This is a genomic window from Marinobacterium sedimentorum (assembly GCF_024267675.1).
GTDB lineage: Bacteria > Pseudomonadota > Gammaproteobacteria > Pseudomonadales > Balneatricaceae > Marinobacterium_A > Marinobacterium_A sedimentorum.
This window is the reverse complement of sequence record NZ_JALDYX010000003.1, coordinates 1-57,671: the sequence shown is the minus strand read 5'-3', so window position 1 is coordinate 57,671 and position 57,671 is coordinate 1. Positions and strand designations below refer to the sequence as shown.

At 54.7% G+C, this 57,671-nt stretch carries 43 protein-coding genes and 1 tRNA gene (1 of these 44 running past the window's edge); 28 read left to right on the top strand and 16 right to left on the bottom strand.

Annotation, left to right across the window (positions count from 1 at the left end; genetic code table 11):
* The 3 genes from wecC to MRS74_RS04515 all read left to right on the top strand — a co-directional run.
* Positions 1–787 carry the 3' portion of a UDP-N-acetyl-D-mannosamine dehydrogenase gene (gene wecC, locus MRS74_RS04525; protein ID WP_254579094.1) on the top strand. The gene continues 476 nt to the left of window position 1, outside the view, so the window shows 787 of its 1,263 coding nt (coding positions 477–1,263); the start codon falls outside the window, past its left edge; it ends in the stop codon at positions 785–787.
* A 41-nt stretch (positions 788–828) separates the two neighbouring features.
* Positions 829–2,106: a Vi polysaccharide biosynthesis UDP-N-acetylglucosamine C-6 dehydrogenase TviB gene (gene tviB, locus MRS74_RS04520; RefSeq protein ID WP_254579093.1), complete on the top strand. Its 1,278-nt coding sequence runs from the start codon at positions 829–831 to the stop codon at positions 2,104–2,106.
* 905 nt (positions 2,107–3,011) lie between these two features.
* Positions 3,012–3,749 (top strand): PEP-CTERM/exosortase system-associated acyltransferase, encoded by a 738-nt coding sequence (locus MRS74_RS04515; protein ID WP_254579092.1) that lies wholly within the window; start codon positions 3,012–3,014, stop codon positions 3,747–3,749.
* 159 nt (positions 3,750–3,908) lie between these two features.
* On the opposite strand, the gene MRS74_RS04510 is transcribed toward MRS74_RS04515, so the two are convergent.
* The gene (locus MRS74_RS04510; RefSeq protein ID WP_254579091.1) at positions 3,909–4,544 is read right to left on the bottom strand and encodes a hypothetical protein; all 636 of its coding nucleotides are present in this window, start codon (positions 4,542–4,544) and stop codon (positions 3,909–3,911) included.
* Positions 4,545–5,039: 495 nt separating this feature from the next.
* Between MRS74_RS04510 and MRS74_RS04505 the strand changes: the two genes are divergently transcribed.
* From MRS74_RS04505 to MRS74_RS04465, 9 genes are all read left to right on the top strand, one after another.
* Positions 5,040–7,361, top strand: coding sequence for an efflux RND transporter permease subunit (locus tag MRS74_RS04505; RefSeq protein WP_254579090.1), 2,322 nt, complete (start codon positions 5,040–5,042; stop codon positions 7,359–7,361).
* 19 nt (positions 7,362–7,380) lie between these two features.
* Positions 7,381–8,211 carry an outer membrane lipoprotein-sorting protein gene (locus MRS74_RS04500; protein WP_254579089.1) on the top strand — a complete coding sequence of 277 codons (831 nt, stop codon included), beginning with the start codon at positions 7,381–7,383 and terminating at the stop codon, positions 8,209–8,211.
* A gap of 25 nt (positions 8,212–8,236) precedes the next feature.
* Positions 8,237–9,472 carry a hypothetical protein gene (locus MRS74_RS04495; protein ID WP_254579088.1) on the top strand — a complete coding sequence of 412 codons (1,236 nt, stop codon included), beginning with the start codon at positions 8,237–8,239 and terminating at the stop codon, positions 9,470–9,472.
* A 369-nt stretch (positions 9,473–9,841) separates the two neighbouring features.
* The gene (locus tag MRS74_RS04490; RefSeq protein WP_254579087.1) at positions 9,842–11,839 is read left to right on the top strand and encodes a ThiF family adenylyltransferase; all 1,998 of its coding nucleotides are present in this window, start codon (positions 9,842–9,844) and stop codon (positions 11,837–11,839) included.
* 50 nt (positions 11,840–11,889) lie between these two features.
* Entirely contained in the window at positions 11,890–13,098 is a 1,209-nt protein-coding gene (locus MRS74_RS04485; RefSeq protein WP_254579086.1) for a glycosyltransferase, read from the top strand.
* 108 nt (positions 13,099–13,206) lie between these two features.
* On the top strand, positions 13,207–16,017 hold the full coding sequence (gene prsT, locus MRS74_RS04480) for an XrtA/PEP-CTERM system TPR-repeat protein PrsT (protein ID WP_254579085.1): 2,811 nt from the start codon (positions 13,207–13,209) through the stop codon (positions 16,015–16,017).
* A 51-nt stretch (positions 16,018–16,068) separates the two neighbouring features.
* Positions 16,069–16,743: an acyltransferase gene (locus MRS74_RS04475; RefSeq protein WP_254579084.1), complete on the top strand. Its 675-nt coding sequence runs from the start codon at positions 16,069–16,071 to the stop codon at positions 16,741–16,743.
* A gap of 223 nt (positions 16,744–16,966) precedes the next feature.
* The gene (locus MRS74_RS04470) at positions 16,967–18,001 is read left to right on the top strand and encodes a PEP-CTERM sorting domain-containing protein (protein ID WP_254579083.1); all 1,035 of its coding nucleotides are present in this window, start codon (positions 16,967–16,969) and stop codon (positions 17,999–18,001) included.
* A gap of 166 nt (positions 18,002–18,167) precedes the next feature.
* Positions 18,168–19,823, top strand: a complete 1,656-nt coding sequence (locus MRS74_RS04465; RefSeq protein ID WP_254579082.1) for a hypothetical protein — start codon at positions 18,168–18,170, stop codon at positions 19,821–19,823.
* Between the two features lie 236 nt (positions 19,824–20,059).
* Here MRS74_RS04465 and MRS74_RS04460 read toward each other — a convergent pair whose 3' ends face one another.
* Complete coding sequence (locus MRS74_RS04460; protein ID WP_254579081.1) at positions 20,060–20,935, bottom strand: XrtA system polysaccharide deacetylase; 876 nt, start codon at positions 20,933–20,935, stop codon at positions 20,060–20,062.
* Between the two features lie 313 nt (positions 20,936–21,248).
* Here MRS74_RS04460 and MRS74_RS04455 point away from each other — a divergent pair, with 313 nt between their 5' ends.
* From MRS74_RS04455 to MRS74_RS04425, 7 genes are all read left to right on the top strand, one after another.
* Positions 21,249–22,019 (top strand): S1 family peptidase, encoded by a 771-nt coding sequence (locus MRS74_RS04455; RefSeq protein ID WP_254579080.1) that lies wholly within the window; start codon positions 21,249–21,251, stop codon positions 22,017–22,019.
* A gap of 54 nt (positions 22,020–22,073) precedes the next feature.
* A complete protein-coding gene (gene prsK, locus MRS74_RS04450) occupies positions 22,074–24,194 on the top strand; it encodes an XrtA/PEP-CTERM system histidine kinase PrsK (RefSeq protein WP_306421958.1) in 2,121 nt (706 codons plus the stop codon).
* Positions 24,191–25,570 carry a PEP-CTERM-box response regulator transcription factor gene (prsR, locus tag MRS74_RS04445; RefSeq protein ID WP_254579078.1) on the top strand — a complete coding sequence of 460 codons (1,380 nt, stop codon included), beginning with the start codon at positions 24,191–24,193 and terminating at the stop codon, positions 25,568–25,570. Before prsK ends, prsR begins: the two co-directional genes overlap by 4 nt.
* Before the next feature lie 214 nt (positions 25,571–25,784).
* Positions 25,785–26,474, top strand: a complete 690-nt coding sequence (locus MRS74_RS04440) for a hypothetical protein (RefSeq protein WP_254579077.1) — start codon at positions 25,785–25,787, stop codon at positions 26,472–26,474.
* Positions 26,475–26,485: 11 nt separating this feature from the next.
* Positions 26,486–26,764 carry an HPr-rel-A system PqqD family peptide chaperone gene (locus MRS74_RS04435; protein ID WP_254579076.1) on the top strand — a complete coding sequence of 93 codons (279 nt, stop codon included), beginning with the start codon at positions 26,486–26,488 and terminating at the stop codon, positions 26,762–26,764.
* A 26-nt stretch (positions 26,765–26,790) separates the two neighbouring features.
* The gene (locus MRS74_RS04430; RefSeq protein ID WP_254579075.1) at positions 26,791–27,669 is read left to right on the top strand and encodes an HprK-related kinase A; all 879 of its coding nucleotides are present in this window, start codon (positions 26,791–26,793) and stop codon (positions 27,667–27,669) included.
* On the top strand, positions 27,662–28,714 hold the full coding sequence (locus MRS74_RS04425) for a nucleotidyltransferase domain-containing protein (protein WP_254579074.1): 1,053 nt from the start codon (positions 27,662–27,664) through the stop codon (positions 28,712–28,714). The genes MRS74_RS04430 and MRS74_RS04425 overlap by 8 nt, the downstream gene beginning before the upstream one ends.
* A gap of 39 nt (positions 28,715–28,753) precedes the next feature.
* Here MRS74_RS04425 and MRS74_RS04420 read toward each other — a convergent pair whose 3' ends face one another.
* The 12 genes from MRS74_RS04420 to MRS74_RS04365 all read right to left on the bottom strand — a co-directional run bounded on the left by MRS74_RS04420 (position 28,754) and on the right by MRS74_RS04365 (position 44,655).
* The gene (locus MRS74_RS04420; RefSeq protein WP_254579073.1) at positions 28,754–29,782 is read right to left on the bottom strand and encodes an XrtA/PEP-CTERM system-associated ATPase; all 1,029 of its coding nucleotides are present in this window, start codon (positions 29,780–29,782) and stop codon (positions 28,754–28,756) included.
* Positions 29,783–29,795: 13 nt separating this feature from the next.
* Positions 29,796–31,304 (bottom strand): TIGR03016 family PEP-CTERM system-associated outer membrane protein, encoded by a 1,509-nt coding sequence (locus MRS74_RS04415; protein WP_254579072.1) that lies wholly within the window; start codon positions 31,302–31,304, stop codon positions 29,796–29,798.
* Entirely contained in the window at positions 31,276–32,232 is a 957-nt protein-coding gene (locus MRS74_RS04410) for an XrtA-associated tyrosine autokinase (RefSeq protein WP_254579071.1), read from the bottom strand. Before MRS74_RS04410 ends, MRS74_RS04415 begins: the two co-directional genes overlap by 29 nt.
* 8 nt (positions 32,233–32,240) lie before the next feature.
* Entirely contained in the window at positions 32,241–33,896 is a 1,656-nt protein-coding gene (locus MRS74_RS04405) for an XrtA system polysaccharide chain length determinant (protein WP_254579070.1), read from the bottom strand.
* Between the two features lie 19 nt (positions 33,897–33,915).
* The gene (locus tag MRS74_RS04400; protein ID WP_254579069.1) at positions 33,916–34,560 is read right to left on the bottom strand and encodes an XrtA/PEP-CTERM system exopolysaccharide export protein; all 645 of its coding nucleotides are present in this window, start codon (positions 34,558–34,560) and stop codon (positions 33,916–33,918) included.
* A 494-nt stretch (positions 34,561–35,054) separates the two neighbouring features.
* Positions 35,055–36,086, bottom strand: coding sequence for a UDP-glucose 4-epimerase GalE (gene galE / locus MRS74_RS04395; protein ID WP_254579068.1), 1,032 nt, complete (start codon positions 36,084–36,086; stop codon positions 35,055–35,057).
* A 79-nt stretch (positions 36,087–36,165) separates the two neighbouring features.
* Complete coding sequence (locus MRS74_RS04390; RefSeq protein WP_254579067.1) at positions 36,166–37,209, bottom strand: SDR family NAD(P)-dependent oxidoreductase; 1,044 nt, start codon at positions 37,207–37,209, stop codon at positions 36,166–36,168.
* Between the two features lie 269 nt (positions 37,210–37,478).
* Complete coding sequence (locus MRS74_RS04385) at positions 37,479–38,870, bottom strand: TIGR03013 family XrtA/PEP-CTERM system glycosyltransferase (protein WP_254579066.1); 1,392 nt, start codon at positions 38,868–38,870, stop codon at positions 37,479–37,481.
* A gap of 352 nt (positions 38,871–39,222) precedes the next feature.
* Complete coding sequence (locus MRS74_RS04380; protein WP_254579065.1) at positions 39,223–40,464, bottom strand: pyridoxal-dependent decarboxylase, exosortase A system-associated; 1,242 nt, start codon at positions 40,462–40,464, stop codon at positions 39,223–39,225.
* A complete protein-coding gene (locus tag MRS74_RS04375; protein WP_254579064.1) occupies positions 40,451–42,079 on the bottom strand; it encodes an acyl-CoA ligase (AMP-forming), exosortase A system-associated in 1,629 nt (542 codons plus the stop codon). The genes MRS74_RS04380 and MRS74_RS04375 overlap by 14 nt, the downstream gene beginning before the upstream one ends.
* A gap of 15 nt (positions 42,080–42,094) precedes the next feature.
* Positions 42,095–43,636, bottom strand: coding sequence for an exosortase A (xrtA, locus tag MRS74_RS04370; RefSeq protein WP_254579063.1), 1,542 nt, complete (start codon positions 43,634–43,636; stop codon positions 42,095–42,097).
* Positions 43,633–44,655, bottom strand: a complete 1,023-nt coding sequence (locus tag MRS74_RS04365) for a FemAB family XrtA/PEP-CTERM system-associated protein (protein WP_254579062.1) — start codon at positions 44,653–44,655, stop codon at positions 43,633–43,635. Before MRS74_RS04365 ends, xrtA begins: the two co-directional genes overlap by 4 nt.
* A 198-nt stretch (positions 44,656–44,853) precedes the next feature.
* On the opposite strand from MRS74_RS04365, the gene MRS74_RS04360 reads away from it, so the two are divergent.
* The 9 genes from MRS74_RS04360 to MRS74_RS24075 all read left to right on the top strand — a co-directional run bounded on the left by MRS74_RS04360 (position 44,854) and on the right by MRS74_RS24075 (position 55,669).
* Positions 44,854–46,602: an asparagine synthase gene (locus MRS74_RS04360; RefSeq protein ID WP_254579061.1), complete on the top strand. Its 1,749-nt coding sequence runs from the start codon at positions 44,854–44,856 to the stop codon at positions 46,600–46,602.
* Between the two features lie 18 nt (positions 46,603–46,620).
* Complete coding sequence (locus MRS74_RS04355) at positions 46,621–46,869, top strand: acyl carrier protein (RefSeq protein WP_254579060.1); 249 nt, start codon at positions 46,621–46,623, stop codon at positions 46,867–46,869.
* A complete protein-coding gene (locus MRS74_RS04350; RefSeq protein ID WP_254579059.1) occupies positions 46,866–47,681 on the top strand; it encodes a serine aminopeptidase domain-containing protein in 816 nt (271 codons plus the stop codon). The genes MRS74_RS04355 and MRS74_RS04350 overlap by 4 nt, the downstream gene beginning before the upstream one ends.
* Positions 47,674–48,525 carry a hydrolase 1, exosortase A system-associated gene (locus tag MRS74_RS04345; protein WP_254579058.1) on the top strand — a complete coding sequence of 284 codons (852 nt, stop codon included), beginning with the start codon at positions 47,674–47,676 and terminating at the stop codon, positions 48,523–48,525. The genes MRS74_RS04350 and MRS74_RS04345 overlap by 8 nt, the downstream gene beginning before the upstream one ends.
* Positions 48,526–48,614: 89 nt before the next feature.
* Positions 48,615–50,897: a GNAT family N-acetyltransferase gene (locus MRS74_RS04340; RefSeq protein WP_254579057.1), complete on the top strand. Its 2,283-nt coding sequence runs from the start codon at positions 48,615–48,617 to the stop codon at positions 50,895–50,897.
* Positions 50,898–50,910: 13 nt separating this feature from the next.
* Complete coding sequence (locus MRS74_RS04335) at positions 50,911–52,233, top strand: putative O-glycosylation ligase, exosortase A system-associated (RefSeq protein ID WP_254579056.1); 1,323 nt, start codon at positions 50,911–50,913, stop codon at positions 52,231–52,233.
* Positions 52,234–52,249: 16 nt separating this feature from the next.
* The gene (locus MRS74_RS04330; protein ID WP_254579055.1) at positions 52,250–53,254 is read left to right on the top strand and encodes a glycosyltransferase family 2 protein; all 1,005 of its coding nucleotides are present in this window, start codon (positions 52,250–52,252) and stop codon (positions 53,252–53,254) included.
* Between the two features lie 51 nt (positions 53,255–53,305).
* Complete coding sequence (locus tag MRS74_RS04325; protein WP_254579054.1) at positions 53,306–54,778, top strand: oligosaccharide flippase family protein; 1,473 nt, start codon at positions 53,306–53,308, stop codon at positions 54,776–54,778.
* Between the two features lie 258 nt (positions 54,779–55,036).
* On the top strand, positions 55,037–55,669 hold the full coding sequence (locus tag MRS74_RS24075) for a tetratricopeptide repeat protein (RefSeq protein WP_254579053.1): 633 nt from the start codon (positions 55,037–55,039) through the stop codon (positions 55,667–55,669).
* Between the two features lie 235 nt (positions 55,670–55,904).
* Here the strand turns inward: MRS74_RS24075 and MRS74_RS04315 are convergent, their stop codons facing one another.
* Positions 55,905–56,882, bottom strand: coding sequence for a polysaccharide deacetylase family protein (locus MRS74_RS04315; protein ID WP_254579052.1), 978 nt, complete (start codon positions 56,880–56,882; stop codon positions 55,905–55,907).
* 511 nt (positions 56,883–57,393) lie between these two features.
* Positions 57,394–57,470: transfer RNA gene (locus tag MRS74_RS04310), tRNA-Pro, on the bottom strand.
* Positions 57,471–57,671: the final 201 nt, after the last annotated feature.

The window sequence follows — 57,671 nt, the reverse complement described above, 5'->3', positions numbered from 1 at the left end:
TATTGCCCATTGTCCGGAGCGGGTTTTGCCCGGGAGGGTGCTGCAGGAGCTGGTCGCGAACGATCGTATTATTGGCGGCATGACTCCCCGCTGCGCAGCACGTGCGGCGGCGCTCTATAAAATTTTCGTGCGGGGGGAGTGTCTGCTCACCCATGCCCGTACCGCCGAAATGGCCAAGCTGACGGAAAATGCCTACCGGGATGTGAATATCGGTTTTGCTAACGAACTGTCTATTATTTGCGACAGGCTCAAGATCAATGTCTGGGAGCTGATCAGGCTCTCGAACCGCCACCCTCGGGTCAACATACTCAATCCCGGTCCCGGGGTGGGGGGACACTGCATTGCGGTGGATCCCTGGTTTATCGTCAGTGCGGCACCGGAGGAAGCGCGCCTGATTCGCACGGCCAGAGAGGTCAATGATGGCAAACCGAATTATGTGATCAACAAGGCACTCAAGGCCGCCAGCCAGTTCAAGCAGCCAGTGATCGGCTGTTTCGGCCTTTCTTTCAAGCCCGATATCGATGATCTTCGGGAAAGCCCTGCACTCTCGATTACTCTGGCGCTGGTCAATGCAAAGGTGGCAGAAATTCTGGTCGTGGAGCCCAATGTTGATCAGCTGCCGGACGCCTTGAGCAGGCGGGAAGTTGCAAAGGTCCACCATAATGAAGCGCTGGAGCGCGCCAATATTATCCTGCTGCTGGTGGCGCACAAGGAGTTTAATGGAATGTCCCGTGACTTTCTGAACGAGAAGGTGGTGATCGATGTTGCCGGGGTACTCAGTCATTGAGTAATGCGGTCGAGTGATTTTGACGAGCGAGGGTATGGGCCGTGAACAGGATTGAAGACGTGAAGGTGGCGGTAATAGGACTGGGTTATGTAGGGTTGCCCCTGGCGGCAGCGTTTGCCAAAAAGTTCGACGTGGTGGGGTTCGATATTGATGCCGAGCGTATCAATGCGTTGAAGGATCAGATCGACAGCACGCTTGAAATGAGCGTCGAGGAACTGGGTGCCTTGCCGGCTCTGAGTTTTAGTTCGGATCCTGAGGATATCAGGAGCTGCCAGGTCTATATCGTCACTGTACCGACGCCGATAGACCGTCACAAAAGGCCCGATCTCGGGCCGCTGCAGCGCGCCAGCGAGTTGTTAAGTGGGCTGATCAAGCAGGGGGATGTGGTGATCTATGAGTCCACGGTTTACCCGGGGGCCACCGAAGAGGTCTGCGTTCCCCTGCTTGAGGAGGGCTCAGGGTTCAAGCTGAACGAGGGCTTTTTTGTTGGCTACAGCCCCGAGCGCATCAACCCCGGGGACAAGGACCACAGGGTCGCGGATATTCTAAAGGTGACTTCCGGGTCTACCGACGAAATCGCCGAGTTTATCGATAGCCTCTATAAAAATGTCATTGCGGCGGGGACCTATAAAGCGAGCAGTATCCGCGTCGCCGAGGCTGCCAAGGCGATCGAGAATACCCAGCGCGATATCAATATAGCGCTGATCAATGAGCTCGCGATGATTTTCAAACGCCTGGATATCGACACCGAAGAGGTGCTGCGGGCGGCGGGTACCAAATGGAATTTCCTGCCCTTCAGGCCCGGGCTGGTCGGTGGTCACTGCATCGGGGTGGATCCCTACTATTTGACCCACAAGGCTCAGGAGGTGGGGTACCACCCTGAGATGATCCTGGCCGGCCGTCGCATCAACGATGCCATGGGCCGCTATGTGGCCGGCGAACTGGTGAAGGGAATGCTGAAACGGGGCATTAAGGTGACCGGTGGCCGGGTGCTGGTGATGGGGCTGACGTTCAAGGAAAATTGCCCGGATATCCGGAACACCAAAGTGGTTGATATCCTCGCCGAGCTTGAGACCTACGGCGTCCGTGCGGACGTCTACGATCCCTGGGTGGATGCCCAGGAGACGCAACGCGCCTACGGTATCAGTCCGTTGCAGGAACTCGAGACGGGCGTTTACGACGGCATCATCCTGGCCGTGGCCCATGAGCAGTTCGTCGAAATGGGGGCCGCACGGATACGCGCGCTGGGGAAATCCGCACATATGCTATACGATCTCAAGTATGTGTTGTCGTCGGCCGACTCTGACCTGCGATTGTGAGGCGCGGATGCAAGCGGTGAATTGCAGCCCTGGCGCTCGAAGCCCCGTTGCTTCTGTGACTGCGATCCTGCCTAGTGTACTGCTTCGCTCTTAGAGGCGCTTTTAGCGAGTCGCCAGGAGGTTGGCCGCACGGCGCATTTTCGAAGCCATAGTGGGCCTATTTCGAGGAAATGCAACACAGTGGACGGCCTCCTGGCGGCTCGCCCGCAGGGAGCACGCCAATTCGCGCCCTGCTGCGTTGCCGCTCTTGGCAAGAGCCCCACTATTACCTGCGAACGGCGCCTTGCCGGACACGAATTGGCGGGCTCTATAAGCACCCATTAGGGCGAAGCAGTACACTAGCACCAGGCAAAAAACAGTATCCCGCGACCGCGACGCGGTGCCGCTGCTATAGCCATGTGGTCGGTTATGGAATTAAATTGAATAGCCGGCTCCCTCGTCTCCAGTAGCATCGAATGGGTCTTCCGGGTTCCAGGTCGTCTTTGGCGACCTTGCAAGCGCACTGCGCCGGGAATCGAATCGGGAGAGCAAGGCCTGTGTGCGCTGCGCGCCTTGAGGAGACAGCCGTGGTTTCGAGGCGATATGTGTCAGGAATCTTTACGACTGCACTTATGCCGGTCTCATGCATGCTTTGTAACCATTTGAAATTTTTGTGGAAGTCAAAAAGACGCACATTTTTTGCCTGAGTAAGTAATGGTTGTGTCTCTTGATCCCGCTGGGGAATACTTAGAAGAATTATCGTGCAAGGTGCCGTGGCTACACCTCCGGACGCCGGCCTGGCTTGAAGCGTGCTGCAATTGAGTTAACGGTCGTTTTCTCAGATCGCTTCATTGTCGGGCTTGGGGTCGCTAAACGGCGGCGGATCCAGCTGATCATGATGGGTTATGCACAACAGCGGAGGGTCGATGCAAGAAATCGTGAGTAACTTCAAAAAGTATTTCAGCGTTCGGCTGGCAGATACCCAAGCGTTGCGTCGAGAAGCGTTCAGAATTCGCTATGAAGTCTATTGTGACGAGCTGGGGTTCGAGGACAAGAACGCGTTTCCAGACGGCCTGGAGCAGGATGCGTTCGATGCCAGCTCTGACCACCTGCTGTTGGTGCACAACAGTACCCAGGCTTTTGCCGGTACAGTGCGTTTCGCGCATACCTCTGTATCGGACCCTACGCAGCTACTACCGTTGGAAAAGTACTGTAGCCACGCCTTTGATCCTGCTCTGTTCGATCTGAAGGCTCAGGCGCGTGGCTCCATTGCCGAAGCTTCACGGTTGGCGGTTCCCGCCCGCTACCGGCGCCGTAGCGGGGAATTGGGCAGGCCCTTTATCTTTGACGGGGTGAGGACGGACATATCTGATCAGGCACGGAATTTCCCCTATATTGCCGTCGGGCTCTACCTGGCGGCTGCGGCGCTCTTCGTGCAGCAGAACTACCGCTATGTACTGGTGATGATGGAGCCCAAACTCGCCAGGGCACTGACCCGGATTGGCATTCAATTTCAGCAGGCAGGAGAACCGATTGATTACCACGGTCAGAGGGCCCCTTTCTATATATCCCCTGAAATACTGCTGTCGAACATGATTGCCCCTATTCGGGAAATGTTCGATGCAATATACCTCCAGCTGGAGGAGCAGCAGTCCAGCCCATGAGTGAGGATGGAGCGTCGAACACTAATGCTTTTTCGCCTGGATGATCCTTGCAGCAGGAGCCCGGAGCGAGAAAAGTAAGCCCAGGAGCCAATGCGAAGGATCGAGTTAGGCTTCGGGGGCTTTCATCATGCCACCTGCACTGTGCAGGGAGATTGTTGATCAGGCCGCACGTTGTGTCAGTTTTGGGTTGTCGAAGCACAGGCTGTTGGTCTCAGGCTTGAAGCACGCCAGGCCATTGGTCTCGGGCTTGATGGCGGCAACGGAAAGCAGGTGCTCCAGATTGGTAAACCCGTCCTCGGCGGGAATGCTGATATGGTTACAGATCTCGTAGCCATAACCGAGGGTGGTATGCAGACGACGGTACAGACGTGCGCGGATAGTACCCGCCACATTAAAGGCGTAGCTGTAATTCAATTCGGCACTTCCCTTGATCAGCGCCAGGCATTGTGCACGCAACACCTCGGTTGTTCTGTGCTCGGGCAATAGCGCCAGGCGTGTCCACTGGCAATAGGATATGCCCTGTTGTGTCAGCTCGGGAAAGTGCTCTTCGAGAATAAATTCATCGCACTCCATCGGTAACCGAGCCGGGTTAATGGGGGCAGTACCGGATATCCTCGCCCCGCCTATGCAGCGATCCCCGTCCCGCGCGATAAGAATATGTCCCGCTCGATCGTGTACATCTTCAGAGCCATCGAAAGAGTCTATTCCCAGTTGTTGGCGAAAGCAGGCCTCACGGATCTGATAGTACTGGGCAAGCAAGTTCGGGTCTTTGCTGAACTCAAAGCGAATCGACATTTAATAGTCCCTTTAACAATCGTTAATAATCTACTCACAGATGCGCACTGGTATGATCAAGGGGTAACTAATAGTTGAATTCTTAAATTTTAAGCAAAATATGAGCCATTTTATATTTATCTCTAATAATCAATGATTTATATTGTGGCGAGTGGGTCGTGACGGCAAGTCAACTGCCGGAGGCTGTGCACGAAGCGTCATCAAAAAGCGACGCCAGCTTTGATTATTTGGTAAAGCTAAATAATATCAACAAGTTATAGTGTCACTATCTGGAGACGGTTGGTTGTGTCAGAGTTCGGCAATCTGAGAACAATAGGTTCAGTCACCTCTGTCGTGAGTACTTGCCTTTGCACTGCACCGGGCCATGCGTATGAAACATCGATTTGGCGGTATCTGCCATCAAAATCGGTGTCCGCGTTCATTGAGCCACTACACTAAGTTTCAGGTCGGACTCAGTCCTCCGATTTGTATCGAATCTGTCCTAAGAGGCTCGCGATGGTGTTCAAGGATCGCTTGATCACAATGCTCGTTCATTATCCCTATCGGATAATGCTGGTTAGCCTCGTGTTGATCCTGGGCGTTGGCTTTGGTGGCAGTCGATTGACTGTCGAGTCGGGCATCGATGTCTTTTTCAGTGAGGACGACCCGAACCTTCTTGCAGACCGCGAGCTAAAGCGAGTCTACGGCCGTGAGGACAACGTGCTGTTCGTCATAGACACTCGCGGCGGTGACATATTTGAAGCCACCAATCTGTCGTCTGTTCAGACAATTACCGAAAAGTCATGGCTGATGCCTCACTCGAGGCGTGTCGACTCCGTCACCAACTTCCTTTATCCCGAGGTGGACGGCGACGACATCGTTATCGACAAGCTGGTTGAAAATGCGGACTCCCTGACCAGCGAAGACCGCCGACGCATCAAGGATACCGCCTTGTCACAACAGGCCCTGATAGGGCGCCTGCTGGCCGATGACGGTCAGATTGCTGCGGTCAATGTCACCCTGAATTTACCTGAAGATGAGCAAGCGGCCGCCATTGACCAGGCCGTGAGATATGCAAGAGAGTTGGCGACTGACGTCGAAAGTGCAAATCCCGGCATTGAAATTCACCTGGCCGGCTGGGCCCTGACCGAGCAGACCCTGGCTGAAGTCACTGCCCGCGACTCGGTCACCCTCATACCGGCACTTTTTATCCTGGTACTGGTCATTATTGCCCTGCTACTGCGATCCGTGATGGCTTCAATCTGCACGGTGGTAACGATTCTCCTCAGTATCCTTTGCGGCATGGGCTTCGCTGGCTGGGCCGGAATAAGCCTTAACAGTGTCAACGTCTCTGCGCCGACGATCATCATGACGCTGGCCGTCGCGGACTGCATCCACCTGCTGAGCGTGTTCCTGACGCGCCAGAGGCAAGGCCAGGACAAAACGGATGCGCTATGGGGCGCGCTGGATCATACGCTTTATCCAATTGTGCTCACCAGTATCACCACGGCGCTGGGCTTTCTGAGCATGAATTTCAGCGAATCGCCGCCCTTTCGTGAACTGGGCACCATATCCGCCGTGGGTGTCCTGGGCGCGCTCTGGGTGACGGTAACCATTCTTCCCGGTCTGGTGCTGATACTACCTTTCAGAAAATCGGGGGGAGTAACAACCGGAATACCACTGGGCGGTCTCGCCAACTGGGTGATTCGCCATAACAACCGCATTTTCTGGACATCTTTGTTACTCATTGCTCTGACCGTGAGTTTTATTCCGCGAATCGAGCTCAATGACGACCCCACGGGCTATTTCTCTGACTCCATTCCTCTAACGCAAGCCATTGACGTCATCGAGAGCAAGCTCTCGGGTACCCAGTCCCTGTACTACTCGTTTGATAGCGGGCAGGAGCAGGGTATCGTCGATCCGGGCTTTCTTGCCGATATCGATGCGTTTGTCTCCTGGCTCAGGGCGCAGCCTGAAGTGGTCAATGTGGAATCATTTACCGACACGCTGAAGCGGCTGAACCAGGTGATGCATGACGAGGCCCAGGAGTGGCACATTCTTCCGGACAGCAGGGAATTGGCGGCGCAGTATGTCCTGCTATATGAGATATCCATTCCTTATGGGCAGGATGCCACTCATCAGATGAGCGCGGACAAATCCTCCCTCAAGGTGACGGCAACGCTGAAAAACCAGCAATCACAAGGTCTCATTGCATTCGAGGCTCGGGGCAGGCAATGGCTGCAGGATAATTTGCCGGGCATAGCTGTCCCTGGGGCGGGTCAATCCATCAGTTTTGCGAATGTCGGCATGCGCAATATCAACAGCATGCTACTCGGATCCCTGGCGGCGATAGTGCTTGTCTCGGTCTGCCTGATCGTTGCCTTCCGCTCAATCAGATGCGGGCTGGTCAGTTGCATACCTAACCTCTTTCCCGCCTTCATTACCCTCGGGATATGGGGGGCTGTGGTCGGTGAGGTGAACATCGCCGCCTCAGTGGTATTCAGCCTGACCCTGGGCATCATTGTGGATGACACAACCCACTTCCTCGTGAAATACCTGGAGGCCAGGCAGAAACGGAAGCTGGATGCGGAGCAGGCGATCAGGTACGCCTTTACTGCCGTGGGCAGTGCCCTGCTGTCCACCTCGATTGTCCTGGCTATCGGGTTCCTGGCGCTAGTACAGTCTGACTTTTCGGTAAATTCCACATCGGGCCTGCTGGTTGCCATGACTATCGCTATTGCCATCATCCTGGATCTGTTGTTTCTACCCACCGTCTTGATCAAGGCTGATCGCTGGCTGCTGCCCAAAGCCGCGAAAACGACTATCATCGGTGGCTAGCCCCGATTGGGAGATGTATATGAGAGTAAAACGGATCAGTCGAACAGGCTTCTTCCGAGCACTATTCGCCTTTATCGGCGTGGCTATTCTGTGTGGCCCGGCCTTTTCGGAGGAGCCCGTTTCGAAAGCGTCTGCGCCTGAGCGAGGGTTGGCCATCGCACTGGAAGCAGACCAGCGCGACAGTGGTTTCGCGGACACGACGGTCAACCTCGCCATGCTGCTGAACCTTTCCGGAACCGAGGAGGTCCGCCGGGAAATGCGTCAGTTGACGCTGGAAGTCGAGGGCGACGGTGACAAGAGTATCATGGTGTTTGACAGGCCACGGGATCTCAATGGAACGGCCATACTGACCTTTACCCACAAGGTCGGCAACGATGACCAGTGGCTCTATCTGCCGGCGCTCAAGCGTGTAAAGCGCATATCTTCTGCCGACAAGTCGGGGCCATTCATGGGTAGCGAGTTTGCTTATGAGGATTTGTCCTCGCAGGAAGTCGAGAAATATACCTACACTTACCTGCGGGATGAGCCTGTGGAGGACGAACCCTGTTTTGTGGTCGAACGCGTTCCCGTCGATCCAAAATCGGGCTACACCCGCCAGGTCACCTGGGTGGACCAGAGCGAATACCGGCTCAGGCGCGTGGATTATTATGATCGCAAGGGCGAACTTCTCAAGACCATGACGCTGGCAGGTTACACGCAGTACCTGGATCAGTACTGGCGCCCGGCAAAAATGATCATGAAAAATCACCAGAACGGGAAGGGTACTACCCTGATATTCGAGGATTACCGGTTCCGCACCGGCCTGACGGACAGTGATTTCAACCGCAGTGCACTGTCGCGCATTCGATAATAGGAATACTATTTTGAGGCATCAAGTGCGCAGCATCTACTTGTCATCCCTGATCCTGGTTCCGTTGCTTGCCGTTGGGCAATTTGCCGACGCAGCGGCAGACGATGCAGCCAATTCAATCGCAGACATCGCTTCGAGTGAGTGGACAGGCTACGTAAGTCTGGATAGCCGACTGTTTTTCCACAGTCCCGCCCATCCGGCCCAGGATGACCGGAGCCTGTCCGCAGCATTCCAGCCTGAATACTATCGGAACTGGGACGACGGAACCCAGACCTTGGCGTTTACCCCTTTTTTGCGCCTTGACGCCAATGACGACGAGCGCACGCATGCCGATATACGCGAACTGTTCTGGCGCATCGAAGCCGAGCAATTCGTCTTCAAAGCAGGGGTCGACACTGTCTTCTGGGGGGTGGCGGAGTCGCAACATCTGGTCGATATCATCAATCAGACTGATCTGGTGGAAAATATCGATCGGGAGGACAAACTGGGGCAACCCATGCTCAACCTCGACTACCTGAACGACTGGGGCACCTGGCAGGCTTACCTGTTGCCCTACTTCAGGGAACGTACATTCCCGGGACAAGATGGCCGCTTGCGCACTGAGCCATTGATCGATACCGATGATGCCATTTACGAATCCGGCGCTGAAGAACATCATGTCGATTTCGCCTTGCGCTGGTCGCACTATTTCGGTGACTGGGATATCGGTATCGCGCATTTCAGCGGAACCAGCCGCGAACCGCTGCTGGTACTCGACAACTCAGGTTCCAGCCCCAGCCTTCGTCCGCTCTACCTGCAGATCGACCAGACTAGCCTCGACGTTCAGGTTACCAAGGGGGCATGGCTATGGAAGCTTGAGGCGATCTACAACCAGAACAATATCGACGACTATTACGCCTATGTCGGCGGTTTTGAGTTCACACAATTCGGTATAGCGGGAAGCACGGTAGATCTGGGCTGGTTGCTGGAGTACAACTACGACGAACGGGGTGATAGTGCTGCCACGGTACTGCAGGACGATATCTTTTTCGGGGTGAGATTCACCGATAACGATATCCATAATACCCGCATTCTGGCGGGGGGCACCGTCGATATGGACTCCAGTTCCACCTTCGCCAATGTGGAAGCCTCACGGCGCTTGAATGAGCATTGGGTTATTGGCCTGGAAATGCGACTTTTTACCAATGTGGACAAGCAGGACCCGCTGCATCAGCTCAGGGATGATGATTACGTTGAAATCCAGCTGACGCGGTATTTCTGATTGTCTGCCCGCTGCAATGTCTGGCCTCCGATTGGGCTTCAGACAAGCGGATTTCGTACCGAATCTACCCATACGTCACCCATTCCCCAGCGAGAGTCGGCGCAGCCAAGTAACACCGTCGAAGTGCTCGTTTTTCGTTCAGTATTCCGAGCCTGCACGGGGATGCGTAACAGGCAGGCGCATCTATCCTGCGCTTTGATAATCTGATCAATATCGCAAGGTGTTTGCCGGTGCAAATAGCATGGCCAATGCGCCCGGCCGTATCCTCTTGCTGGGTGGGCTGACGTATTTCAGGGCCGCGAAGTCGGGTGACAACGAGCCCTTGGTATTTGGCTTTACAGGAATCAGGTTGGAGTCTCTCACACTATTATGAATACCGATTTTGATTACGATCTTGCATTTTCACGCAATATCGGCTGGGTAACCGAAGCGGAGCAGCGGTTGCTGAAAACCAGACGCGTGGCGATCGCAGGCCTCGGCGGTGTGGGGGGCAGTCACCTGTTAACCCTCGTTCGCCTGGGTATAGGTGCCTTCAACCTCTCGGACTTCGACGAATTTGGCATCGAAAACTTTAATCGTCAGGCGGGTGCAAGCCTGTCTTCGGTCGGTCAATCCAAGCTCGAAACCCTGGTCAACAAGGCCCTGGATATCAATCCGGAGCTGGATATCCGCACTTTTCCCGATGGCGTTTCCACCGAGAACCTGGAAGCGTTTCTGCAGGACGTCGATGTGTACGTGGACGGCCTGGATTTCTTTGCATTAGCAATGCGCAAGGCCGTATTTTCCGCCTGCGACCGCCTGGGGATTCCAGTCACAACGGCCGCGCCCCTGGGTATGGGCACTGCCGTGCTGAATTTCGTGCCGGGGAAAATGACCTTTGAGGAATATTTTCGCCTGGAAGGGGTTTCGGAAGAGGAGCAGTATTTGCGCTTTTTTGTCGGGCTGGCGCCTGCCCGACTCCAAAGTGGTTACCTGGTGGATCCGGGGGCTATCGATGTCTTCGCCAGAAAGGGTCCGTCCACTGCGATGGGGTGCGAGCTCTGCGCCGGCGCCGCGGCTACCCAGGTATTAAAAATGTTGTTAAAACGGGGCAAGGTAGTGGCCGCCCCCTGGGGATTGCAGTTTGACGCCTATGCCAACCGGCTGGCCAAGACCTGGCGGCCCGGCGGCAACAACAACCCCCTGCAGAAGCTGGCTATCAGTATCGGCAAAAAACAGTTGCTGCAAAAGTCAAAATCGAAGAAGAAGGCCACCTATAGGCCCGTCACGGCTGCCGAGAAAGTGCTGGATCTGGCTCGCTGGGCGCCAAGCGGCGACAACACCCAGCCGTGGCGGTTCGAGCTGGTGGATGAAAACGCGCTGGTGGTACACGGCTCTGATACCCGGGATACTGTGGTTTACGACCTCGATGGTCGAGCCAGTCAGATGGCGATCGGTGCTCTTCTGGAATCGATCGAGATAGCCGCTTCAACCCTTGGCCTGAGGGCCAGGATCCTGCAACGTCCTGATCTGCCGGAGCAGACTCCCACCTTTGATGTCACCTTGTGCATGGATGAAAGTCTGGAACCCGATCCCCTGGCCCCCTATTTAAGGGTGCGTTCGGTGCAGCGCCGGCCGATGAGTACCCGACCTTTGACCGCTACCGAGCGGGCTCGGCTTGAGCAGAGCCTGCCTGAGGGATATCGGGTGCGCTGGTTCGAACGTCCGATGAAGCGCTGGCAGGTGGCTCGGCTGATGTTCGCCAACGCCAAGGTGCGGCTTACCATGCCGGAGGCTTATCTGGTGCATAGCAAGATTATCGATTGGGGGCAGCAATTCAGCCAAGACAGAATCCCCGAGCAGGCGGTAGGAATCGATCCCCTGACCGGAAAGTTGATGCGCTGGGTGATGCAGCGCTGGGAGCGGGTCGCCATGATGAACCGTTACCTGGCGGGTACTTTGGCGCCACGACTGCAGCTGGATCTGGTTCCCGGGTTGCGCTGTGCGGCCCACTTTGCCATCGTCGCACCCAAGGCTCCTGAAACCCAGGAAGACTATCTGCAGGCGGGCCGCGCGATGCAGCGGCTGTGGCTGACCTCCACCTGGCTGGGGCTGGGGCTGCAACCGGAGATGACGCCGCTGATTTTCGCTCGCTATATTCGTGCCGGGATTTCCTTTACCCAAACGCCGTCGGTGCAACGTCTGGCCGGCGCCTGCGCCGCAAAATTCAAGCTATTGATGGCAGCACAGACGGACCAGGCCGTGTTTATCGGGCGCATAGGTGAAAGTTCGCTGCCGGCCTCCCGTTCCTTGAGGCTGGATCTGAATGAACTGATTATTTCCAAAACGTCAGCCGGAGAGCAATCAGCAGGCAGGCCGGCAGAATGAATGAGCGTCAGTCGGATTCGTCTGAAAATAAACACAAAAAGCCTGACGAAATGCACAAAAGGCGTGTGCTGTTTTTCGCCGAAGCGGTCACTTTGGCACATGTTGCAAGACCGATGGTCCTGGCCCGTGTGCTGGAAGACGCAGGTTATGACGTTCACTTTGCCTGCCATCCCCGATACCGGGAGCTGTTCCAGGCGCTGCAAAGACCCTGGCGGCCCGTCCAGTCCATCTCCAGTCGGGCATTTCTGGAGGCATTGGCCCAGGGGCGGCCGCTCTATAGCAGTGAAAGGCTCCAGCAATACGTCACCGAAGACCTTGAGGTGATCAAAGAGATCTCCCCGGACCTTATCATCGGGGACTTCCGCCTGTCCCTGTCGGTGAGCGCGCGCCTTGCGGCTATCCCCTATATGACCATCACCAATGCCTACTGGAGCCCGTACGCCCGGCCACATTATCGGGTGCCAGAGTTGCCGATTACTCGATTGTTTGGTGCCGGGGTGGCAGGTGCGCTATTCAAGCTGGCGCGCCCCCTGGCGTTTGCACTGCATACCCTGCCGCTGAACCGGGTCAGAAAGCACCACGGACTGCCGTCGCTGGGGCTGGATCTCAGGCGTATCTATACTGATGCAGACCAGACGCTTTATGCCGATCTTCCTGAACTCATACCCACGTTTGAGCGTCCTGCGACACACCGGTATATAGGCCCCATCAATTGGTCGCCCAGTGTTGCGCTACCGCCATGGTGGGAGGAACTGCCTACCGACAAGCCGATTATCTATCTCACCCTGGGCAGTTCCGGACAGAGCGAGCTGTTGCCCAGAGTTCTGCAAGCGTTAGCGCCATTGCCTGTGACCGTTATTGTTGCGACTGCAGGTATGATCCAGTTAGAGCGAAAACTGCAGAATGTCTGGGTTGCCGACTATCTGCCCGGTGAACAGGCGGCATCGCGTGCCAGCCTGGTGATCTGTAATGGCGGCAGCCCCACCACCATGCAGGCGCTGGCCGTTGGCGTACCTGTTGTCGGCATCGCCAGTAATCTGGATCAATACCTGAATATGTCCTACCTGGAACAGGCAGGGGTTGGCACCCTGATACGCGCAGGTCAAACCACCGTTCCCCGGCTACGACAGCTGGTCGAGGCGATGATGGGAAATGACAGTTATCGGGACTGTGCCATGGCGGTCATGGCACAGGTTGCGGCCCATGGGGGAGAAAGAAACTTTGCCAGCCTGGTTGCACGGGAGCTCTCCACAGCCTGAGAAATGAAGACTGTATTGAACTACAGTTATCAAAGCTCTAATGGCCCGGCCGCTGTTGCAGGCCAAGTTGGTCTCAGGGAATCAATCATAAGGTGGAGAACAATAACCATGCGTCGTTCGGAATTGGTGAATCCTTCAGCCATGCTTCCCCTGCATAAAAAGACCTGGCAGCTTCTGCTGTGCGGGCTCCTGTTACTTATTCTGCACGGCTGCGACCAAAGCCTGACGGATGACGAATACCTCCAGCAGGCACGGGAGGCCGCGGCCCAGAGCAAATTTCAAACCGCTGTTGTTGAGTTGAAAAACGCCCTCAAGACCAACCCGGACAATGCCCAGGCCCGCCTGTTACTGGGTCAGGTCTATATAAAACTGGGAGACGGGGTCTCCGCGGAAAAGGAGTTGCACCAGGCGCAGAGCAGGGGAATAGCCCAGCAGACGGTTCGGGTTCCGCTGGCCAATGCTTTGTTTCTTCAGCAGAAATATGCAGAAGTTCTAGAAAACAACAGTCCCCTGGATTCACTTTCACCGGAACAGCAGGCCGAACTGCTGGCCCTGCGTGGCAAGAGCCTGTTACAAACCGGCAGAATTGGCGAGGCCCGGTCGGAGCTGGATAAAGCGCTGGAACTGGACGCTCGCTCCGTTGTGGTGTTACTGGGCCAGGCCCAGGTCAGCCAGGCCAAAGGTGACCTGAATGGTGCGCGGGAGTGGGTCGACAAGGCGCTGAAACTTCAGCCCGACAATCCGGATGCGCTGAACCAGCTGGGCAGGGTCGAAGAAGCCGGCGGCAACCTCGAGGCGGCAGAGGAGGCCTACACAAGGGCCATTGATGTCGCGGCCAATAAATCGATATACATCGCCCAGCGAGTATTTCTGCGCATCCAGCGCAAGGACATCGCAGGCGCTGAAAAGGATATCGAACAGCTTTCGGATAATTACCCGGGCAAACATTTCGCCCGGGGCCTGATCCTGTTCCAGCAACAGCAGTACCGGGACGCGCAGACTGCCTTTGAACAGGCTCTGAGCCGTTACGGCGACTATGCCCCGGCACAGTATTACCTGGGCCTGGTCCATCTGGTCCAGGGCAATGAGCTCCAGGCGGACACCTACCTTAAAAACGTCCTCAACCTGGTACCGGAATCCGGCCAGGCGGCGAGCGTGCTGGCCGGCATGCAGCTGCGCAAGGGGGATCTGGAGAATGCGTATCCGCTGCTCGAATCGGTGCTGCAGCGTGACCCGGACAACCGCCATGCGCTTGAACTGATGGCCGGCCTGGAACTGATGCAGGGCAAGTCGGCCCAGGCAATTGAAAAGCTGGAGCGACTGGTAGCGCTGGAGCCGGACTCGGCCGACCTGCGCTCCAAACTTGGACTTGCCCTGATGGCGCAGGGGGAGGTCGATCAGGCTACGGCCGAGCTGGAAAAGGCAATCGCACTGGAACCGGGCGCGGAAGATCTCGAATTGCGCCTGGTTCTGGGCCAATTGCAGGCCGGCGAAAATGCCAAGGCACTGGAATCCGCCGAGCGCTGGGTGGCCAAGAAGCCCCGAAGCGTCCCGGCCCATCTCGGCCTGGCGTGGGCTTTCCTCGCCAACCGGCAGGGAGATCAGGCCCTGTGGACCTTTGAAAAAGTACTGGAGCTGTCACCGGGCAACCCCAGCGCCTCCCACAACCTGGCGGTTTTTGCCCTGCAGCGGGGTGATATAAATCAGGCCCTGGGCTTTTACGAAGAGAGCCTGAAGCAGCACCCGGATCATGCGCGCATCAGCCTATCACTGGCCAAGCTCTACCTGCTGATCGGCCAGGACGGAAAAGCCATGCCGCTGCTGGAAAAGGTGTGGCAGCAGAACCCTGAGGAAGCCGAGCCCGCCGCCTTGCTCGGCAAGACATTGCTTCTTCGCGGGAATGCCGTGCGGGCGCTGCAGGTGATCCGGGAAGCGGCCGTTGCGTCCCCGCAGGATACGGCGGTGCTCCGTGTTCTGGGCACAGCCCAGGCTGAAACCGGGGACTACCGTAGCGCCATTAATAGCTACCAGCGCCTGATTGCCCAGCAGCCGGCGTCGGCCCCTAATCACTACCTGCTGGCCCAGGCCTACTACAAGAACGGGGACGGGAAGAATTTCGCCGTAGCTTTGGAAAAAGCCTATCAACTGGACCCGACGAACCTTGATACCCGGATTGCCATGCTTGGTCTGATGATGCAGCGCCAGCAGTGGGACCAGGCTCGGGAATTGGTCGACAAACTGAAGCAGGATCACCCGCGCAACCCGGAGGTTTATATCCAGTACGCTCAGGTGTCAACCGCGCTTAACGACCCCAAACAGGCGGTTGAGGCTTACCAGCAGGCCCTGGCGCTGGCTCCTGAGCGCAATGACCTGGTGGTGAAATACGGCCTCGCCCTGTGGCAGGCGGGGCAGCGGGAACAGGCCTTCAAACCCATGGAGGACTGGCTCGACAAACACCCGAATGACGGCGTGGTCCGGTACAATCTGGCCAATCTCTATCTGCTGGCGGATCGCAAACCCGAAGCCCAGAAGGCCTTTATCGACATCCTCGACAGCAACCCTGACCATATCATTGCCCTCAACAACCTCGCCTGGCTGCTCAGGGATACCGAGCCCAAAAAGGCGGTTGCCTATGCGGAACAGGCCTATAGCTTATCCCCGACGGCGCCGGTACAGGATACTCTGGCGATGATTCTGCTGGCCCAGCCGGGGCAGGAGGCACGTGCCGTGCGGCTGCTGGAGAATGCCGTGCAGCAGGCCCCGGGAAATGCCGAGATCCATTTCCACCTGGCCCAGGCCCTGGTGCAAAGCGGGGACAAGCAGCGGGCCACCCAGGTGCTGACCGAGTTGCTGAACAGCAAGGCGGCCTTCCCCGGCAAGCAGCAGGCGCAGAAATTACTGGATGAATTGAGTGGTTGATCGCGAGTACCGGGCAAAAGTCCCGGCAAGCCACTCTTCTAGGGAATAGTCATGCGCAAGATTACCGCCGCTCCGGTCCTGACTTTTGTCCTGTTGCTGTCGCTAGTCCTGGCCCTGGCCAGCGTCATCAACTATCTCCTGTTGGGCAGGCTTCCCCTGGGGGACTTTCGCGGTGTGCTCATGACCCTTGGCTGGGTTCTCCTGGTGTATCTCTGCGGTATCGCCGTCTATCGGGTTTTCCTGCACTACTATCCCATCCGTGAAGGTGAAATCGCCGAGCATTCCCGGGAGGAGTTCGGCTATCAGGTGTACCTGCTGTTTTACCTGCTCCTGTTCTACCCCCTGACCCGCAATCACCTGCTGCCCACACCCCTGATGCGTCTGCTCTACCAGGCCCTGGGTGCCCGCCTGGGGGACAACAGCTACAGCGCCGGGGTCATTATGGACCCACCGCTTACTGAACTCGGGGCCAATACGCTCATCGGGCACGATGCCGTGCTGTTCAGCCATGCGCTGGAAGGACATCATCTGTCACACGCCAGGATTCGCATCGGCGACAATGTCACCGTGGGCGCCAAGGCCATTGTGATGAGTGGTGTCACCATCGGCGATGGGGCCATGGTGGCGGCGGGCGCCGTGGTGGGCAAGGGCACCCAGATCGCCCCCGGGGAAATTTGGGGTGGCAATCCTGCCCGCCTGCTCAAGGCCCCGACCACGGCGGCTTAAAAATCTTCAGATGTCTGTTCGTATCGCGTCAGTTTTTTTTACACCCTCCCCCCAAGGCCCATCTGTGAGCCTGTCAAAAAAAATACATGCCCTTGTTTTTAAAGGAAATAATTAAAAGGGCATGGGTTGTGCTTTGTATTGAGTGTTCAGTTGACTCTTCGAGTCGAGTTCAAATATCCACGCAGGCTGGCAACCTGACGGGCAACCTAAGTAGGTGACGCACATGAACAAGAAAACACTCTTGGCCGCGGGTTTCGCCCTGGCCTGCACCCTGTCGGCGCCGGTGTTCGCCACCGACACAGTCATGTTTGACCCCGATGGCACGGGTGAAGCCGCCAACGGTACCATTAATGTAGGTTCCTTCGATTGGGCGCCGGGCAGCACCCTGTCCGTCAACACCATTCCCACTGCAGAGGGAGACGACGTCGTATCCTACTCCCACGCATCCCTGGGTATCTTGGTAAATGATATGGGCATCGGCATTGGGCCAAGCGGGCTTAATACCAATTTTGAAATCACCTTTGTCGCGGGCTTTACGGAAACAATCGAAAGCGTAGACACCTCGGCCACTACATTGGTGAGCGATGGCGGCGACGGTATTGGCGGTGGCAACGATATTTACACCTTCTCCCAGACCATCACCCTGGTGGAGGCCGGCACCCAAACTGTCAATTTCTTCGAAATCTATTACGACGATTTTTCTGCCGGCACACAAAACAACCCGCTGGCGGGTACTGGTTATCGTGACGGGCAGTTGATCCTGAGCGCCGAGTTGGTCAGCCTCAGCGGCAACTTCACCGCCGACTTCACATTCGTGGATGTTGATAACAGTGGAGACTTCAATGCCGGCGACACCCTGCAAACCACCCTCCTGGACCAATTTGGCGCAGACCAATGGGGTGGACAGCAAACCATCAGCGGCGAAGGTTCCACCCAACTGGTGGCTGACGTGACTTTCCAGGACTATGATTTCTTTATATCCAATGTCTCGGCCCTGGTGCAGGACCTGTTCTTCAATACCTCCAATATCCTGCCGTTCGAGCAGACCAATCCGTCCATGCAATTTGACGGTTCAGTCATCATCCCTGACATTGGCGCTGTCAACGGCTTCAGCGGGCCCGATATCCTGTTCCAGACGGACGCCAACTCTGGCTTTGTAACCACGGAAGTTCCTGAGCCCAGTACAGTACTGCTCTTTGCTCTGGGGCTGCTGTTCCTGGGGTTTGGAAGCCGGAACCAGTTCGCCAGAAAGAGCTAATCTAGCGGGCAAGTAACAAGCAAGTATCGACAAGGATTGTGCCAGTGATGTCACAGTCCTTTTTTCACCAGGCTATCGGATGGCTCTTAAAAACTTGGTTATTACAGAATCGGTTACAAGGAGCTCCAATATGAATATTAGACGTTTTACTAACAGGTTTTTCCCAATGGCATTGGCCATCGGTTTGTGCCTGCCTTTGGCGTACGCTCAGGCATCCACGCCGGTTGAGTTCGATCCGGACGGCCAGGGTGGCGGCGGCGCCTTTACCATCGGTTCCCTGGACTGGTTACCGGGCAGCACCGTGATCAAGGACGAAATCCCGGTTGCAGTAAGTTCAATGGTGAGTGCCCAGGCGTACTCCCACTCGGCGCTGGCCGCCGCGGTAAATCCTGACGGGATCGTTATAAATCCGCCTGGGCTTAACGTCAGTTACGAAATCACCGTGTTCCTGGCCAACGGCGTCGAGGTTACCTCCAACTCAGACGGCACCATAGTGCTGCTCGCGCTGGACCCCGCCACCGGGGACAATTACTTCGAAATGTACTATGACGATAACCCCAATGCGAATCCCCTGGCGGGCACCGGGTTCAGTGACGGCCTGCCGATACTCCGCGGGCAACTGACGGCTTTGTCGGGTAACTTTACACAGAATACCGATCTGAATGGTATTCCCTTACAGGCGGACCTGGATGAGTTTGGTACCAACAACTGGCCCGGGACAAAGACTGTATTGGGGCAAGGCTCCCAGCAACTCGCAGTGCTGGTGCAGTATGTGAACAAGGACTTCTTCCCTAGTGGGGTCGATCTGGGCACCATACTCCCCTTTAATAACAGCCAGGTCGTCAGCTTCAAGCAAACCAACCCGTCCATGAACTTCGACCTAAGCCCCATAGCAGGGGCACTCGACCCCGTCGACCCCGGCGCCGTCAACGGCCTATCGGGACCCGACATTCTCCTGCAGATTGACCCTAATAACGCCTTCGAGTTTATCCCTCCGGAAATGGCCTGCCGGGTGACAGGCGGCGGCAATGACACTGCGGGGATTTTCGAGAACGGCGCGGCAGGTTGGGACGGCACAGTCGCAGAGGGGCTGATGACCCCCACAGTCACCAAAGGCAAAGGTAAGAAGTCCAGTATTGTTGCGCTGGAGCCCTACCGCTACACCATGGGCGGCCAGGCCGGCGCCAATACGGCGCTGCAGCCCCAGCCCAAGGGCGAATGGACCCACTCCAACCATGACAGCGCCAATAACCTGAAATTCACCTTCCATGCCGGTACCGCCAGCGCGCCGGACGGCACCGAGATCGACGAGATCATCTGTACGGATAATGGCTGGTGCAAGCAGGCCAGGCCTGCGCCCAACAAGCAGATCGACTTCGTTGGTATTGGTACCTTCAAGAATCTCAGCTGGAAAAACCCAGAGCTGGTACACAGTGTGGGTGTGGTGGATGCGGCGTTCTACGATATCCAGCCTGAGCCCGTGGGTAACAAGCCCGGCCAGGATCCGGCGACCGTTCACTGGTTCCAGGTTCATATCGAGGATCTGGGCGAGCCCGGCAATAAGGTGGAAGAAGGCGCCGTCTGCCCGCCCATGGGGTCCGGCAACGACCCGTTCGCCAATCCTCCGGTCACCGACAATATTGCTGACTGCGGCTGCGCGGACTTCTACCATATCAGGATCTACGAGGGTGTCGTGCCCACGCTCAATGAGGACGGCGAGGTCACCAATATCAATAAGGACAACCTGATCTACGAGGTATACGGCTATCTCAACGGCGGTAACTTCCAGATCCATCCTTTGACCGGCTTTGATCTGAGGTAAGCGGGTTCATTGTCAGGTTAAAAAGTCAGGTCGAAATAAGCCTCCTCGAGTCTAGTTCGAGGAGGCTTTCGTTTTTCCACTTCACTATCACTCCGATTCCCATATGACGTGCATATGCGTTGATCTCGGGTTCAGGTCGCGGTTACAAAAAGGTCCGCTTTTCGGAGGTGCCTGGTTTCGGGGGAGCTATTTATCGGCCGAGACATTGAAGGCCAAGCGGCATCATACTCTTGCGTTTACTTTGAGTGATGGATGACGACCGGCAGATCAGACATTTTTCCCCAATGGAAGTCGCTTAGCAGACGCTCCAGCCTCGGCAGAGTCCGGTGCAGGTTCACATAGTGCCGAAACCTGGATTTAACCGAAGCCGATTGAATCCTCGGTTGGTCGGGCGCGATTTCCCAGGGGTGAACATAAAAAACGATGGGCCCGGCGAGCTGCCGGGCGGCCTGTTGCAGTAGCTGTTTCGACAAGGCATAGGGGTAGAGTCTGAAGTAGCCGCCTCCGGCGCAGGGTATACGTCGGTTGAGCACCTCAGCCGTGGCCACCGGGATTTCAAGTAGGCCGTTCTCCCACAGGAACGGTGTGCGTGGCGCGTGCCGGTAGCCATACAGATCATGGGGTACGGGGTTGATGCTTGAACTGTACCGGTATCCTGCCTCCCGAAGCTCATCCTGAATCCAGGGCCTGTTTTCATCGATCGAAAAGCTGGGGGCCCGATAGCCGGCCACAGGCGCACCGATTAGATCTTCCAGCAGCGCTTTGGACGCTGAGACATCCTGCCGGAATTCGTCTTGAGAAAGATGATTCAGGCGCTGGTGATGGTAGCCGTGACTGGCGATTTCATGGCCAAGCGCTGCGATTTCCCGAATCAGGGCGGGGTAACGCTCGGCGACCCAGCCGAGGACAAAAAAAGTGGCTTTGGTCGACTTTCCCGGCGTTGCATCCAATGACGCCATAATGCGCTGGACATTGGTTTCAATGTGACAGGGATACTGGTCCCAGCGATCGGGGGAGATAACAGATTCGAACGCCGCCACGTGGAAGTAATCCTCGACATCGATAGTGATCGCATAGTCCGTCGATTTCACGGGGAAGGGGTCAGGGAGCATAGCTCTGAATTCCTTGGCACTCTGATGAGAGGATGATCACGCAAGCAAAAACTATTGTCAGCCGTCCTGTTCGGTAGCGGTGTTGGATAAGTGTAGTTGAAGGCGGAGCAGAGCCGGCCTGTAACCGGTGAGGCCGCGTGATGGAACGCCCTACCTTGAAAACGGGTTATCACTCCAAGACCTTGCCGGATGCTGCAGAACCTGAGTTGTGTGAGCCACATAGATCTCGCTTCGAGACTATACTTCTCTTCGATTGCTGCTTGCTTGGCGGTATTGATCGGGATTGGGGAGTGGCATGATGGACGGGCCTGTAATGCATAGGTATTCATGGGTCTGGCTCAGTCTGATCCTGACGATGGGCCTTGGCAGCGGTTACGGTCAGGCGGCCGAACTGGCGGATACTGTCTCGGCTGTCAAACCGTCAATCGTCGGCATCGGTACTTACTCGCCAGGCCGACGTCCTCCCTCACGCCTGTTGGGCACGGGCTTTGTCGTGGGCGATGGACGCCATATAGCGACCAACGCCCATGTCGTTAATATGCAGCTAGACGACCTCAAGAAGGAGCAGTTGGTGGTTTTTGTCGGTACCGGGAATAATCCTCGGGTGATGCCGGCTAAGGTCGTCGCCTCTGAACCGCACCATGACCTGGCACTGCTGAATATCTCCGACAGGCTGCCTGTAATGAAACTCTCAAACAGGACAACTGTTCGCGAGGGAGAGAACTACGCCTTTACCGGGTTTCCACTGGGGGCCATTCTGGGTCTTTACCCCGTGACGCACCGTGGCATGATCTCCAGCATCACGCCAATGGGGATACCGGCACAATCATCCGGACAGTTATCCGCACATAAAATCCGGCAGTTGCGACAGCCCTTGATGGTGTACCAGCTGGATGCCACCGCGTACCCCGGCAACAGCGGCAGTCCGCTCTATGACCCGGACGATGGAGCCGTGGTTGGAATTATCAACGGGGTCTATGTCAAATCGACCAAAGAGGATGTCCTGAGTGACCCCAGCGGCATCAGCTATGCGATTCCGGTGCGCTATCTGCGTGAGTTACTGTCCAGTCAGACAGATAACTGAGGTCTGGCTGCGGATTATCCGGGGGAGGGGCGGGTGACGGGAGTTGAGCTTTCAATGATGGTTGCCGGGTTCAGTTATCTGGCCGCGGCCCTGGCGTATGCTACCGTGCTGGTGCTGACCTTGTTGCTCTGGCGGGGGCGGTTGCAGGGGATCTGGTTGCTGCTAGCCCTGGGGGGGATGGTTGCCTGGTCCGGCTATCTGGGTCTGAACAGCGGCGGGGAGCCTCTTGGCATTCCTGGGTCCGAGGTACCAGACCCGAATCAATTTTTTCTGGAGATCATGCGGGATGCTGCTTGGGTCATGCTGTTATGGCGGCTGCATGCGAGCAACCAGGAAGTCGGCACACGAAATTTTTGGTCCAGTCGGTGGCTGTGGGGATTTTTCCCGCTGCTGAGCGTCCTGCTGCTGGGGAGTTTGCTGCAATTCTCGTTGGGGGAGAGTGGCAAGGTTCTGCCGGCCTCCCTCACCCTTATGAGCCCCTTTATGCTGGTGATCCTGGCGCTTATTCTGCTGGAGCAGTGGTACCGCAATATACCCCGGGAGCAGCGCTGGTCGGTCAAGTTCTTCTGTGTTGGGACAGCCGTGGTGTTCGGTTACGATTTCCTGCTCTATTCAGAGGCACTGCTGTTTAACCGGGTGGACGCGACCTTGTGGCAGGTGCGGGGTTTTGTATGCGCCGTAATGGCGCCGCTACTGGCGGTTTCCATTGCCCGCAGCAAAGGGGGGGATCGCCAGTTACACCTGTCTCATCGGGCGGTGTTTTTCTCCACCGGTCTGTTTTTGGCGGGCATCTACCTGCTTGTCATGTCGATGGTCGGCTATTACCTGCGCTGGTTCGATTCCAACCAGGGCAGCGCGGTGCGGGTGGTGTTTGTTGTCGTGGCGCTTTCGCTCCTGTGCCTGCTGGTTGGCTCGGGGCGTTTCCGTTCGATCGTCGCTGTCTGGGTCAGCAAGCACTTCTTGTCCTACAAATACGATTACCGTGCGGAATGGATGAAGGCCAACGAACGCTTTTCCGCGCTGCCGCTGGATAACTTCTATTACGAGCAATTGATTCAGGGGATGGCTGATCCCCTGGATAGCCTGGGAGGGATTCTCTGGGTGCGCGAAGGCGGGGAGTTTGTCGTCAAAGGCTGGAGCAGTGTCAAGCCACTGTCCAACCTGTCGAGCCGTGAAGATGGGGCCTTGCTCGACTTCTGTCAGGAGAGTGGCTGGGTCATCGAGGTGCCCGAGTACCTGGTTGCGCCGGCGCACTACGGTGACCTTCAAATTGCCGATCGACTGTTGGAGGGGCAGCAGCTTTGGCTATTGGTGCCGTTACTGCATCAGGGCGTGCTTAACGGGCTGGTTGGTTTGGCCCACCCGCGGGCAGAACGCACCCTCAACTGGGAGGATCACGATCTGTTGAAGGCGCTCGGCTCCCAACTGGCTGCCCTGATCACCCTTAGAGACACGACGGACCAGCTAGCGGCCACGCATCAGTTCGAGGCCTATTATCGTTTCTCGGCGTTTGTGGTTCACGATATCAAGAACGTGGTGGCTCAACTCTCGATGGTTGTAAAGAACGCCGAACGGCACAAGCGCAATCCCGAATTCGTGGACGATGCCCTGGAGACCCTGGCCAATGCAGTGCAACGAATGAACAGGATGTTGAGCCAGCTCAAGCAGCAGGGCGCGCTCGCGGCGCGCGCAGAGGTCGTTAATGCGCTCGATATAGCAAGGGCCGTCGTGCAGAACCAGAAGGACCGGTTGCCCAAGGTGGAGTTGGTGATTCCCGAGGGTCCGGCTGCGGCGTTAAAGCTCAAGACTGAGCGCGACAAGCTCGTCTCGGTGCTTGGTCATCTGGTCCAGAATGCCCAGGAGGCGACCCCGGCCGAGGGTTTTGTCCGTTTGCTGGTAGACAATCGGGAGGGGATGGCTATCTTTAGTGTGATGGACAATGGTTGCGGCATGAGCGAACAGTTCCAGCGTGAGCGGCTTTTCAAACCCTTTGATACCACCAAGGGGCGTGCGGGTATGGGGATCGGTGTTTACGAAACCCGTCAATTCGTTGTTCAGAACCAGGGATCCCTCGAGGTCAGTAGTGCGCCGGGGCAGGGCAGCGAATTTCGTGTGGCACTGCCGGCGTATGAGGTACATGGGGGGCTGGAAGCAGAGACAGGTAAAGCGGTATGAGTAATGGCCGGGACAGGGACAAGAAGCTCCTTTTGGTTGTCGAGGATGACATGGGGCTTCAGAAGCAGCTCAAGTGGGGCTTGGAGCAGTACGAGCTGGTGTTCGCGACCGACCGGGAAACCGCCATTGCGCAACTAAGGCGATATGAACCGGATGTGATTACCCTGGACCTGGGGTTGCCGCCCGATCCTGCCAATGCCTCGGTGGGGATGCAGGTGCTGCAGGAAATTTTGCAGCTGCAACCCGAGTCTAAGGTCATCGTTCTCACCGGTAATGACGACAAGGTTAATGCGGTTAATTCGATCGGCCTGGGGGCTTATGATTACTGCCAAAAGCCCATGGATCTGGATACGCTGGGCTTGATACTGGAGCGGGCTTTCCTGCTCCGCGAGCTGGAAAAGGAAAATCGCAGGCTGGCGGCCATTAGAGTGCAGAATTCGCCGCTGCAGGGTGTTATCGCGGCCTCGGAGGAGATGCTTGAGGTCTGCAAGCTTGTCGAACGCATTGCGCCCGCCAATATAAGTGCTCTATTGCTGGGAGAAAGCGGTACTGGCAAGGAGGTTCTGGCCGTAGCGATCCACGCCCTGAGTGATAGGGCCAGTCAGCGCTTTGTTGCGATCAACTGCGCCTCGATTCCGGAAAATTTGTTGGAAAGCGAACTTTTTGGCTATGAGAAAGGGGCCTTTACGGGGGCAGTCAAACAAACTCCGGGGAAGGTCGAAACCGCTCACCGTGGCACCTTATTCCTGGACGAGATCGGTGATATGCCGATGCCGCTTCAGTCCAAGCTGTTGCGTTTTCTGCAGGAAAGGCGCTTCGAGCGACTTGGTGGACGCCAGGAAATTGAGGTGGACGTGCGGATTATCAGCGCGACGCATCAGAATCTGGAAGAGATGACCCGCGACGGTCGTTTTCGGGAGGATCTTTACTACCGACTCAGTGAGTTCGTGATCACCATTCCGCCACTTCGGGCACGTCCAGGCGATGCTATACTGATAGCCCGCGCCTTCTTTAATCGATACTGCGACGAACTGGGGCGGCCGTTGAAGGGCTTTAGCGAAGAGGCTTGTCAGGCGGTGGAGGAATATTCCTGGCCGGGGAACGTACGCCAACTGGAAAACAGGGTCAAACGCGCGGTGATCATGGCGGATGGCAGTCAGGTGACTGCCAGCGATCTGGGATTGTCATTGGGGAAGGCGCAGGATATCTGGCCTCTGAACCTCAAGCAGGTTCGCGATATCGAAGAGAAGCGTGCGATTGTGAGAGCGCTGGGGTTTACTGACAATAATATTTCCCGGGCCTCCGAGCTGCTCGGCATTACCCGGCCAACGTTATACGCGTTGCTGGAAAAGCACGCAATACAGTGTGCCCGGTGACGTTGGCCAGCGTTATGGGCTAAGCGTCATGGACTCGCCGGTGTGTCAGTTTTTATTACAGTGGTCGAATGCTATTTTTTCAAGCTATTGTTTCTAAAGTAAATATTCCTATGGCTTGAATATTGCTGACTTTTTAGTAAAGGCCTGATACTTGAGGTTTAGCGTCAGGAGGGTCCCCCCAGACGATGTGGATTTTCTATAATGGATACCGATGATGGATACCGATGAGAAAAACCCCAAGAAGTCAGACCCAATCCGGCGTCGACTGCTGATCGGACTTGCCGGTACGCCCATCATGGCATCCTTGCCAAGTCGATCGGCGTGGGGGGCGGAGTGCTCCATATCCGGCATGCTTAGCGGCAACCTTTCCAACCACCTGCATGAATGTCGCACGCTTGGAGATGGCAAGACGCCGGAGTATTGGAAGACCCATCCGGCCTGCTGGCCTGCGGACGCCGCCATGACAATCGAGTTTGGGGTCATGTATAAAGCCAGGATTAACGCGCCCCCAAAGAAGGTCAACAAGCCCTGCGATGAATGTGATGATCAGGGCCGTGTACTATCGGATAACACTTATACCTATGCTAACGGCACCACTCTTGATAGCTTGATCACACAGGTACTGAGCATGTCCGGCTCATCTCTTATCTGGACGGGAGGTTTTACGCTCCCGATAATGGCGTACCTGTTTGGCAGTGACGCTTACGCCCAGCAGGTTTGTGCCGCCTTACTGAATGCCCTGCACTCAGGCGTTACTTATCCGTATTTACCGCGGGAGATTGCCGAGACGGTGGTAACTGTCAATGGAGATGTGACGAAGGAAATCCAGTTGGAGGGAATTCTGGCCCACTTCAGCGCAAATTATGCTGAAAATGCTGCGTTGATGCAGCGGTGTACGATATAGGTCAATACTACATGGATGAGGTGAAGTGGTGTCTGGATTTTAGCTACGCGGAGACTTCCAGGCGCTGGCAGGATGGTGCGGTGGTGTTTCATCCTTTGTCCGGTGATACTTTCGAGCTTAACGGACTCGCTGACCATCTATTGTGTTGCCTGGATGGGCAGCATCCGCAGACCACCGAATCGCTGATCGGGCAAGCCGCAGCCTTGTATGTTGAGGTTGAGGAGCTACCGCGATTAGTCGGCGACACCCTGCACTCCCTGCAGGAGTGCCAACTGGTGCGTGCGCTTTGAGCCACCTGCATCGCTCAGATGCAGACGTGAACAACACTTGGTATTTTGAATTTGGTACCTTCACAGTCGCACTGACCTCTAGCGTCGACACCGTCAAAAAGTGGATTCCCTTTCTTTATCAGCCGTTTCGAGAAACAGTGACCCGGCCGGCATTCATTGACTTCCGTATCCGGGTGGAGCGTCCGGCTTCATTGCGACGCTGGGTTCGTCCACAGGTGAATTTTTATCTTGATGGCTTCGCCCCTTTCAAACCCCTGCCGGCTCAGCAGGCGGTTCCACTGTTTGAATGGGGCTTGAACTGGTGTATCGCCAATCAGTATCATCGCTACCTGCATTTCCATGCGGCCGGCGTCGAAAAAAACGGGGTCATGGTGATTCTCCCGGCCCCGCCGGGGTCTGGCAAAAGTACGCTGGCAGCAGCATTGATGCAGCACGGTTGGCGTTTGTTCTCGGACGAGATCCTGATGGTGGAGCCCTCAACGGGCCTTGCGATACCTATCGGGCGACCGGTCAATCTAAAAAATGAATCGATCGACCTGCTGCATCAGCTTTTTCCCCAGGCGGAGCTGACGGAAAAATTTTACGATACGGCTAAAGGGGTGGTAGCGCTGATGAAGCCAACGGCCGAAACCGCTTCCCAGGCATCGGTGGGAGCGAAGCCGACCCATATTATTACTCCCCGTTACGTGCCTGGTAGCACTTTAAATGTTAGCGCATGCCGAAAACCCGCTGCATTTATGGAGTTAATCGGCAACAGCTTCAATTATCATATTCTTGGCAAGGCGGGTTTCGATACGGCCTGCAGCTTGGTAGATCGATGTGACTGTTTCACGCTGGAGTACAGTCGGTTTGAAGAGGTTTTTGAGTTTTTTGATGGCTTGTGCGAAGGATCACGGGGTGGTTGAGGCGCTGTTGGGTAATCCCTTGTTGGCGATGGAGTACTCGGATGAGCAGTGGGACCGGACGATCCGGTTGGGACGGTCTGCCAACCTGTTGGCACGGTTGTACCAGCTGCTCGCCGACAAGGATCTACTGAAAGTGGTTCCGCATAAGGCGTATCATCACCTGGTTTCGGCCTCACTGCAGGCGCAGAAGCAGCGCTCGCAGGTGCACTGGGAAATCAAACTGCTGGCGAAGGAACTGCAAAGTATCGGGGTGCGGCCCATTTTGTTGAAGGGTGGCGCTTACATCTATGCGAACAAGGCAGCCGGGCAAGGCCGTACCCTTAATGATATTGATGTGCTGGTGCGAAAAGAGGAACTGTCCAAAGTTGAGCGGCAACTGAAAACTGTCGGTTGGTATTCCGATAAAATCGATGATTACGATCAGCATTATTATCGAGAATGGACCCATGAAATCCCGCCATTGATCCACTATAAGAGACAGACAGTACTGGATATTCATCACAACATCTTCCCTGTTCTTCGCTTTCGGATTGATATTGAAAGGTTAATAGATCAGGTTTGCTTTGATGCTGATGGAGTGGGGACCTTGCAGCGGTACGATATGATTATTCATAGTGCCACGCATCTATTCTTTGAAGGAGAGTTCGAGAACGGCCTGAGAGATCTTTCAGATATGGATCTTCTCTTTCGAGAGTTGAAGTCGGATGACTGGCTGAAACTCAAGCACCGCGCACTGGAATTGCAGTTGGCCAGACCTCTTTTCTACGCTTTAAGGTATTGCCGATACTGCTTGTCCAGCCCGATACCGGATGATATCTGGACGGCGAGTGATGCTGGAACTCCGAACGCTTTTCAGCTGCGAGTGGCAGACATACTGTTCACCCGCGTGCTTATACCCCATCATTCTCTGGCTAAAAAGCCTGGGCACAGACTGGCAAAGTATCTGCTTTACTGGCGTGGTCACCTGCTGAAAATGCCCCTTTCGGTATTGGTACCGCATTTACTTAGAAAGTTAATGCGCTCAATATCTGTCGGCAGGGATTAAGGCTCTTAACAGGCTGTTTTGTGCGTTTTCGCCGTACCGTCACCTTTCGTAATCTTCCAGCGACTTATCGATCTCCTGCTTGAATTTTTTGTCCAGGACTTTTAATAGTTCAATCTTCTCATTAACCATGATGCTTAGATATTTGTTGATGAGTATAATTTTTCTCTGCAGTTCAGATACATCACTTGTAATAGATGCCAGGGGGTGATTTGTATTGCCTACGGTGGGGGGCGGCTGAAGATGGCTCAACAGAGGGGAGAACTCTTCTGCGAGTTCTTCTGCCACGGTAGTGACGGTGTTTTCATCCACCATCGTAAACTCTTCGAGAAAGCAAAGCAGTAACAGGCGATCGCAGAATACGTTAATTTTTCTTGGTATTCCCTTGGTGTGTCGGTAAATTTCCTTGAATGCAACGTCGCAGAAGCTGGGATTTTCTGCCCAGCCGACTACCCCGAGACGCCAAAGGATGTATGCCTTGACCTCCACTTCGCTCAGGGGTTGCAGGTGGAAAGCCGCGATAACGCGTTGCCGAAACTGCTCCATGTTCGGATCCTGGATAATCGCCCGTAACTCCGGTTGACCCAGCAGGAAGCTCTGCATCAACGACGTATCGTTGACCTGGAAATTGGAAAGCATTCGCAACTCTTCAATTGCGCTGGCCGACAAATTCTGAGCCTCATCTACCAGTAAGAGAACCCGTTTCTTGGCCAGATGAGCCGACAGCAGAAAGTCCTGAAACTGCTGTAGCAACACCGCCTTGGGCTTATTCTCCGCAGGCAGCCCGAAGGCGCTGCAGATCATGCGTAGCAGGTCATCGGCTTCCAGCCTGGTCGTCACCAGTTGGGCGGTGATGAGGTTGTCACGTTCAAGCGTGCTACAGAGCTTGCGCATCAAGGTGGTTTTGCCGGTGCCAATCTCTCCGGTGATGACGATAAACCCTTCGCCCTGGCTTAGTCCGTAGTGCAGATAGGACAGGGCGCGCTTGTGGCTCTTGCTTTTAAAGAAAAACTCCGTCGCAGGACTTAACTGGAAGGGTTTGGCGGTAAAACCGAAAAATGACGAATACATAGGTCAATGCTCGCTAAAAGGTATGGCTGAATCCGAGTGTGATTCGAAACTCCTGAAAAGCACGGTTATCATCCGCAGAGTCCCGCTCGGTACTCTTTAAAGCGAGGTTGAGTGAACTGTCTGCACCTAGCTGCCGAACCATGTTTAGCGAGAGCGCCTTCTGGTAATCCGTGCTCCCTGAGTCCGCTTCCAGGCGAGACCAGGTATAAAGGGTGCTCAGGCTGGTTCGCCCTGATACTTGTATCGTCCAGCCGGCGTTGGCGCCCATATCCTTCTCGGTATTGGCTTGAACCTGAAATTCTCGTTCCGTTCTGAACAGACCCAGAGTCCATAGGCTTTTGCCCTTACTTATGACCAGGTTGGCGTTCAGGCTTTGTTGGATAAACTGCTCTTCGGAAAGCGAGGGCAGTGGAGTGACCAGGGTGATCGCGCGCTCACCGGGGCCTGGTAGCACCGGGCTGCTCCCACCGACCAGTCTGCAGTCGGCAATGGTGAAGGAGGTGGTTGATGGGCAGATCAGGGTGCCGATGGGGGTGAGTTGCAAAAGTTCCTCACGGACACTGCTGATATTCTTGTTGTAGGCCAGCGACCAGTTGGTATGTTTTTGCCGATGATTAAAGGTCAATCCATAACCCTGATTGGCTTGCAGCCGGCTATTGTAGGACGCGCTGAGCGACGTTCTGGGGCTCGGATCCCAGCTAAGGTCCGCACCCCAGAAATTGCCTGCCTCCGCCTCGGACTGGGTTGGATTGTCGAGGTGGTTGTCGACATAACCATAACGAAGCTTGCCGTCCAGCTGGCGGCTTAATCGGTACCCCAGCTCGATATCCATGGTTTCTGATTGGCTCGTTGCGGAGGTATTGGGTGTCGCCTGGTTGGTATCGACATTGAGAGCCCAGTAAATCTTGCTGGGGTTGGACTGATTGTCGAGGAAAAAGTTGGTGCGATAACCGTCGCTGTTATCGTTGACGCCATCATACCGTACCATATTGTAGGAAAGATCCGCCCCGAACGTGGTGTACCGTCCCAGCCGTTGTCTCCAGCGGGGGGTGATCTGGAAGGTAAAGGTGTCGCTAAAGTTATCTGGGGCGTTCAAGGAGTCACCGGCGCTGGCACTGCGATTGTTGACCAGTTGCTGGCTGTAGGTGCTTCTGGCATCCAGAAAAAGCCGGTCGTCGATCAGCTCTGAGTTGGCCGAAAGACCCAGTTGATGATGGTAATCATCGCTGCCTTGGTCAGACGAATAGTCCAGGAATTGGAGTCGGTAATCCAGGTTGGCCTGCAGGTGAGCGCCCTGCTTGGAGAGGGAAAAACCAGGAAGCACCTCGGTAATAAGACTCGCTTCCTCGGCGCTCGAGGTCAGGTTGAGGTTGCTGGTGTAATGCTCTGTGACCTGTATCCCAGGCGTAAATACCCAGTCGCTGGCCTGGGTTGTCGCTATCGGTGTGAGCAGGGCCGTAGTTGTTAACCGGATAGCAAGCCAACGCACCCGGTTATCGCTGAGAAGCGCCGTAATAGCCATAATAATCCTTTTGTCTGGTCGTGGATTTATTCAAGACCAGGCCAATTGCCATATTTGGCTTGAGCAGGCTCAATGCCCGTTCCACCTGGCGTTGCGAGGTACGGGCCTCTTCTATGACAATCAATGCCTGCCCCGTCATCTTTGCCAGCACGCTGGTTTCACTGGCCCCAAGCAGCGGTGAGGTGTCGAATATCACTATTCGGTCGCTGTAACGGCTGGAAAGTTCTTTCATAAATTGTTTCATTCTTTCACTGGCAATCATCTCGGTGGCATGATGGTGACGGGTACCGGCGGACACGACCTTGAAGTTAGGAATACTGGTACTCTGAATGATGTCCCTGACTTCGGCTTTGCCATTCAGATAATCCAATAAACCCAGTGCCTGGTCGGAAATATTCAGCCTGCGACTGAGATTTGGGTTGATCACATCAGCATCCACCAGTAATACGCAGCGGTCATGTTCAGTGACCATGCTAAGTGCCAGGTTCAGCGCAGTAAAAGTTTTTCCCTCTCCGGCATGACAGCTCGAGACCAGAATGAGGTTGGGGTTAGTCAGCTGTTTTGCATTGGCTCCGAAAGCGTTATCGAGCAAGGGGCGCTTGATATAGCGATACTCTTCTTTGATCGGGGTGAAATTTTCGGTGGGGGTGATCAGGCCCATCTGTTCCAGGCGATCTGTGTCGATGTACAGTTCTTCTGGGTCGCAGGCGAGGTCAGGGCTAGTGTCGGTTGCGTCATCCTCTTGCGGCCAGGATTGGGCGGCGGCGTGAAGGGGAGGTTGAGGCGGTCTGTCCGTCTGTTCCGAAGGCGGTACCTGTGTCCCGGGCGGGGTGTCGTCGAAAGTCTGATGGTTATCGACACTGACAGTTTCCCGCTTTTCTGCGCCCATCTGCTGACTTTTTTCAAGTGCGCGCTCGATCGTGCTCATTAGAACCCCTAGAAAAAGTTGAGAATTCTGTAGGCTAACTGCTGGAGCTGACGGAACCAGGTATTCGGGAAATCGGGAACATAGGAAAGCAACTGTTGGTTAGCGTCAGGAAGTAACTGCAAGAACATCAGCATCCCGTAAAATGCCAGCAGTGAGCCTGCCAAGGCTATAAATAGATGGGCTTCGCGGCGTTTCTGGTTCAGCAATTCCGGGTCCCTGATCATGGTGATCACCCCCAGTACGGGATAACCTGTAGCCTGAAAGAGTTGTTTGGGGTCAAAAAAGACCGGCCTGAGCTGGGAGACGAGGAAAGCGGCTGCGATGCCAATGCCCATTGCCCCTGCCAGCACCCCGGACAGGATCAGGGGGCGGTTAGGGCCAGTGGGCGCGGCGGGCAGACGTGGTGGTTCTATGATGCGGAATTTAATACCGTCTGCACTGGCGTCCGCCTGTTCCGACAGGTGCGCCGATTCGCGGCGCGACAGTAGTTCATTATATTGCTGTTGGGTAATAGTATAGCCGCGTTGCAGTGCTTGAAGCTCCGCCTCCAGCTCCGGGATGGTGTTGGCGTTGTTCTGTAACCTGTCCAGCTGCTGTTGATAATCAGCCAGGCGTACTTCCAGGGATCGCACGGTGGTTTCTTCATTGGCGTGCGAGAGCTTGAGCTGTTGAAAAACCGGGTTTTCGTTCAATCCTCCTTCTCGTGCAGCCTGGGTGGCTTGCTGCGTCCGTTGCCGTACACGTCGCTCCTGGGCCCTCTTTCTCTGGAGGTCTTTAAGAATAAGCTCTGTTTCCCGAATGTCCGGATGCTGATCCGTGTATTTCAAACGCAGCTGATCCAATTGGTTTTCCAGGGTGTTAATGCGTCCATCGTAACTGGAGACAATATCGTAGGAGGAACTAGTCAGTTCTTCTTCTTCCATAATGCCAAAGTTTGGTACCTCTCCGGCCAATTGCTGTTCAAGCGAGTCCAAACGGGTTTTGGCTTCCCGTAGCTCCAGCTCTATGGCTCTGGTCTGTCCTTTAAGGCTATTGATGCGACTATAAAACCCACTGTCTGAACTCATCAGTTCATAGTTTCTCTGTTTGAACTCTTTGAGCTGGTTGTCCGCTTCATTCAGGCGTGACTCGTATTCGGCTATCTGCCGATCCAGAAAGTTGGCTGCGGTGGTACTGTCTTCCCGTTTGTTTCCCAGGGTGTTCTCGACCAGCGTAGTCAGGGTCGCTTCAACCACATTTTTGGCTTCTTCTGCTGAGTGGCTTGTATAGGAGATGGCATAGATGTTTTCCCGACCCGCTCGGCTCAGTGTGAGGTTGGCTACCAGTTGAGCAATGATGACCTCATATTCGGCGTCGTTCTCAGCCTGGATATCCAGATCAGCCAACCGGGTTATTTTTTCCAGATTGGGGCGGGTCAGCAAGGTTTTTACAATCAGCTGCACCTGTTGTTCGGGGTTGGTCTGAACGGTCAGGCCCCGCAGTAGCGGCGCCAGCAGAGACTGGGTATCTACGTACACCTTTGCTTCGGATACGTATTGGTCCGGCATTTTCAGGACAAACGGCCAACCAATCAGGCACAGAACCCAAAATAATACCAAAGCGATCCATTTATGAACCCAAATCCCGCGTAGGTAGAAGACTACCTGCTCAATAATATCTTGCATGGATAATACTCCGATGCCCCTAAAACCACGCTTCCGGGATAATGATGATATCGCCGGGCAGGATATGGACGTTGGCGGAGATATCACCATCCTCAACGAGGTCGTCTATACGGAGGCCGTACTGTTGTTGCTTGCCGTCAACGATACGGACCACACTGGCACCGTTGCCGTTGGCAAACTCTGTAAGACCGCCAACCGCAATCATGACATCCAGCAGCGTCATGTCCTCCCGGTAGGACAGGGCCTGGGGTTCATCTGCTTCGCCGATAATGCGTACCTGCTCGGAGTAGGGGCCCACGAAGCCCTGGACGATGACGGTAACGATCGGTTCCTTGATATAGAGGCCAAGGCTTTCCTCAAGTTTTCGCGCGACCTGGGTCGGCGTCAATCCGCTTACGGCGACATCTTCAACCAGGGGGGATGTGACCTTGCCGTCCGGACGAACAGTTACTGTCTGGGATACTTCCGGGCTGCCCCAGACGAAAATATTCAGGCTGTCCCCCGGGCCGATCAGGTAGTTGTACTGGGCGGGGTCGGTAGTACGGGGGTGTTTAGCGACAGCTTTAGATAAAGGTGGGTAAGGGTTGCTCGTGCAGCCGGTCAGGAAGGCGAGCGAAATGATTACCGCAGTACAAGCCAGCCACACGGGCCTCATTCCTTTCATGATTTTCTATTCTCCGTGCTTATTAACAACTGGAGTCTGCTCTTTACAATCACTCATGAAACATAGTCTGCGCTAGTGGTTGCTGCAAGTGTGGTCGCTGCTGCCCGCAAATATGGACTCATCCGGCGTTCTCATTGCAAAGTTCTGCGTTTATGCGCCGGGGCCAGCGCAAAGGGTATATTTCGCATCCAACGCAGGGCCGCCTGGCTACAGGGTTTGGGTCATACAGTCGGGCAACGCTGTCGCGGCGGAACCGGCACGTTTACGGTGGGGTGGATATCGCAGAACCTGAATGGCTGCAGCAATTTTTGCGAGCCGGAGTGACCCGGCGCCAATCTGTTCTACAGGCGAATCCAATCAAGCGGCGTCGTGCAGCCGTAGCCTATGTGCCGGTGCAAGGGCCCGCTGATTTGGGTCGATCTGAGCCCTGTGAGGCTCACACAATTGCCCAGAGTTCGCTTTAGGTCCAATCAGGCCTGCGCGCTTTTACCTTTCTAGCCATACCCCAGCGGGTTCATCGACTGCCAGCGCCAGGTATTGGCCATCATTTCCTCGAGTCCGCGAACCGCCTTCCAGCCCAGCTCCCGTTCGGCGCGGGCGGGGTCGGCCCAGCATTCGGCGATATCGCCGGGGCGTCGCTCGACTATGGTGTAGGGGACTGGTCGGCCACTGGCCTGCTCAAAGGCATGCACGATCTCCAGCACCGAATACCCCCGGCCGGTTCCGAGGTTCCAGATGCCAATGCCCCGGTTATGCTGCATCCAGTTGAGTGCTGCCAGGTGGCCGAGGGCCAGGTCCACGACATGGATGAAGTCACGCACCCCGGTACCGTCGTGTGTCGGATAATCGCCGCCAAACACCGAGAGCTTATCCCGCTGGCCGATCGCGACCTGGCTGACATAGGGTACCAGGTTGTTCGGAATACCCTGCGGATCTTCACCAATCATCCCACTGGCGTGCGCGCCGGCGGGATTGAAATAGCGCAGTAATGCGATGGACCAGCGCGGGTCCGAGCGGACCAGATCTTGCAAAATCTGTTCGACCATCAGTTTGGAACGGCCATAGGGATTGGTCGGCACACCGGTGGGAAAGTCCTCGCGGACCGGTATCGCCGCTGGTTCGCCATACACGGTGGCCGAAGAGCTGAACACCAGGTTCAGCACGCCGGCCGCCTGCATCGCCTGGCACAGTGTTATGGTGCCGGCGACGTTGTTTGCGTAATAATCTAGTGGCTTAGCCGCGCTCTCGCTGACCGCCTTCAGGCCGCAAATATGCACCACGCTGTCAAATTGGTGCTTGGTGAAAAGCTGGTCGAGAAGCGACCTGTTGCGGATGTCACCTTCAATGGCGAGCAGTTGCGGTGCCTGCTTTCTGGCACCTGTTGCTATGCGTGCGACACGCTCCAGTGCGGTATGCGAGCTATTGCAGTGGTTATCCAGCACCACCACTTCATGGTCGGCGCTGAGCAGCTCAACCACGGTATGCGACCCGATATAGCCGGCACCGCCGGTCACAAGAACTTTCATAAATTGCCTCACAGTTGGTTCCTAGAAACTCGCTTCGCGTCATGACAGGCTGCGGGTCGGGATGCTGCATGCACATGCCTTATCTCAGGGATTGCACATACCAGGGCATAGCCTGGTCAATACCGTCGTCAATATGCTGAATGGGGGCGTAGCCCAGTTTGGTTTGTGCTTTGCTGATATCTGCCTGGGAATGGCGTACATCCCCTGTGCGAAAGTCCCTGTAAATCGGGGTCTTGGCGTAAGTCACGCCGCAGTCGATCAGGGCTGCTTTCAGGGCGTCGAACAGGGTATTCAGGCTGGTCCTGTCCCCCAGTGCGACGTTGTAAACTTCGTTTTTTGCTTCATCCGGTGCTGTAGCAGCGAGGAGGTTAATCTGCACGGTGTTGTCGATAAAACAGAAATCCCGGCTGGTCTCGCCATCGCCATAGATAAACACATCCTCGCCATTGATCATTGCCGCCGTCCATTTGGGGATCACAGCGGCATAGGCGCCGTTCGGGTCCTGCCGCTTGCCAAAAACGTTGAAGTAGCGCAGGCCGATGGTTTTGAAGCCGTAGGTCCTGGCAAAGACCTCGGCGTATAGCTCGTTCACATACTTTGTCACCGCGTAAGGCGACAGCGGCTTGCCAATGTTTTCTTCTACTTTTGGCAGGGCCGGGTGATCGCCGTAAGTGGCGCTTGATGCTGCGTAGGTAAAGCTTTTGACCTCGGCATCGCGTGCGGCTACCAGCATGTTCAGGAAGCCGGTGACATTGGTGGCGTTGCTCGTGATCGGGTCGGCAATGGACCGGGGGACTGAGCCCAGGGCGGCCTGGTGGAGGACGTGGTCCACAGGCCCGGTTCGGGCGCTGGGGTGGTGCATGGCGCGGCGGCAGTCTTCGAGGTTGCAGATGTCACCCTGAATGAAGTGGAAGCCGGACCATTGCTCAGTCGACACCAGGGACCTGACTTCGTCGAGATTGTGCTGGTAACCGGTGGCGAAGTTGTCCAGGCCGATGACGTGCTGCCCAAGCTTGAGCAGGGTTTCCAACAGGTTTGAGCCGATGAAGCCGGCGACGCCGGTTATCAGCCAGACTTTTGGGGTGGCTGCGAGTGTATTCTGAATCTGTTCGTAGCGAGTCATAGCGGTCTCATTAAGCGCCGAACGTCAAGTTGAAAAGTATAGATGCAGGATCAATGATCCGGGGGGGACTTATTTTGGCTAGACAGCCGGTAAGCGGAACGGCGCAAGCTGGCCGTGATTAAGGCTGCGCGTGGTCAGCCAGCCCGATACGATGGCGTTGGTGCCCGAGTGGGTGCAGTCTTCAGAGACACTACCTTGGTGCCACAAGCACAGCCATGCCCCGACTAGCAGACCGAGGCGGGAAACGGCTGTGCAAAAAGTGGCGTTAATCAACGGGCGCCCTTGCCGAACAGGATCACCTCAACGGTTTGTATCAGAATCAGGGTGTCCAGCAGGAAACTGAAGTTTTTGATGTAATAGAGGTCGTATTGGAGTTTTTCCAGGGCATCCTCTTCGCTGCTGCCGTAGCTGTAACAGATTTGTGCCCATCCGGTCAGTCCCGGCTTGAGCTGGTGGCGAACATCGTAATACGGCAGGTTGTGGGAGAGTTGCTCAACGAACTCCGGGCGCTCGGGGCGCGGACCTATAAAGCTCATCTCACCCTGAAGAATATTAAAAAGCTGGGGGAGTTCATCGATACGATACTTGCGAATGAACGCACCCACAGCGGTCACCCGCTGATCGCCCTTTTGGGCCCAGATCGCCCCATTAGTTTCGGCACCTATCTTCATACTGCGGAACTTATAGATTTTGAAAGGCTTTCCTCTGAGCCCCACCCGGGTTTGCTGGTAAAGGATGGATGCCCCGGGGCCGCTTTCGAGCCTGATCAGCACTGCAGTCACCAGCATGATCGGCCAGACCATTACCAACAAAAGCAGGCTGATCAGAATATCGAAAAGCCGTTTGCCCATACGCACAAGCTGGCGGCTGATCCGATAGCCATTGCCGCAGGCCATCCAGCTCGGGGGGATCAGTGTCAACGGGATTTTTCCACTCTCACGCTCGATAAAGCTGGCGATATCGATCACGTTGGCTCCAACCAGCCGGCATTCGTGTAGTTCATCCATCGGCAGGTAATTCTGGTGCTGATCGGCGGCCAGGATCACCTCTTCGATCTTGTGGCGTTCCACAAAATCTGCAAGTTGATTGAGATCAACTGTTAACAGGTCCTGTTGCCGGATGCCTGCGGCATCACCTTCGATTCTGACATAGCCCAATAGCTGAAAGCCTTTACGGTCTGAGGTGCGGCGCAATTTGTCCTGGATAATACAGGCCCGCGCGCCCGCGCCCAGCACCAAGACACGGTGCTTGAACAGGCCGGTGGTGTGGAGCTTGTTGAATCCATACCGTAATGCGCAAACCACCAGGAACGACAGGCCCAGCGCCATGAAAACTGTCTTGGGCGCGATACTGGTCATGGGAATGGAATAGACGATGACCCCTTCGGTAACGGAGGCCAGGGCGAAGCTAAGCAGTATTCGTGCTAGCTGTTCGCGGGAGGTGCCTCGTTGCAGCGGGCGATACAGCCCCATGGCCGCCATGCTGAGAAAGCCTATGATCACAAAAACGATACAGCCCAGGCATCTCAGGTGATCGAAAAAACTGTGCTGCGAGTCGTTCATGCTCAGGAACAGGCATGACAACATCGCTAAGGCTTCGCTGATTGCCAGCAGCGCATAGGTGTGCTTAACGGATAAATTACCGGCCAAATTTGAAAACATGCTAGCAGCTTCCTGTCTTAAGTCTGTGCTTAGCTGGAGTGCTGCTGGCTAGTTCCTATCGCTGTCAGCTCGTTCGATCTTGCTGTTTCGAGCACTTAGCGATAAAAGTCGATTGATCGTGAATCACGATATCGCAAATTCTAGAAGTCGAGTACGGACGTTTCAAGCAGCTATTCAGCCCGGTGTATGCAAAGTATCCCGACACGAATAGCGTCGAGATTGCGGGAATTTCGCTGTATCTAGGCATCCTGCCGTAACGTCCGCGCCTGAGCGCCTGCAGTCCCGGCCAATCGACGATTCTCAGACCCATGAGAATCGCTACCATTAGTGTAGACGTCGAAAGCACACCTTATCACCCGATTAGCACTTCTATTGCGGGTGGGTGGCCCAAAAACTGTTGCGGACTTGCGGTCAGGCCATAGGCGCCGGACTGACGAACGACCACCCAATCGCCTGGCTGCGCTTTCGGCAATAGCACTTTTTCGGCAAGGATATCCAGCGGGGTGCACAGTGGTCCGACGATCGTGACCCGTTCTTTTTCCTCGCCTTCAACACGGTTGCCGATCAGTACCGGATAATTTTTGCGCAGCACTTGGCCAAAGTTGCCGGAGTTGGCAAGGTGATGGTGCAAACCGCCATTGGTGATCAGGTAGACCGTGCCTCGGGATGTCTTACGCTCCAGCACCCTGCAGACATAGATGCCTGCTTCTCCCACCAGGTAACGCCCTAGTTCCAGAACCAGCGTGGTCTTGGGGGAGGCCTGTCGGGTTTGCTTCTGTAGCAGGTACAGTTGGTCGGCAACACTCCTAAGGTCCAGGGGCGATTCCCCCGGAAAATATGGGATACCGAATCCCCCTCCGATATTGATAAAACGCAACCTGAGCGCGAACCGCTCAATCAGCTCACAGGCAAGGCTTATCGCTGCCTGCTGTGCTTCGCAAATGGCTGCCGGATTCAAGTTCTGGGAGCCGGTATAGAGATGCAGTCCTTCCGGCTCCAGGTCCAGTCCTCGCATCTTTTCGATCAGTTCGGGGAATTGTTCGGTATCAATCCCGAATGGCTTGGCTCCGCCGGTCATGCGCATGCCCGAGGATTTCAATTCAAATTCCGGATTGAGCCTGACGGCGATTCGGGGTACGACACCCAGTTCGACACCGGCACGTGCCGCCTGATCGATTTGAGCGAAAGACTCGGCATTGATGACAATGCCGGCGGCGACCGCGGCTCTGATTTCGCGCCGGGTCTTGCCGGGTCCGGCAAAGCTGATCTCGCTGGTTGCTTTACCGCCATTGATCGCCACCAGCATCTCCTGATGCGATGCTACGTCGAAACCATCGACCAGGGGGGCGATGAAATTCACTAAGGCCGGCATAGGGTTGGCCTTGAGGGCATAATGTAGCTGGATGCCAGCGGGCAGCAGCCGGCGAAGTTCGGCGATTCGTTGAGCAATCAGCTGGCGATCGTACGCGTAGAATGGGGTTTGGGGCATTTGAGCGGCAAGCCGGGACAAGGGCTGGCCGCCAATATAGAGTTCATTGTGGCGTATATCCGGCCACTGGGTCTTGTGATCTAACGGGGGGTTAACCGTCGGCATGGGTCGGCTCCGAAAGGTCATCGAATAAATCCGCGTACCGCTCTGCGAGCAATCGCCGGTCGATTTTTCCGTTGGGGTTGCGTGGCAGTTCAGTTTCAAGGATGCATTTATGTGGCACCATGAAATTGGGCAGTTGTTCACGGCACCGCTGCAGCAGGGCGTCGAGACATGATTCTGTGGAATCCGTTGTCGCGGGAACTGTTACAATCAGCAGGATTGCCTGGCCCAGAGTTGCATGGGGCAAACCGACAGCTGCGGCTTCTCGGATCAGACCACTCTGGTAGGCCATCTCCTCGATCTCGTCAGGGCTGACCCGGTAGCCGGAGGTCTTGATCATTTGGTCCCTGCGGCCGACAAAATAAAGATACCCCTCTTCATCCCGGGTGACAGTATCGCCCGACCAGACCGCCAGTTCCTTAAACACCAGTCCATCGGCTTGAGCGGGAACGGGCCTGAAACGCTCGCGGGTTTTCTCCGGGTCGTTCCAGTATCCCTGGCTTACCAAAGGGCCGCGGTGAACCAGTTCGCCGGGTTCATGGGGTTGGCAGGGGGCTCCGTCCTCCCGCAGCACCAGCACCTCGGCGTTGGGAATCGCTTTGCCGATGGACCCGGGTTTGAGATCAATCTGGTCCGGTGGCAGATAGGTGGAACGGAAGGCTTCGGTCAGACCGTACATCAGGAAAGGCTGGGCGTTGGGAAAGAGCCTGCGCAGTTTGGTCAGCAGGGGTTGCGGCATATGTCCGCCTGTATTGGCAAAATAGCGTACTGAACTCGCCTCACCTGGGCTCCATTCCAGGGAGGCTATCTGGTTCCACAGCGGAGGTACTGCTGTGATCCCGGTTATCTGGTGCCGGGTGACCTGACGCCGCACATCGTTGGGCAGAAGATAGTCCATCAGATAGCAGCAGGCGCCGGATTCGAATGCAGTCGTGACTTGACTGAGGCCGGCGTCGAAGCTTAAAGGCAGGACCGCCAGGATACGATCTTGCGGTGTGTTGTCGAGATAGCCGGCAACGCTCTGGGCGCCGACCATCAGGTTGCGGTGAGAAAGTACCACTCCCTTGGGCTTTCCCGTGCTGCCGGAGGTATAGAGGATGGCGGCCATATCGGCGTCGGTTCCGGAGCCCGGTGGCGCGGTGCAGGCCGGCGCGCCTTGGAGCTGGTGCCAGGTGGCAAGGGAGTAGGGTGCATGTTCTGAAGGCGGATAGTCGTCAACCAGAATCACCTGCTTCAGATCACGCAAGCACGCGAGGCTCGGGGCCAGTTGCTGCAGCCTTGCATGGCTGGTGATCAGGATGCGGGCAGTGCAGTCGCTGAGTATATGCTGGACCTGCGGCGGTTTCAGGACCGGGTTGATGGGTACGAAGACCCCGCCCGCCAGCGTGGCGGCGAACAGGCTTATTACGGTTTCGTGCTGTTTGGGCAGGTAGATGGCTACCCGTTCATGGCGCTGCAGACCCAGTTCTCTCAGCCCGCCGGCAAGCTGTTGCACCCGGGTAAAGAGTTCCCCGTAACAGATCTGCTCCTGCTTGTGGGACAAGGCAGCCAGTTCGGCGGTGCGCGCGGCCCTGATTTCGATCAGATGGTGCAGGAGATAGTGCATGCGCATATTCATTTTCTGTCCTGAAATTCAGGGGCTGGTTGTCGCCAGTTCGGGCCAGTTGTCCTTGATGAAGCGGGTCAGGGTCGCATCGGCGGTGCGGCTGTCCTCATAATCTAGCGCCAGCGCGTATCCGCTGGCCACTTCGTGCGCCCCGCTAAGTTTGTTCAGGGCTTGCAGCAGCTTGACCTCCATGGGGCTGGTGACCGGCCGCTTGTAGGCGTAAAACCAGTACCAGATGCGTCGCATGCTGCCATCCAGTGTCCTCAGCTCGAGCACATTGACCTTGAGTGCACCAGAGCCGACCGAAATCGTTCGTGTGGCGTGCCCCGCCGGCGTCCAGGCCTTCGCGGTGTACCATCGGTTCAGGGCGCTAATCAGCTCCTTGCCCTGATGTTCGGATTGATAGTCGGCGATATAAAGCCCTACAGCGGCGGCGCGGTCCACGCGATAAGTTGCCTGGAATATACGGTCGGCACCGACAAATTTCGGGCGCCAGTCCAGCGCTTCGGCGGGTTGCTGGATCCATGGGGATAAGGAAAATTGCTGGATGGGCAACGCAGAATACTGTGGTGTGAGCTTCATCAGCTGGCCCCAGGTACAGGTTAGCAGCAAAATCACTAGCGCGGCTGCCGGAGTCGCATAGACCAGGGCGCGCGGCCGGTCCCCCATCAAGCGGCTCACGGCGCTGGCCTTCTGGGCTGGATTGAATGCAGGCTCCGGATCTCGCCACCAGCTGCCGACCCAGAACATCAACATTACCACCAGACCGAAAAACAGCCAGCCGTAGATCAAATGGTCGACCCCGGTGGCATATTTCATATCGGACAGGTGAGCGATCAGTACGATCAGATAGGCGCGTATGCCGTTGGCCAGTACCGGCATCAATGCGGATGCGGCGATAAAAACCAGGCGGCTGCGCAGGCTACGATAGCTGAGGTGGGCGTAAAGGGTCCCGACAGCAACAGAGGCGATCAGGTAGCGCAGACCGCTACAGGCCTCGGCTACCTCGAAGCGACCGGTTGGGATTTCTATAAGGAAGCCGTTGAAATAGACAGGCACACCGCTGAGCTTTAACGCCTGAACCGTGATATCGGCGGTGATCTGCTGCAGGTATGGCGTCAATTGATCCCCAAAGGGGACGGCGAAAATCAGGTAGGCCAAGGGAAATGTCAGCGCCCGGGCGACCGTTCTGCCCAGGGCGACGACCACCAGGGCAATCAGGATCAGGGTGGTGGCCATCTGCTCGACCGCCAGCACATCGGCGGCCCGCCCCAGCAACCAGACAAGACACAGTCCCAGCAATGGAATCAGCGCCGTCCAATCCGGTCCCATCTCGAGCCTGGTCAATTGCGAACGCTTGCGGATAATCAGCCAGAGGCTGATCAGGGGAATCAGCATCCCATGGGCATAGGTTTCCGAGCGCCACCAGATCGCCGCCATGGACATCAGACTGGGCCAGAAGACTGCTGCGTAAACCAGCAGCAGCAGCGTCAGCGACAACAGCGCTTTGCGTTGCTGGATCTGGATACGCGGCGCACCGCGGTTTATGGCGGGCTCGAAAGTGGTCATCCCAGGTTCTTCGACAGGTAGGGGCCTAATTGCTGGGACAATCCCAGTGGCAGGCGCTGCCAGAGCTTAATAAAGTAGCGGTATTTGGGATTATTGGGGCTGTTATCCGGTAGCTTGGTTGATTTGACCAGGTGGTATTCATAACAGAGCGGTTCGGGTTCGAAGCCCCAGTGTCGCTTGTAATGATAGGGGCCGCTGTCAATTTTGCTGCGACCGAAATCGAAGGTCGCAAGCCCCCTGGCCGTGGTTCGCTGCATCAGATTCCAGTACATGAAATCCATGCTTTTCAGGTTGCGCGAATCCGGTAAGCCCCCGCCATAATAGGGCAGCACTTCATCGCGGAAATAAAAGCTCATCAGGCTGCTGACGGGCCTGCCCTGGTGATGGATGGTGAGTATTTCGCAGTCGTGCTTGAAAACCGCCTGCAGGGCCTGGAAAAAACGCCGTGAAAACACCGGTGTTCCGAGGTTTCTGACACTGGTGGAATAAATATGAAAAAACGGGTCAAGGCCAGTATCGATGGTTGCGGTATGTTCATTGCTGATCGCCTGTCGGATAACCGCACGCTGTTTGCGTTTCATGGCCTGCAGGTTGCCTTCATCGTTCGTCAGGGGGAGACGAAAGGTGGCGTGCTTGTGCTTGGCGAGCCAGTCGGGGGTTTTGGCCTGACGGTGTCTGAGTTCCAGATAGTCGACCCCCAGCGTTTCCGCCAATGTCTTGGCGTGATCGAGAAGCTTGGTGGTTGCCGCGTCGCTGGTCGACGCCACGCCACCGTAGACGCAAAATGGCGTGGACACCAAGGCATGGCCAAACAGCAGGCTCTTCACCTCAACCAGCGGCAAAACGCCACAGATCTGGCCGTCCTGCTCGGCATAGAAGTAGTAAGGGGTGTGGCCTGTCGTCGATTCGATCACGGATTTCCAGCCGGCCCGATGGAAAAAGGTGGCTTCTTCACAGGTCTCTACAAACTGGTCCCAGCGGTCTTGTGTCTTCAGGTCCAGTGTCTTGATCAAAACCATGTGTAAAATCCTTTCAAAGTCAGCGAACCTTGGAAACCGATAACGTCAAGACGTAGCCGTGGCATTGATACACAGGTGGGAAAAAGATAGTGCAGGGCTTGGCTGTTCGCGAATTTATTGTTGCTGCAGGTCAGACGCAAAGATGCGTACTACACTGCGCTATGTCCATTGTGCAGCGCAGGAGGAAGGGCACTGCTGATGCCGGATAGCGCAGAATTAGCAACAGAGCCCGCCAAGGCCGCGGTTCAGGTCCTCACCAGTGACTCGAATGACCTCAACGCCAGCAACCAGTGGCAACGGGCGTCGGTGCATGGATGTGAGGTCTACTGTTACGGCGAAGTGCTGCAAAAAGAATGCAGAGGCGAGGCGTCCCCCGGATTGATCGGGCAACTCTATCGCGATCTGGGCGATCAGTTTGTTCACGCCTTGACCGGCCACTACGCCCTGATAATCGACGACCAGCGCTCTGGTAGATGCCATATTTTTGCCGACCGTTTTGCGACCCATCGGCTTTACTACCGTCCAGTATCCTGCGGCCTGATAGTAGCGGACAGCCTTCAGGCGCTCCGCGACGCCGTTACCGAGCCCCTGACCCTCTCCCGGCAGGCGGTGGTCAACTATCTTTATCACCATATGATCCCAAGCCCGAGAACCGTCTATGAAGGCGTTTATTGTCTCGAGCCTGCCCAGCACGTTTCTTGGCGTCAGGGAGCCTTGTCTAGCGAGATCTGGTGGCAGCCTGCGTTTGATCAGCAGGGGTCGCCGAGTGAACAGGAGTTGGCCGACGAGCTGTTTGTACTGATGCAGGACGTTGTGGCCGATTATTGCACCAAGGATAGAACAGGCTGTTTTCTCAGCGGCGGTCTGGACAGTTCCAGTCTTGCAGGGCTGGTGGCTCAATCGAAGCCAAACCCCGATGTATTTTCCATCGGCTTTCCGATTGCACGATACGATGAGATCGACTATGCCCGTACGGCGGTTCAGCACTTTGGTCTCAACGGCCACGAATATTGTATGACACCGGAGGATGTGATCGCGGCGCTGCCGCAGGTGGTTGGCAGTATGGATCAGCCCTTCGGCAACAGCTCGGTCATTCCCACCTATTTCTGCGCGCAACTGGCCAGATCGCAAGGGGTCAATCGGTTGATCGCCGGTGACGGCGGCGACGAACTCTTTGCCGGCAATCAACGCTATGCCACGCAGTTGCAGCTGGATCGCTGGCGGCAAAGGCTCGGGCCCCTGATTGGAATGCTGGATCTTACCCTGCTGCGCTCCCCGCTACCGGACTCCCCCGCGCTGCTGGGTAAAGCCAAGAGTTTTGTTCGACAGCTGAAGATGACGGTCCCGCAGAGCGTCCAATACTACAATTTTCTGAATCTGCTTGATCGCAAAGCGACATTTTCGACCAGTGTCGTTCAGGGCGTGGACCTGTTTGAACCTGACCGCCAGTGTCAGCAGCTTTACGATGCGCTACCCGAGGCCAGCCCGCTGGATCGCCTGCTTTACCTCGATTGGAAGCATACCCTGGCGGACAATGACCTGGTCAAGGTCAACAGCATGTGCCGGCTGGCCGGGGTGGAGGTGGTCTATCCGATGCTGGACGACCGTCTGGTCGATTTTTCATTGCGGGTTCCGGCAGGCATCAAGCTAACCCGTGGCAACCTGCGCCATCTATACAAACGGGCGATGGACGGCTTTCTTCCGGACAAGATTATCCACAAGACCAAACATGGATTTGGATTGCCGTTCGGACTCTGGATCAAAGACCAGCCACAACTGCAAAAACTGGCCTATGAGGCGATCGATTCCCTGCAACGGTTCGATCTTTTCGAGAAGACATTTATCGATGATGCGATCTACCGCCATCAACACGGGCACGCCTCGTATTATGGAGAGTTGGTGTGGGTGCTGATGGTGTTGGCGTTGTGGCTCGATCGGAATTATTGATCGCAGGGAAACCAAAGTATGGATTATGAAACGACTGTAAAAAATCTGCTGATAGCCGCCACGGCCAGGGACGATATCGCCTCGATGGATCGCGATGCTCCGCTGATCGGACATGTTGCCGAGCTGGACTCAATGGCCATAGTCACCTTTCTCACTACCCTGGAGGATGAGTTCGGAATCGTTATCGACGACACTGAAGTCAGTGCCGAATGCTTTGAGACCCTGGGCGCACTGGTAACTTTTGTGACGGAGCATGTGGGCAGGTGAAGTATCAGGGCCACTTCATTGAAGGAGGTCAGGGGCGCCTCTATTTGGCCGCCTTCGGGGACTGCTCAGCCGAGCACGCGGTGCTGTTTCTGCCTCCCTTTGCAGAAGAGATGAATCTCTCCCGTGCCGTGGTGGCCAGGCAGGCCCGAATGTTGACCGAGACTGGCTATTTTGTCGTTCTGCTGGATTACTTCGGTACCGGTGACAGTGAAGGTGAGTTCGATGAGGCCAGGGTACCGGGGTGGCTCAACGATATCGATGCAACTCTGGCGTGGATACGGCAAAAACGGCGTTCCTCTGTGACCCTTTGGGGGTTGCGACTGGGTGCCTTGCTGGCAGCCCAGTACCTTGACGATCGCGGTGCCCAAGTGGTGGACCGTTTGCTGCTCTGGAAGCCCGTCATTAGTGGTCAGCAGTTGATGAGCCAGTTTTTTCGTCTAAAGCAGATGAGCGAGATGATGCTGGGGCGAGGAGAAGAACAGATTAACTGGTACAGGCGTTGTCTGGAAGGTGAGCTCGTGGAAGTGGCCGGATACCCAATGAGTTCAGTTTTGGTCTCTCAGATCAGCGCTCTCTCTATACAGCCTTCGTTCTGGATGGAAACGCTCAGTGTTATCTGGATCGAGGCCGCGAGCGAGAAGGTGCCACTGATTGTCTCCAGGCTTCATGAGCAATGGCCCGGTGACCGGCTGACCATAGAGGTGTGCGCCGGTGTTCCGTTTTGGCAAGTTCCGGATACCTACGATGCGGATAGTCTGAGCGTATTGACGCTGAAATGTCTGACGGAAGCCGACGGGGTGTGCCATGCCTGAACACGCATGCTGTTTCACGAGTCAGGGCCAGCAGCTGACGGCTATCCTGCACTCGGTGGATTGCGCTAGCGTCGGGGTCGTCATAGTGGTGGGCGGCCCGCAGTATCGGGTCGGCAGTCACCGCCAATTTGTTCATTTAGCGAGGGCGCTGGCAGGCCAGGGAATCCCGGTGTTGCGCTTTGATGTCACCGGGATGGGGGACAGCAGTGGGAAGAAGAAGCTGTTCGATGATCTGGATGCCGACATTGCCGCTGCGGTTAACTGTTTCCAGCAACATTGTCCCGAGCTGGAGAAAATCGTGCTCTTGGGATTGTGCGATGGTGCTTCAGCGGCACTGATATACGCGCACCGTGATCCACGTCTGGCCGGTCTAGTATTGCTGAATCCCTGGCTGGAGAATCGCCAGGCTAAGGCCAAGGCTCAAGTATCACACTATTACAGGCGCCGGTTTTTGGATCCGGGATTTTGGCGCAAGTTGATAAAGGGCAAGGGTAACCCTGTGGACAGTGTCTGGGAGTTCGGATGCACGCTTTGGCAGGCACTGCTCGGTGACAAAGGCGCGGGCCAAGCGAATGATGCTTCTGGAAATAGCTATCAGCAGCGTATGTTCGAGGGCTTGAGAAAGTACCCGGGTAGGGTGCTCTTGGTATTAAGTGGCAATGATCTGACGGCTAAAGAATTTTCCCAGCAACTCGCCCAAGACATGGCCTGGGCAAAACTGGTCGAGGAGCGATCGGTGTCGCGGCTGTGCATGGAGACTGCGGATCATACATTTTCGACCCGGCAGGCCAAGGATTGGGTGGCGCGGCAGACTCAGACATTTGTAACCAGTTTAAGGGAGTAGATTACGGGCAGGCTCAAACGGGCAATGGGAAGACGGCGTCGCTAACGGTTGCAGTCTTTGAACAACATACGTGCACGGCAGGAGTTGGGATGATACTTCCTCAGAACGCACCCTGTGCCTTAGTGGTGGGGCTTTGCAGTCACGGACTGGCTATTGCCCGGTCACTGCAACGCCTGGGAATTGAAGTGCACGCCTTTGAAGCCAATTCCTCGATACCGGGAGCACTGACGAACTCCGCCCACATTCATTACGTGAAAAGCATCAAGGACAACTCCCTGGTAGATGATCTGCGTGCCTTTCGAGAACGGATACCATTATCGCGTGACATAGTGTTATTTCCCTCAAATGATAACAATGTACGTGTAATTGCCAGAAACATCGATCGGCTCAGGGGGGCTTATATACTCAGTTGGGAAAGTTGCGTTGATCAGGTCCAAAAACTTCTGCTTAAGAGCAATATTGAGGACCGGTGCAAGGAGACAGGTCTTAACTACCCAGCTTCCGTGGTGTTGGAAAACAGGGGTGACCTGAAACACCAGGTGTCATCTTTGAAACCGCCTTTTATTATCAAGCCGGCCAACCCCCAGTCTGGATTCAAGGCGATCAAGTGCACGTCGGTCACGGAGCTCGAAGCCGTGGTCGACCATTACCCAGGCGACTATCCTTTTGTCGTCCAGGAGTGGGTAAGCGGTACCGACAAGGATCTCTATTTCTGTGCGCTCTACCTGGACAATGGGCTCCCGTTGATCAGTTTTGAGGGTAACAAATTGGCATCTTTTCCTCCGGCGCTAGGGCAGACCACGGTTGCTGTTTCTGTCGAGATGCCCGAATTGCGCGACCTGACAAAGCTTTTTTTCGACGGGCTGGGCTTGTGCGGACCTGTGTCGCTGGAATTCAAACGGGATGCAGCTGGACGCTACTGGGTCATAGAGCCGACAGTTGGACGCACCGACTTTTGGGTGGGGCTTTGCATCCGAGCGGGTTGTGATCTGCCTGCAATCGAGTACCTCAGCTCGACCGGACAGACTGTTCCTGTCAGTACAGGCGATTACACGCCGACGATCTGGTTTGATAGTGAGAGGGATGCATTTGGACCTGTCAAATACCTTCCTCGCTTTGTGTCTGGCCGCGGCAAAGTAAAGCGCCCTGTGTTCAGCTTTTTCAGCCGGCGAGATCTCAAGCCTTTCCTGCGATGCTCACGCAAGGCGTTCTATCGGATGGCGCACTCCCTGGCCAGGCGTATGGTGGAAAAACCGAACGAAACCCCCTCTGAAATGGAGGTATCAAGTTATCCGCGAATTGATCTCCTGCCCGAAGCGTTCCTGTGCCTGCTTGAAGAGAAGGAGCAGGATTCGATATTTTTGGGCCGCGACTGGTTTGACAATTTCAGCGCAACCGTTGCGACCGGTGCTGGAGATGTATTCTTCCTGTGCCTTGCAGGCAATGATGGTCGCGCGCTAGCAGTACTGCCGATGTGGCGTAACGAAGGGCGTTTTCATGGTGTCAAGGTTCGAAAACTGACCGGGTTGTCGAACTACTACTCTCCCATATTTGACGTCATATTTGATCCCAGTCTTATTACCAGGGAGTATGCTTACGGTTTTTTTCTGAAGTATTTATGGAAAGAAATACAGGGGTGGGATCTCGTTGATTTTTACCCTGTCAGTAGCGAAACCAGAGACGATATACTGAAAGTCAGCGGGATACGAAGTTTGAGGTTTGACTATTTCCTTACTAAAAATTTCTTTCATGACAGTTGCGAGAACTACGAAGACTATATTTCAAGTCGTCCTTCGCGTGTAGTTAATACAGTTAAAAGAAAATTTAAGAAACTGGATGCTGTAGGTGGCTGGTCTGTCTGTATCTATACAGAATTAGATGCAATTGAATCAAAATTAAAAGATTATCACAGGGTGTACGAAAAAAGTTGGAAGAACGATGAGCCCTATCCGGAGTTTATTAATGGTTTTGCAAGGATGTGTGCCAGAAAAGGCCGCCTTAGATTAGGTGTTCTAGATATTGATGGTAAGGCGATTGCTGTACAGTTATGGGTGGTCGCAAATAGAACAGCTTGTATTTACAAGCTGGCATATGATAAGGCTTATAAAAATCTATCTCCTGGTACGGTACTTACTGCGAAAATGATAGAGCAAGTAATAAAGGTAGATAATATTGAAAAAATTGATTTTCTTACCGGTTTGGATTTCTTTAAAAAGGAATGGATGGACCGGAGTCGGTGCCTATATGGAGTTCAAATCGTTAACTATCGCAGCCTTTCAGGTATGCTGGTTTTGTTAATTAACGAACTTTCCAAGATAAAAAAACATTTTACTAGAATAAGAAATGTATCAGAAAATTTAAACCGCGTATAAGGGAGGGTTATATGTGCGTGATATTATTCTTTTTATAGTAATTGTTGGCTCTATACCCTTTATATTTAAACGGCCGTTTTTCGGTGTACTTATGTGGTGTTGGGTAAGCTACATGCTGCCACAAAGTCATACCTGGGGATTCATGTTGGACTTCCCTGTGGCAATGCTGATTGGGGTTACTACTATTTTTTCGTTTTTTATCAGTAGCGAGCCAAAGAAGATTCCTCTCGAGAAACCCATTATTTGGTTATTCATGTTTTATATAATGGTGTTTTTTTCTTGGCTTTTACACGATAAAACGCCATTTGTGAATGAACTGGCGATGAAAGTATTTAAAGTTCAGTTTTTTACGCTGGTGATACTTTCTATGCTCACCTCCAGGAGGCGAATTGAGTTGGCTTTGCTTGTTGTCGCATTGAGTATAGGTTTTTATGGCGTAAAGGGTGGTGTTTTTACAATATTTACTGGAGGAGCGTTTCGAGTTTATGGGCCGAGTGGGAGCTTTTTCCAAGAAAACAACGCTATGGCCGTTACCAATTTGATGGTGGCTCCTGTATTTGTATATTTTAGTGCTATTCAGTCGGATAAACGTCTTAAGTATTTGTTCATACTTGGTGCTGTCTTGATGGTTGTGGCTGCTTTTGGGTCTCAATCACGAGGCGCCTTCCTTGCAGTTATTGCATGCGCTTTGTTTTTATTAGTGAAAACCAACAAGAAACTTGTTTCTTTTGTCATTTTGCTTGCTTTGCTGCCCGCTGTTTATAGTTTTATGCCTGATAGTTGGCATGAGAGAATGGGTACGATAATTGTAGATGAAGAGGCTGGAGAGGTCAGAGAAAGTTCCTCTGCAAGCAGGCTGAATGCATGGAGGGCAGGATTAAATATGTCATTTTCACATCCGTTTTCCCAAGGTTTCAACGCGGAGACACCAAGCAATTTTATAATTTATGCGCCTAATCCAAATGACTTTGTCGCATTTCATAGCAACTATATACAGGTTTTGGGGAAACATGGCTGGCTGGCGCTTATTTGTTATCTGATGGTGTTCTTCGCAACATGGAGGATTGCTAATAAGGTAATAATGATGTCGAAAAATGTAGAGTCGCTCAAGTGGGCGGGGTTGTTATGTCGTTATCTTCAGGTTTCTTTGGTCGCCTACCTTGTAGGTGGGGCTTTTTTATCATTGGCATACTTTGACTTGCCTTATCATTTCGTTATTACAATTGTTTCTGTTTATATTATTGCGAAAAAGGAACTTGGTGAAATTCATGCTGTTGATGAGAGAAAAAGTTATCTTTTGGACAGGGCAGCACAGCACAGTGAAACTAGGACGTAAATAGCTGGTGATACGTATGGGTGAACCGAATTTTTGTCAACTGATTAGCGTTATAATACCTTACTATCAGTCGGAAAGGGGGCTGTTGAGAAAGTGTGTTGAATCTATATTTTCTCAGCAGGGAGGTTTCAGTATTCAGGTCATCGTTGTCGACGACGCTTCTCCGGTTCCAGCCAGTGAAGAGTTAGCCAATCTGCAGTCGAAAGATCGAAGGCTAACGATTATAGCTCAGGATAATGCAGGCCCAGGGGCGGCCAGAAACAACGGCCTGGATCATATGTCGCATAGTACCCGGTATGTGGCTTTCCTGGATTCCGACGATTGCTGGCGGGAGGATTTCCTGCTCCATGCCATGGAGACCATGCAACGCGGGTATGACCTCTTTTTTGCCAACAGCCGGCGAGTCGGCTTCGCTGATACGCGCTTCGAATGGAAGTCCGCGGCGGGGCTCGATCTGATTGCGTCCAAACATAGGTTCCTGGGCAGCGAGCGCCCATTATATGCCTTTTCCGGCGATTTTTTTGGCTACGCCATCAAGCGGAGCAACATCATCAGCACATCAGCGCTGGTGTACCGGCTCGAAATTGCCCCGGATTTGAGATTCAGCACGCGACTGTTCAATGGTCAGGACCGGTTGTTCAAGCTTGAATTGAGCCAGAAGACAGATAAGGTGGCTTTCGCTGCCCTGGTCCTTGTTGATGAGGGGCGCGGCGTCAATATTTTTGACAGTGCAGCCTGGGGGACTCCTGAATCCTTGGTGCTGCTGACCAACTACCTCAAACTTTCCAAGTGCATATTGGCAAAGTTGCGACTTGAGCATAACCACCGCGCTTTTGTCGCCAAGCAGTTGACGGATACCCGGTATTCACTGGTTGCAAGTATCGTTCACTTACTAAAAACGGGACAGAAATTCGACTGGAGACTGGTGCTTCGGGCGTCCTGGAGCGACCCCGCCTTTATCTTGATGTTCGTTCCCAATCTTTTGCAGGTAATGATGAACAAGGTGAGATCACGTGCGTAGAGGTTCCTTGGCTTGCCTGGCCAGGCAAGTGGGAAGGGAGGTATAGCGACTATGGCTGTCAGAAAAAATCTCAGCCGGATGGGGGTGGCCCATTTCATATCCTTCGCTCTCAGCTTCGCAAGTGTGATCGTTGTATCACGTGTGCTGACGCCAGCGGAGATCGGCATCTACTCTGTTTCTGTGGCGGTACTGGGTGTGGCACATACCTTCCGTGATTTTGGTGTTGCCGAGTATCTGGTGCAGGCTGAAGCGGTGGGACGGCAGGAGTTCCGGGCGGCATTTTCGGTTACGCTCTATTCTTCCTGGCTGCTGGCGCTTGTGCTGTTTATCGCCCGTGAGCCACTAGCGATTCTTTATGATCATCCTGGCGTGGCCGAGGTTCTGGGGATTCTCTGCGTCAACTTTCTTATCCTCCCGTTTGGCACGCCGCTACTGGCACTAATGCACCGGGAACTCCAGTTTCATTATCTGGCGACTAACATGTGGCTTACAAACCTGGTGCAGACCCTGGTAACCATCGGTTGTGCCTATGCCGGGCAAAGTTACCTGAGCATGGCCTGGGGAGCGCTGGTTGCGCACATCTTCAAGGTAGTCTGGCTGAATTATGTCAGACCCGGGGAAATCTTTATGTGGCCGACCGTCCGGGGCTTGGGAGAGGCAGTGAAATTCGGTTCGTTGACTGGTCTGGCGTCAATTATCCGGGAGATAGGCAACGGGGCGCCCGATCTGATCCTGGGTCGTACTCTCGGATTCGTTGAAGTGGCCTTCTTTAGCCGGGCCAACGGACTGAAAAAGATGCTGATTGCAAGGGTCGTTGCGCTGGTGCGCACGGTCTATTTCCCGACCTTTGCCAGTGAGATCAGGCAGGGAGCGGATGGCGCCGAGCTGTACAGCCTGTCGATGAGCTATCTGGTCGCTATCATGGCACCGGTCCTTGCGGTTATGGCTGTTTTAGCCGAGCCGCTTATCCTGTTCCTGTTTGGCAGCCAGTGGGAACGTTCGGCACCCCTGGCGTCGCTTATCTGTATCTATGCGATGCTGGTAACGCCCTATACTTTTTACAGCCTGTCTTTGATCGCAGTCGGTGAGGTGAAACGTAATATCGCAGTTGAATCTGCGATTCAGGGGGTACAGATTCTGGTGCTGCTCAGCTCCATCTGGCTGAGCCTCGAAGACGTGGTGATGCTGTTCGGCGTAGTGGCGCTGACCCAGATTTTTTGTGTGCAGCGAGCCTTGTTTAGTACCTTCGGGCTGAGCTTTTCAGGCCACTTAAGGGCTGTCTTTCCGTCTCTGATACTGGTTCCCTTTTCCTGCTTCGGTCCGACGCTGACGCTTTTTTACGCTGTGGACAAGGGACTTTCCAGCTATCACTTCCTCGTTCTGGCGGTTAGTGGTGTGCTGGCCGGTGCTGGATGGCTGGCCGGGGTATTCTTCCTCCAGCACCCCATGAGGAAAGAGGTGGTCAATTTGACCGGCCTATTTTATCGTACCTGTTGTTCGCTTTTTCGCCGGAAAGCCAAATGATACTACCTGTATTTTTGTCTTATAGTTTGTCACTGTGAAACCTGAATTCACGAGGAACGTTATGAAAAAAGTGATCATGCATTCACCGACGGCCTCCGATGAGAATGGCTAGGGTGTGCAGCGGCGTGCGGCTAACCATCTCAAGGCTTAATTCAAAGAGCTTGAGGTATAGCTGATGGTGATCAAGTTGCACGGATGATCACTCTTGGTTTTTTGGGAAATAAGGAGTCGGTTATGTTGCTAAATAGGAAAAATTTTGTGGCAAGTTTTATATTTTCTAATAAGGTTGGCTTTTTTTTGGGGATGCTGGCATTTTCTGCATATTCTTATGGATCCTGTGGGGATGTTTATGCTGAAAAGTATGGACCATACGATTATGCTGACGAGAAGCAGCGCAGTAAAATGCTTGTGACAGTTGAAAGGCGTCACTTTACTGAAAATGTAAAGAATTTAAAGAAAGGAGGGGAGACTGGATCTATAATGGGAGATATAAGTTATACTTTAAAAAAGTTCCCTAATCATTACCCTGCCTTGATGGCTATCGTAAAATATAGTGATTATGAAGATGTCAAAACAGATCCATTTATTCAGGAAGAAATAAATTGTTTTTTTGTTAGGGCAAAACAGTTTAAACCTTCAGACTACAGGGTTTACCATATATATGGAAATTATCTGTTTAGGAGGGGTGATTACAAAGGTTCGATAGAAAATTATACGAAGTCGCTTTCTATACGAGACTCTGCCGAGGTCCATTACAATCTTGGGTTGGCTTACTTGAAATTAGAAGATGTTAAGAAAGCAGAACTGCACGCTAGAAAGGCATACAGTAAAAAATATCCGCTTCTCGGGCTCAAAAACATGCTCTTGGAAAGGCAAGTTTCTATCGAATGAGTTCTGTTGTTTTAGAGTTGTTGATAATTGATTTTTTAGGGCTGGCGTTTTGGTCGCGTTAGGGTCTCGAGGGTGAATTTATTTTTGGTACTAAGGTTTTAATGTCTCCACTTCTAACGCCAACCTTGTTATAGATTTCCAATTATTTTGGCTTGCTTCTGATAGGGATGAGTCTGACAGAGTGCCGGCCCCCGAAGTCGGATTGTATCCAGGTTGTCCTCTCTGGTTGACGGTCTCAGTGAGCTTTCGAACGATCGCCGCCGGGAGTAGCGTTGGCCCACAGGTTCAGAAGCATACGGGCATGGAATTTCAACGCACTGGTGTCCCAGGGTGTGAAGCGCCTGAGGGCAAAACGGTTGGAGTCCCGGGCGGTGTAGCCGGCGTCGGTAGAGACAGCATATCGGAACCCCAGCTCCCGGATCACGGCGAGATTTTCCGTGTCTATATCCTTGCCGAAGCGGCCATTGGGATAGGCAAACCCCAGCACCGGCTTGCCCGTCCATGCCTCCAGCAAAGCCTTGTTGCGACCGACTTCCTCGCGCTGCTGGTCCGGCGTCATCCCCTTGAGAATAGGGTGGTTGTGGGTATGGCAGCCAATTTCGATCCCCGCCCGGGAAAGCGTGGTCACTTCTTCGGGACGCAACATCTTGCGCGTTTCGGATATGGAGCCGTTGATCGCATAGAGTTCGTCTACCTTTTGCAGTCTGTCTTCAACGGCAAGGTACTTGAACTGGCTGATGATCTGGTTGGCCAGTTTTCGTCGCGTTGAGATGCTGTCGAGGGTGCAGTGCCCAAGCCCCGCCGTTTCCAGGTCGATGACGTCGACTTTAAGGTGGGCGAGCAGATCGATGATACGGTCGTTCCACATGTTGTCACCATCGCAGAAGGCCGTGGCGACGAACACGGTTGCCGGGATCTGGTAGTGATTCAGAATTGGCAGAGCCACGTCAAGGTTGTTCAGGTAACCATCGTCCAGGGTTACGCAGACTGCTCGTGCAGGCAGGGTACCGTCCTCGATCCGGTCAAGGGCTTCGATGAGAGGCAGTGGTTGAAAATGGCGGCTGAGCAGTGCCATATGCCAGTCGAATTTGGCCCTGTCCGGTTCCCATGGACGCAGCGGATCCGGTTTTTCGAGAACCTGGTGGTAGTTCAGGATGCTGAGCTTGTTGCGGCTGAAGGGAAGCGAAAGCAGTGTCATAAGTTGGTGGAGCATCAAGCTGTTCCTCATCATGTTACGCACACTGGCCTAACTGTCTGGCAACCTCTTGGATTATAGGCGACCCAGAGGGGCGTAACTGTTCTCAGTTGGCGGTATCTGTGAAAGTGTGACTGGTGCCAATAGACGGCACTGCAAGGAAGCGAGCAAGCGATGTTGAAGCTGGGACGAGAGTCAGTCTCTCGGTCTCTGCGATCAGGCGAAGGTACCAAAGCGCCCAGAGTGATATGGAATGAGTGATATATCGTAGGACAGGATAGATCTTAGGCTAAGCTGAAGACCCGAAATGTACCGGGCTTAGAATCGTTCTGGCTTGTGAGCCGATTAGACTGTAATCAATGGCTTGGGGTATCGAATTTGTGCGCAAGAGGTGTTGCTGGGGTATTTCAGATAGGGTGGAATGTTTGTGATTTGGAAGCGGTTTTGATCGATGGATATGGGGTGAGCAGGGCTGCTGTAGGCAAAAAGGCTTGATCTTGCGATATACGATCGGCCTTGGGTAAATAAATGGTCGGAGTGATAGGATTCGAACCTACGACCCTCTGGTCCCAAACCAGATGCGCTACCAAGCTGCGCTACACTCCGACAGTACTGCACTTGCTTTGCCAACTCGATATTTCATGCCGCGCTTGATACGCACCTGCAAGATCAGAGCAGAGCTCAAAGGCATGCCGGAAGCTGCGTATTTACCAGGGCGTGAAATATTACTGATATCATGCAGGAAGGGTTAGTGGTCGGAGTGATAGGATTCGAACCTACGACCCTCTGGTCCCAAACCAGATGCGC

What these genes read in the sequence shown, in the direction of transcription:
- MRS74_RS04340 (WP_254579057.1), top strand. Translation starts at nt 48,615, where the DNA reads ATGATACTTCCTCAGAACGCACCCTGTGCCTTAGTGGTGGGGCTTTGC.
- MRS74_RS04360 (WP_254579061.1), top strand. Translation starts at nt 44,854, where the DNA reads ATGCCGGATAGCGCAGAATTAGCAACAGAGCCCGCCAAGGCCGCGGTT.
- MRS74_RS04485 (WP_254579086.1), top strand. Translation starts at nt 11,890, where the DNA reads ATGCACAAAAGGCGTGTGCTGTTTTTCGCCGAAGCGGTCACTTTGGCA.
- MRS74_RS04330 (WP_254579055.1), top strand. Translation starts at nt 52,250, where the DNA reads ATGGGTGAACCGAATTTTTGTCAACTGATTAGCGTTATAATACCTTAC.
- MRS74_RS04505 (WP_254579090.1), top strand. Translation starts at nt 5,040, where the DNA reads ATGGTGTTCAAGGATCGCTTGATCACAATGCTCGTTCATTATCCCTAT.
- MRS74_RS04375 (WP_254579064.1), bottom strand. Translation starts at nt 42,079, where the DNA reads ATGAATATGCGCATGCACTATCTCCTGCACCATCTGATCGAAATCAGG.
- prsK (WP_306421958.1), top strand. Translation starts at nt 22,074, where the DNA reads ATGATGGTTGCCGGGTTCAGTTATCTGGCCGCGGCCCTGGCGTATGCT.
- MRS74_RS04460 (WP_254579081.1), bottom strand. Translation starts at nt 20,935, where the DNA reads ATGCTCCCTGACCCCTTCCCCGTGAAATCGACGGACTATGCGATCACT.
- MRS74_RS04420 (WP_254579073.1), bottom strand. Translation starts at nt 29,782, where the DNA reads ATGTATTCGTCATTTTTCGGTTTTACCGCCAAACCCTTCCAGTTAAGT.
- xrtA (WP_254579063.1), bottom strand. Translation starts at nt 43,636, where the DNA reads ATGACCACTTTCGAGCCCGCCATAAACCGCGGTGCGCCGCGTATCCAG.
- MRS74_RS04385 (WP_254579066.1), bottom strand. Translation starts at nt 38,870, where the DNA reads ATGTTTTCAAATTTGGCCGGTAATTTATCCGTTAAGCACACCTATGCG.
- MRS74_RS04415 (WP_254579072.1), bottom strand. Translation starts at nt 31,304, where the DNA reads ATGGCTATTACGGCGCTTCTCAGCGATAACCGGGTGCGTTGGCTTGCT.
- MRS74_RS04455 (WP_254579080.1), top strand. Translation starts at nt 21,249, where the DNA reads ATGCATAGGTATTCATGGGTCTGGCTCAGTCTGATCCTGACGATGGGC.
- MRS74_RS04500 (WP_254579089.1), top strand. Translation starts at nt 7,381, where the DNA reads ATGAGAGTAAAACGGATCAGTCGAACAGGCTTCTTCCGAGCACTATTC.
- prsR (WP_254579078.1), top strand. Translation starts at nt 24,191, where the DNA reads ATGAGTAATGGCCGGGACAGGGACAAGAAGCTCCTTTTGGTTGTCGAG.
- MRS74_RS04440 (WP_254579077.1), top strand. Translation starts at nt 25,785, where the DNA reads ATGGATACCGATGAGAAAAACCCCAAGAAGTCAGACCCAATCCGGCGT.
- MRS74_RS04390 (WP_254579067.1), bottom strand. Translation starts at nt 37,209, where the DNA reads ATGACTCGCTACGAACAGATTCAGAATACACTCGCAGCCACCCCAAAA.
- MRS74_RS04355 (WP_254579060.1), top strand. Translation starts at nt 46,621, where the DNA reads ATGGATTATGAAACGACTGTAAAAAATCTGCTGATAGCCGCCACGGCC.
- MRS74_RS04475 (WP_254579084.1), top strand. Translation starts at nt 16,069, where the DNA reads ATGCGCAAGATTACCGCCGCTCCGGTCCTGACTTTTGTCCTGTTGCTG.
- MRS74_RS04490 (WP_254579087.1), top strand. Translation starts at nt 9,842, where the DNA reads ATGAATACCGATTTTGATTACGATCTTGCATTTTCACGCAATATCGGC.
- prsT (WP_254579085.1), top strand. Translation starts at nt 13,207, where the DNA reads ATGCGTCGTTCGGAATTGGTGAATCCTTCAGCCATGCTTCCCCTGCAT.
- galE (WP_254579068.1), bottom strand. Translation starts at nt 36,086, where the DNA reads ATGAAAGTTCTTGTGACCGGCGGTGCCGGCTATATCGGGTCGCATACC.
- MRS74_RS04405 (WP_254579070.1), bottom strand. Translation starts at nt 33,896, where the DNA reads ATGCAAGATATTATTGAGCAGGTAGTCTTCTACCTACGCGGGATTTGG.
- MRS74_RS04365 (WP_254579062.1), bottom strand. Translation starts at nt 44,655, where the DNA reads ATGGTTTTGATCAAGACACTGGACCTGAAGACACAAGACCGCTGGGAC.
- MRS74_RS04435 (WP_254579076.1), top strand. Translation starts at nt 26,486, where the DNA reads ATGGATGAGGTGAAGTGGTGTCTGGATTTTAGCTACGCGGAGACTTCC.
- MRS74_RS04325 (WP_254579054.1), top strand. Translation starts at nt 53,306, where the DNA reads ATGGCTGTCAGAAAAAATCTCAGCCGGATGGGGGTGGCCCATTTCATA.
- MRS74_RS04315 (WP_254579052.1), bottom strand. Translation starts at nt 56,882, where the DNA reads ATGCTCCACCAACTTATGACACTGCTTTCGCTTCCCTTCAGCCGCAAC.
- MRS74_RS04470 (WP_254579083.1), top strand. Translation starts at nt 16,967, where the DNA reads ATGAACAAGAAAACACTCTTGGCCGCGGGTTTCGCCCTGGCCTGCACC.
- MRS74_RS04465 (WP_254579082.1), top strand. Translation starts at nt 18,168, where the DNA reads ATGGCATTGGCCATCGGTTTGTGCCTGCCTTTGGCGTACGCTCAGGCA.
- MRS74_RS04380 (WP_254579065.1), bottom strand. Translation starts at nt 40,464, where the DNA reads ATGCCGACGGTTAACCCCCCGTTAGATCACAAGACCCAGTGGCCGGAT.
- MRS74_RS04345 (WP_254579058.1), top strand. Translation starts at nt 47,674, where the DNA reads ATGCCTGAACACGCATGCTGTTTCACGAGTCAGGGCCAGCAGCTGACG.
- MRS74_RS04410 (WP_254579071.1), bottom strand. Translation starts at nt 32,232, where the DNA reads ATGAGCACGATCGAGCGCGCACTTGAAAAAAGTCAGCAGATGGGCGCA.
- MRS74_RS04510 (WP_254579091.1), bottom strand. Translation starts at nt 4,544, where the DNA reads ATGTCGATTCGCTTTGAGTTCAGCAAAGACCCGAACTTGCTTGCCCAG.
- MRS74_RS04515 (WP_254579092.1), top strand. Translation starts at nt 3,012, where the DNA reads ATGCAAGAAATCGTGAGTAACTTCAAAAAGTATTTCAGCGTTCGGCTG.
- MRS74_RS04400 (WP_254579069.1), bottom strand. Translation starts at nt 34,560, where the DNA reads ATGAAAGGAATGAGGCCCGTGTGGCTGGCTTGTACTGCGGTAATCATT.